Source organism: Kitasatospora sp. NPDC059599 (genome assembly GCF_042735125.1).
Classification (GTDB): domain Bacteria; phylum Actinomycetota; class Actinomycetes; order Streptomycetales; family Streptomycetaceae; genus Kitasatospora.
In genome coordinates, this window is record NZ_JBHWCL010000019.1 from 1 (window position 1) to 57,671 (window position 57,671).

Annotated in this window: 51 protein-coding genes and 1 tRNA gene (1 of these 52 running past the window's edge); 45 read left to right on the top strand and 7 right to left on the bottom strand. The window is 72.5% G+C overall.

Annotated elements, in window-relative coordinates; all coding sequences use genetic code 11:
- Positions 1 to 57: 57 nt before the first annotated feature.
- Positions 58 to 2,337 (bottom strand): FdhF/YdeP family oxidoreductase, encoded by a 2,280-nt coding sequence (locus tag ACFV04_RS09895; RefSeq protein WP_380528133.1) that lies wholly within the window; start codon positions 2,335 to 2,337, stop codon positions 58 to 60.
- 161 nt (positions 2,338 to 2,498) lie between these two features.
- Between ACFV04_RS09895 and ACFV04_RS09900 the strand changes: the two genes are divergently transcribed.
- A complete protein-coding gene (locus ACFV04_RS09900) occupies positions 2,499 to 4,451 on the top strand; it encodes a protein kinase (protein WP_380528136.1) in 1,953 nt (650 codons plus the stop codon).
- Positions 4,452 to 4,532: 81 nt separating this feature from the next.
- Here ACFV04_RS09900 and ACFV04_RS09905 read toward each other — a convergent pair whose 3' ends face one another.
- Positions 4,533 to 6,458, bottom strand: coding sequence for an FAD/NAD(P)-binding protein (locus ACFV04_RS09905; protein ID WP_380528139.1), 1,926 nt, complete (start codon positions 6,456 to 6,458; stop codon positions 4,533 to 4,535).
- Positions 6,455 to 7,402, bottom strand: coding sequence for an amino acid ABC transporter permease (locus ACFV04_RS09910; RefSeq protein ID WP_380528142.1), 948 nt, complete (start codon positions 7,400 to 7,402; stop codon positions 6,455 to 6,457). Before ACFV04_RS09910 ends, ACFV04_RS09905 begins: the two co-directional genes overlap by 4 nt.
- Positions 7,403 to 8,108: 706 nt before the next feature.
- On the opposite strand from ACFV04_RS09910, the gene ACFV04_RS09915 reads away from it, so the two are divergent.
- The 7 genes from ACFV04_RS09915 (at position 8,109) to ACFV04_RS09945 (ending at position 15,195) form a co-directional block, all read left to right on the top strand.
- Positions 8,109 to 9,290 (top strand): LLM class flavin-dependent oxidoreductase, encoded by a 1,182-nt coding sequence (locus ACFV04_RS09915; protein ID WP_380528145.1) that lies wholly within the window; start codon positions 8,109 to 8,111, stop codon positions 9,288 to 9,290.
- The gene (locus ACFV04_RS09920; RefSeq protein WP_380528148.1) at positions 9,287 to 9,823 is read left to right on the top strand and encodes a GNAT family N-acetyltransferase; all 537 of its coding nucleotides are present in this window, start codon (positions 9,287 to 9,289) and stop codon (positions 9,821 to 9,823) included. Before ACFV04_RS09915 ends, ACFV04_RS09920 begins: the two co-directional genes overlap by 4 nt.
- Positions 9,824 to 9,833: 10 nt before the next feature.
- A complete protein-coding gene (locus tag ACFV04_RS09925) occupies positions 9,834 to 10,781 on the top strand; it encodes an ABC transporter substrate-binding protein (protein ID WP_380343074.1) in 948 nt (315 codons plus the stop codon).
- A gap of 175 nt (positions 10,782 to 10,956) precedes the next feature.
- Positions 10,957 to 11,970 carry an amino acid ABC transporter permease gene (locus ACFV04_RS09930; protein WP_380528151.1) on the top strand — a complete coding sequence of 338 codons (1,014 nt, stop codon included), beginning with the start codon at positions 10,957 to 10,959 and terminating at the stop codon, positions 11,968 to 11,970.
- Positions 11,971 to 12,008: 38 nt separating this feature from the next.
- Positions 12,009 to 12,761: an amino acid ABC transporter ATP-binding protein gene (locus ACFV04_RS09935; protein ID WP_360254199.1), complete on the top strand. Its 753-nt coding sequence runs from the start codon at positions 12,009 to 12,011 to the stop codon at positions 12,759 to 12,761.
- Positions 12,762 to 12,875: 114 nt separating this feature from the next.
- Entirely contained in the window at positions 12,876 to 13,865 is a 990-nt protein-coding gene (locus ACFV04_RS09940; RefSeq protein WP_380528154.1) for an ABC transporter substrate-binding protein, read from the top strand.
- Between the two features lie 112 nt (positions 13,866 to 13,977).
- Positions 13,978 to 15,195 (top strand): protein kinase, encoded by a 1,218-nt coding sequence (locus ACFV04_RS09945; RefSeq protein WP_380343066.1) that lies wholly within the window; start codon positions 13,978 to 13,980, stop codon positions 15,193 to 15,195.
- Here the strand turns inward: ACFV04_RS09945 and ACFV04_RS09950 are convergent.
- The gene (locus ACFV04_RS09950) at positions 15,151 to 15,849 is read right to left on the bottom strand and encodes an MBL fold metallo-hydrolase (protein WP_380528157.1); all 699 of its coding nucleotides are present in this window, start codon (positions 15,847 to 15,849) and stop codon (positions 15,151 to 15,153) included. The two genes, ACFV04_RS09945 and ACFV04_RS09950, sit on opposite strands and share 45 nt — an antisense overlap.
- Positions 15,850 to 16,140: 291 nt before the next feature.
- Between ACFV04_RS09950 and ACFV04_RS09955 the strand changes: the two genes are divergently transcribed.
- A complete protein-coding gene (locus tag ACFV04_RS09955) occupies positions 16,141 to 16,992 on the top strand; it encodes a fumarylacetoacetate hydrolase family protein (protein ID WP_360253961.1) in 852 nt (283 codons plus the stop codon).
- A 120-nt stretch (positions 16,993 to 17,112) separates the two neighbouring features.
- Here ACFV04_RS09955 and ACFV04_RS09960 read toward each other — a convergent pair whose 3' ends face one another.
- The gene (locus ACFV04_RS09960) at positions 17,113 to 17,868 is read right to left on the bottom strand and encodes a TetR/AcrR family transcriptional regulator (protein WP_380528160.1); all 756 of its coding nucleotides are present in this window, start codon (positions 17,866 to 17,868) and stop codon (positions 17,113 to 17,115) included.
- 139 nt (positions 17,869 to 18,007) lie between these two features.
- Between ACFV04_RS09960 and ACFV04_RS09965 the strand changes: the two genes are divergently transcribed.
- The 4 genes from ACFV04_RS09965 (at position 18,008) to ACFV04_RS09980 (ending at position 23,825) form a co-directional block, all read left to right on the top strand.
- Positions 18,008 to 19,714, top strand: a complete 1,707-nt coding sequence (locus ACFV04_RS09965; protein WP_380343056.1) for a DUF885 domain-containing protein — start codon at positions 18,008 to 18,010, stop codon at positions 19,712 to 19,714.
- A gap of 207 nt (positions 19,715 to 19,921) precedes the next feature.
- Complete coding sequence (locus tag ACFV04_RS09970) at positions 19,922 to 21,547, top strand: MFS transporter (protein WP_380343053.1); 1,626 nt, start codon at positions 19,922 to 19,924, stop codon at positions 21,545 to 21,547.
- Positions 21,548 to 21,628: 81 nt separating this feature from the next.
- Entirely contained in the window at positions 21,629 to 22,678 is a 1,050-nt protein-coding gene (locus ACFV04_RS09975; RefSeq protein ID WP_380343050.1) for a carbohydrate kinase family protein, read from the top strand.
- A 136-nt stretch (positions 22,679 to 22,814) separates the two neighbouring features.
- The gene (locus tag ACFV04_RS09980; protein ID WP_380343047.1) at positions 22,815 to 23,825 is read left to right on the top strand and encodes a trypsin-like serine peptidase; all 1,011 of its coding nucleotides are present in this window, start codon (positions 22,815 to 22,817) and stop codon (positions 23,823 to 23,825) included.
- A 146-nt stretch (positions 23,826 to 23,971) separates the two neighbouring features.
- On the opposite strand, the gene ACFV04_RS09985 is transcribed toward ACFV04_RS09980, so the two are convergent.
- A tRNA-Arg gene (locus ACFV04_RS09985) sits at positions 23,972 to 24,043 on the bottom strand.
- 171 nt (positions 24,044 to 24,214) lie between these two features.
- Here ACFV04_RS09985 and ACFV04_RS09990 point away from each other — a divergent pair.
- From ACFV04_RS09990 to ACFV04_RS10120, 27 genes are all read left to right on the top strand, one after another.
- Positions 24,215 to 24,703, top strand: coding sequence for a PleD family two-component system response regulator (locus tag ACFV04_RS09990; RefSeq protein WP_380343044.1), 489 nt, complete (start codon positions 24,215 to 24,217; stop codon positions 24,701 to 24,703).
- Between the two features lie 94 nt (positions 24,704 to 24,797).
- Positions 24,798 to 26,459 carry an arginine--tRNA ligase gene (gene argS, locus ACFV04_RS09995; RefSeq protein WP_380343042.1) on the top strand — a complete coding sequence of 554 codons (1,662 nt, stop codon included), beginning with the start codon at positions 24,798 to 24,800 and terminating at the stop codon, positions 26,457 to 26,459.
- Between the two features lie 91 nt (positions 26,460 to 26,550).
- Positions 26,551 to 27,945 carry a diaminopimelate decarboxylase gene (gene lysA / locus ACFV04_RS10000; protein ID WP_360253975.1) on the top strand — a complete coding sequence of 465 codons (1,395 nt, stop codon included), beginning with the start codon at positions 26,551 to 26,553 and terminating at the stop codon, positions 27,943 to 27,945.
- Between the two features lie 136 nt (positions 27,946 to 28,081).
- Positions 28,082 to 29,374 carry a homoserine dehydrogenase gene (locus tag ACFV04_RS10005; protein ID WP_360253977.1) on the top strand — a complete coding sequence of 431 codons (1,293 nt, stop codon included), beginning with the start codon at positions 28,082 to 28,084 and terminating at the stop codon, positions 29,372 to 29,374.
- A 9-nt stretch (positions 29,375 to 29,383) separates the two neighbouring features.
- On the top strand, positions 29,384 to 30,484 hold the full coding sequence (gene thrC / locus ACFV04_RS10010) for a threonine synthase (RefSeq protein WP_380343038.1): 1,101 nt from the start codon (positions 29,384 to 29,386) through the stop codon (positions 30,482 to 30,484).
- Positions 30,485 to 30,851: 367 nt separating this feature from the next.
- Complete coding sequence (thrB, locus tag ACFV04_RS10015; RefSeq protein WP_380343035.1) at positions 30,852 to 31,790, top strand: homoserine kinase; 939 nt, start codon at positions 30,852 to 30,854, stop codon at positions 31,788 to 31,790.
- A gap of 566 nt (positions 31,791 to 32,356) precedes the next feature.
- Positions 32,357 to 34,474 (top strand): transcription termination factor Rho, encoded by a 2,118-nt coding sequence (gene rho, locus ACFV04_RS10020; protein WP_380528165.1) that lies wholly within the window; start codon positions 32,357 to 32,359, stop codon positions 34,472 to 34,474.
- A gap of 140 nt (positions 34,475 to 34,614) precedes the next feature.
- On the top strand, positions 34,615 to 35,739 hold the full coding sequence (locus ACFV04_RS10025) for an LCP family protein (RefSeq protein WP_380343032.1): 1,125 nt from the start codon (positions 34,615 to 34,617) through the stop codon (positions 35,737 to 35,739).
- Positions 35,740 to 35,876: 137 nt separating this feature from the next.
- The gene (rpmE, locus tag ACFV04_RS10030; RefSeq protein ID WP_030057539.1) at positions 35,877 to 36,098 is read left to right on the top strand and encodes a 50S ribosomal protein L31; all 222 of its coding nucleotides are present in this window, start codon (positions 35,877 to 35,879) and stop codon (positions 36,096 to 36,098) included.
- A gap of 150 nt (positions 36,099 to 36,248) precedes the next feature.
- Positions 36,249 to 37,325: a peptide chain release factor 1 gene (gene prfA, locus ACFV04_RS10035; RefSeq protein ID WP_360253987.1), complete on the top strand. Its 1,077-nt coding sequence runs from the start codon at positions 36,249 to 36,251 to the stop codon at positions 37,323 to 37,325.
- A 64-nt stretch (positions 37,326 to 37,389) separates the two neighbouring features.
- Positions 37,390 to 38,256: a peptide chain release factor N(5)-glutamine methyltransferase gene (gene prmC, locus ACFV04_RS10040; RefSeq protein ID WP_380343029.1), complete on the top strand. Its 867-nt coding sequence runs from the start codon at positions 37,390 to 37,392 to the stop codon at positions 38,254 to 38,256.
- A complete protein-coding gene (locus ACFV04_RS10045; RefSeq protein WP_360253991.1) occupies positions 38,253 to 38,381 on the top strand; it encodes a hypothetical protein in 129 nt (42 codons plus the stop codon). The genes prmC and ACFV04_RS10045 overlap by 4 nt, the downstream gene beginning before the upstream one ends.
- Positions 38,382 to 38,427: 46 nt before the next feature.
- Positions 38,428 to 39,075 carry an L-threonylcarbamoyladenylate synthase gene (locus tag ACFV04_RS10050; RefSeq protein WP_360253993.1) on the top strand — a complete coding sequence of 216 codons (648 nt, stop codon included), beginning with the start codon at positions 38,428 to 38,430 and terminating at the stop codon, positions 39,073 to 39,075.
- Between the two features lie 32 nt (positions 39,076 to 39,107).
- Positions 39,108 to 39,749, top strand: coding sequence for a protein-tyrosine-phosphatase (locus ACFV04_RS10055; RefSeq protein WP_360254203.1), 642 nt, complete (start codon positions 39,108 to 39,110; stop codon positions 39,747 to 39,749).
- Positions 39,750 to 39,863: 114 nt separating this feature from the next.
- Entirely contained in the window at positions 39,864 to 41,144 is a 1,281-nt protein-coding gene (glyA, locus tag ACFV04_RS10060) for a serine hydroxymethyltransferase (RefSeq protein WP_380528170.1), read from the top strand.
- 173 nt (positions 41,145 to 41,317) lie between these two features.
- Positions 41,318 to 42,598: an MraY family glycosyltransferase gene (locus tag ACFV04_RS10065; RefSeq protein WP_380343023.1), complete on the top strand. Its 1,281-nt coding sequence runs from the start codon at positions 41,318 to 41,320 to the stop codon at positions 42,596 to 42,598.
- A gap of 297 nt (positions 42,599 to 42,895) precedes the next feature.
- Complete coding sequence (locus tag ACFV04_RS10070) at positions 42,896 to 43,339, top strand: hypothetical protein (protein ID WP_380343020.1); 444 nt, start codon at positions 42,896 to 42,898, stop codon at positions 43,337 to 43,339.
- 285 nt (positions 43,340 to 43,624) lie between these two features.
- Positions 43,625 to 44,437: a F0F1 ATP synthase subunit A gene (gene atpB / locus ACFV04_RS10075; RefSeq protein WP_360254001.1), complete on the top strand. Its 813-nt coding sequence runs from the start codon at positions 43,625 to 43,627 to the stop codon at positions 44,435 to 44,437.
- A gap of 91 nt (positions 44,438 to 44,528) precedes the next feature.
- On the top strand, positions 44,529 to 44,765 hold the full coding sequence (gene atpE, locus ACFV04_RS10080; protein WP_030282059.1) for an ATP synthase F0 subunit C: 237 nt from the start codon (positions 44,529 to 44,531) through the stop codon (positions 44,763 to 44,765).
- A gap of 34 nt (positions 44,766 to 44,799) precedes the next feature.
- Positions 44,800 to 45,357, top strand: coding sequence for a F0F1 ATP synthase subunit B (locus ACFV04_RS10085; protein ID WP_360254003.1), 558 nt, complete (start codon positions 44,800 to 44,802; stop codon positions 45,355 to 45,357).
- Entirely contained in the window at positions 45,354 to 46,169 is an 816-nt protein-coding gene (locus ACFV04_RS10090; protein WP_360254005.1) for a F0F1 ATP synthase subunit delta, read from the top strand. Before ACFV04_RS10085 ends, ACFV04_RS10090 begins: the two co-directional genes overlap by 4 nt.
- 156 nt (positions 46,170 to 46,325) lie before the next feature.
- On the top strand, positions 46,326 to 47,900 hold the full coding sequence (gene atpA, locus ACFV04_RS10095) for a F0F1 ATP synthase subunit alpha (RefSeq protein ID WP_360254007.1): 1,575 nt from the start codon (positions 46,326 to 46,328) through the stop codon (positions 47,898 to 47,900).
- 32 nt (positions 47,901 to 47,932) lie between these two features.
- Positions 47,933 to 48,847 (top strand): F0F1 ATP synthase subunit gamma, encoded by a 915-nt coding sequence (locus ACFV04_RS10100; protein ID WP_380343016.1) that lies wholly within the window; start codon positions 47,933 to 47,935, stop codon positions 48,845 to 48,847.
- Positions 48,848 to 48,849: 2 nt separating this feature from the next.
- Positions 48,850 to 50,295 (top strand): F0F1 ATP synthase subunit beta, encoded by a 1,446-nt coding sequence (gene atpD / locus ACFV04_RS10105; RefSeq protein ID WP_380343012.1) that lies wholly within the window; start codon positions 48,850 to 48,852, stop codon positions 50,293 to 50,295.
- Between the two features lie 184 nt (positions 50,296 to 50,479).
- Positions 50,480 to 50,863, top strand: coding sequence for a F0F1 ATP synthase subunit epsilon (locus ACFV04_RS10110; RefSeq protein WP_360254013.1), 384 nt, complete (start codon positions 50,480 to 50,482; stop codon positions 50,861 to 50,863).
- Positions 50,864 to 51,011: 148 nt separating this feature from the next.
- Positions 51,012 to 51,512: a DUF2550 domain-containing protein gene (locus ACFV04_RS10115; RefSeq protein ID WP_350633459.1), complete on the top strand. Its 501-nt coding sequence runs from the start codon at positions 51,012 to 51,014 to the stop codon at positions 51,510 to 51,512.
- A 156-nt stretch (positions 51,513 to 51,668) separates the two neighbouring features.
- The gene (locus ACFV04_RS10120) at positions 51,669 to 52,241 is read left to right on the top strand and encodes a cob(I)yrinic acid a,c-diamide adenosyltransferase (protein WP_380528174.1); all 573 of its coding nucleotides are present in this window, start codon (positions 51,669 to 51,671) and stop codon (positions 52,239 to 52,241) included.
- On the opposite strand, the gene ACFV04_RS10125 is transcribed toward ACFV04_RS10120, so the two are convergent.
- A complete protein-coding gene (locus ACFV04_RS10125; protein ID WP_380528176.1) occupies positions 52,238 to 52,912 on the bottom strand; it encodes a hypothetical protein in 675 nt (224 codons plus the stop codon). The two genes, ACFV04_RS10120 and ACFV04_RS10125, sit on opposite strands and share 4 nt — an antisense overlap.
- Positions 52,913 to 53,068: 156 nt before the next feature.
- On the opposite strand from ACFV04_RS10125, the gene ACFV04_RS10130 reads away from it, so the two are divergent.
- The 5 genes from ACFV04_RS10130 to ACFV04_RS10150 all read left to right on the top strand — a co-directional run.
- The gene (locus ACFV04_RS10130) at positions 53,069 to 54,271 is read left to right on the top strand and encodes a sensor histidine kinase (protein ID WP_380343003.1); all 1,203 of its coding nucleotides are present in this window, start codon (positions 53,069 to 53,071) and stop codon (positions 54,269 to 54,271) included.
- Positions 54,268 to 54,918 (top strand): response regulator, encoded by a 651-nt coding sequence (locus tag ACFV04_RS10135; RefSeq protein WP_380343000.1) that lies wholly within the window; start codon positions 54,268 to 54,270, stop codon positions 54,916 to 54,918. Before ACFV04_RS10130 ends, ACFV04_RS10135 begins: the two co-directional genes overlap by 4 nt.
- Positions 54,919 to 55,173: 255 nt before the next feature.
- Positions 55,174 to 56,043 carry a 3-hydroxyacyl-CoA dehydrogenase family protein gene (locus ACFV04_RS10140; RefSeq protein WP_360254023.1) on the top strand — a complete coding sequence of 290 codons (870 nt, stop codon included), beginning with the start codon at positions 55,174 to 55,176 and terminating at the stop codon, positions 56,041 to 56,043.
- 349 nt (positions 56,044 to 56,392) lie between these two features.
- Positions 56,393 to 56,716, top strand: coding sequence for an STAS domain-containing protein (locus ACFV04_RS10145; protein WP_360254025.1), 324 nt, complete (start codon positions 56,393 to 56,395; stop codon positions 56,714 to 56,716).
- A 185-nt stretch (positions 56,717 to 56,901) separates the two neighbouring features.
- Positions 56,902 to 57,671 carry the 5' end (the start) of an ATP-binding protein gene (locus tag ACFV04_RS10150; RefSeq protein WP_380528179.1) on the top strand. The gene runs 1,486 nt beyond the window's last position, so the window shows 770 of its 2,256 coding nt (coding positions 1–770); it begins with the start codon at positions 56,902 to 56,904; its stop codon lies off the right edge, out of view.

Below are 57,671 nucleotides of genomic sequence, written 5' to 3' on the forward strand. Positions count from 1 at the left end.
CTGCTGCGCCGCCCGCCGGGGTCTGGTGCTGGGGGGCGGCCAGCCCGTGGTGGGGGGTCAGACGCCGGTGTCGGCGGCGAAGCGGATCACCACGGCCTTGGAGGTCGGGGTGTTGCTGATGTCGGCGGTGGAGTCCAGCGGGACCAGGACGTTGGTCTCGGGGTAGTAGGCCGCCGCTCCGCCGCGGGCGACGGGGTAGTGGACGACCCGGAAGTGGGGCGCGCGGCGCTCGACGCCGTCCTTCCACTCGCCGACCAGGTCGACGTACTCGCCGTCGGTGAGTCCCAGTTCGGCGGCGTCGGCGGGGTTGACCAGGACCACCCGGCGGCCGCCCTTGATGCCGCGGTAGCGGTCGTCGAGGCCGTAGATCGTGGTGTTGTACTGGTCGTGCGAGCGCAGCGTCTGGAGCAGCAGGCGGCCCGGCGGGACCTCGGGGGCGGTGAGCGGGTTGACGGTGAAGTTGGCCCTGCCGGTCGCGGTGGGGAAGGTGCGGGAGTCCCGGGGACCGTGCGGGAGGGTGAAGCCGCCCGGCCGGCGGACCTTCTCGTTGTAGTCCGCGAAGCCGGGGACGACGCGGGCGATCCGGTCGCGCAGGGTGTCGTAGTCGGTGGCGAAGTCCTCCCACGGCAGGGTGTCCCGCGGGCCGAGGACGGCGCGGGCGAGGCGGCAGACGATCGCGGTCTCGGAGAGCAGGCCGGGCGCGGGCGGCCGCAGCCCGCCGCGGGAGGCGTGGACCTGCCCCATCGAGTCCTCGACGCTGACGAACTGGGCGCCGGCGCCGGTGACGTCCCGGTCGGTGCGGCCGAGGGTGGGCAGGATCAGGGCGCGGGCGCCGGTGATCACGTGCGAGCGGTTGAGCTTGGTGGAGACGTGGACGGTCAGCCTGCAGCGGCGCATCGCCGCCTCGGTGACCTCGGTGTCCGGACTGGCCGCGACGAAGTTGCCGCCCATCGCGAAGAAGACCTTGACCTTGCCGTCGCGCATCGCGCGGATGGTGTCCACCGAGTCGAGGCCGTGCTCGCGTGGCGGCTCGAATCCGAACTCGTTCTCCAACGCGTCGAGGAAGGCCTTGGCGGGCCGCTCGAAGATGCCCATCGTCCGGTCGCCCTGGACGTTGCTGTGCCCGCGCACCGGGCAGACACCGGCACCGGGGCGGCCGACGTTGCCGCGCAGCAGCAGGAAGTTGACCACCTCGCGGATGGTGGGGACGGCGTGCTTGTGCTGGGTGAGGCCCATCGCCCAGCAGACGATGATCTTCTTCGAGCCCAGCACCAGGCGGCCGAGCTCCTCGATCTGCTCCCAGGGCAGGCCGGTCGCGGCCAGCACCTCGTCCCGCTCGGTCTTCCGGGCCTGGGCCTCGAACTCCTCGAAGCCGTGGCAGTGCTCGGCGACGAAGTCGCGGTCGACGCCGTCCTGCTCCAGCACGATCCGGTTGAGCGCGCGGAACAGCGCGAGGTCGCCGCCGAGGCGGATCTGCAGGAAGAGATCGGTCAGCTTGGTGCCGTGGCCGACCAGGCCGCGGGCGTTCTGCGGGTTCTTGAACCGCTCCAGGCCGGCCTCCGGCAGCGGGTTGACGCTGACGATCGTGGCGCCGGCCCGCTTCGCGCGCTCCAGCGCGGAGAGCATCCGGGGATGGTTGGTGCCCGGGTTCTGGCCTGCCACGATGATCAGGTCGGCCTGGTAGAGGTCCTTGAGGCTGACGCTGCCCTTGCCGACGCCGAGCGTCTCGGTGAGCGCCGAGCCGGAGGACTCGTGGCACATGTTGGAGCAGTCCGGCAGGTTGTTGGTGCCGAGCCGGCGGGCGAACAGCTGGTAGGCGAAGGCGGCCTCGTTGCTGGTGCGGCCGGAGGTGTAGAAGGCGGCGCCGTCCGGGGTGTCCAGGCTGCGCAGCTCCTCGGCGATCAGCGCGAACGCGTCGTCCCAGGAGACCGGCCGGTAGTGGGTGGCGCCCTCGTCGAGCAGCATCGGCTCGGTGAGCCGGCCCTGCTGGCCCAGCCAGTAGCCGGAGCGCCCGGCCAGGTCGGCGACCGGGTGGGCGGCGAAGAAGTCGGCGCGGATCCGGCGCTCGGTGGCCTCCTCGGCGACGGCCTTGGCGCCGTTCTCGCAGAACTCGGCGGTGTGCGTCCTGTCCGGCTCGGGCCAGGCACAACCGGGGCAGTCGAAGCCGTCCGGCTGGTTGACCTTGCGCAGGGTGGCCAGGGTGCGGCGGGCGCCCATCTGCTCGGCGGCCATCCGCAGGCTGTGGCCCACGGCGGGCAGTCCGGCGGCCGCGTGCTGGGGCGCGGAAACCTCGGGGGCGTCCTGCGCCGGGTCGCTCTGCGGGGCCTGCTTGGCCATGACCGCTCTCCTCGGCTCTGCTCGATCCGGCCGTACCGCCGGGGCCGCCGCTCCGTCGCGGGGGCACGGTGCCCATCCTTCCACCTGGCCGTGGGCGGGGGGAGGGGCGGTCGGCGGCGTCGGTAGAGTCTCGTCCGTCATGGCGGATGGGGGAGGGGCGCGTGCGAGTCGGTGACGTCCTGGACGGCCGGTACGAGCTGGAGGAGAAGCTCGGACAGGGCGGGTTCGGGGTGGTGTGGCGGGCCCGGGACACCCGGATGCGGCGTCCGGTGGCGGTCAAGGTCATCGGGCACCACGGCGGCGACCAGGCGAAGGCGGCCCTGCGGTTCGTGCGGGAGGCGTGCGCGGCCGGCAACCTGTCGCACCCGCACATCGTCACCGTGCACGACCTCGGCCAGTGCGAGGTCGGCGACCGCGAGGTCACCTTCCTGGTGATGGAACTGCTCACCGGCCGCACCCTGACCGAGGTGCTGCGCGAGGGACTGCCCGAGCCCGCGCTCGGCCTGCGCTGGGGACGGCAGATCAGCGAGGCGCTGGCGGCCGCGCACGACGCCGGCATGGTGCACCGGGACATCAAGCCCGACAACGTGATGCTCACCGGCGGCGGGCACCTGAAGGTGCTGGACTTCGGCATCGCCCAGCTGGACACCGGCGCGGGCGGGCTCACCACCACCGGGACGATCGTCGGCAGCCCCGCCTACATGGCGCCCGAGCGGTGGACCGGCGGCCGGGTGGACGGCCGGGCGGACCTCTACGCCCTCGGCTGCGTCCTGGTCGAACTCTTCACCGGGGCAAGGCCGTTCGGCGGTGACTCGACGCCGGTGCTGATGTACCAGCACCTCAACGAGGCGCCCCCGGCACTGGACCCGGCGCAGTTCGGACTGCCGCCGCAGGTGGCCGGACTGGTCGCGGAACTGCTGGCGAAGGACCCGGCGGACCGGCCGGCCGACGCCAGGACGGTCGCGCGGCGGCTGGCGGAGCTGGCCGCGGTGCCGGTACCGCCGGCCGACACGCCGGTGGCGGTGCCGACGGTGGTCGACCGGGCCGCGCCCGTCGCGCAGGCCGCGCCGGTGGCGCAGGCCGCGCCGGTGGCGCAGGCTGCGCCGGTCGCGGTGGGGCCGCTCGCGGTGGGGCCGGTGGTGCCGCCGGCGCCGACCGCTCCGCCCGTGGCGCCGCCCGCAGCCGCTCCGGCCGTCGCACCTCCGACCGCTGCGCCGACGGCGCCGCCGGCCGCCCCGCCCGTCGTGCCGAGCGCCGCGCCGTCGGTGCTGTCGCCGCTGACCACCCCGCCGGTGCTCGCCGTACCGCCCGCCGACGGCGTACGGACCGCGCTGCGCGAGCGGCGGTCGGCCGCGTACGGGGCGGCGACGGCCGGGGAGTCGGCGATCCAGCTGCAGGCGGTCGCCCAGGAGTGCGTGACCGCGCTCGGCGCGGGCGACCGCGACACCCTGTGCACCTGGCGGGACTTCACCTGGTACCTCAGCCGGACGGGGGACCTGGACGGCGCGATCCGGCTGCTGACGAGCGTCGTCGACGACATGCGCTCGGCGCTCGGCCCGCTCGACCCGGACACCCTCGGCGCCCGCTACCACCTGGTGTGGTGCGTCGGCGAGAGCGGTGCGACGGTCACCGCGATCCGGCTGCTGCACGAGCTGCTGCCCGATCTCCACGCCGTCTGGGGCCCGCACGACACCCGCGTCCTGAAGGCCCGGCACGACCTCGCGGTGCACCGGGCCAACCGGGACGACCTGCAGGGCGCCGTGCTCGAACTGCACGGGCTGCTGCCCGACCTCGCCCGGGTCCTCGGTGAGCACCACCCGAGCACCGCGCAGGCCTGGCAGGACCTGGCCGGCTACCAGCAGCGGCTCGCCGGTGCGGGCCGCCGCGGCGCGGGCGGACCGCACCGGCGCCGGACGCCGAGGATGAGCCCGGTGGAGGCGCTGGTGCTGGTGCGCCGGTTGCGGGTCTGGGACTTCGCCACCGACGGGGAGGCCCGGGCCTGCATGGACGCGCTGGACCGCGGGATCGGCCTGAAGGGCGTCGCGGACGTGGTGTTCGGCGCCCCGGACCACGTCTCCGACGAGGACCTGGTGGAGGAGATCTTCGGCCCCTGACGTTTCTGCGGGCGGTCGTCGACGGCGGCTCCCGGCTCCCGGCTCCCCGCTTGCGACGGCCGGGCACGGTCACGGTCACGTTCACGCGGCCAGGGCCGCCGTCGGGAGCGCGGCCAGGGCCCGCAGCAGGACCCGGGCGGCCGCGTCGTTCTGCCGGAAGCCCGGGGCGTCGGTGCGCGGCCGGGCGAAGGCGGCGGCCGAGCGCAGGCTGGTGTGCGGGCCGAGCGCGGTGCGGCGCGGGTGCGGGGCACCGCCCAGGGTGGGGTCGAGCAACCGGCTGTCGGCCGGGGCGATGGTGACCAGGCCGGACCGGTGGGTGTAGTCGGGGTCGCGCACCACCTCCTCCACGATCCGCCCGGTGCGGTGCAGTTCGCGCAGGACGGGGTCGAGGGTGCGGGCCAGCGCGTGCTTGGGCAGGTACGCCTCGACGAGTGCCGTCGCGTGGACGGTGTGGCCGGGCACGGTGGTGCCGGAGGCGCGCCAGGTGCCGGTGGCCTCGTCCCGTTCGACCCGTACGCCCGCGCCGAGGAAGCGCACCACCCCGGCCTCCGACAGTGCGAGCAGCTGGCGCAGCCGGAAGCCGGGCGGACCGGAGGCGAGGAAGCTGAAATAGCCGAAGAACCAGTCGTCCACGTCCTCGGCGACCGAGCGGGCGGTGAGCCGGCCGCTCGTGAGGACCCGCTGGAGCTGGCCGAACAGGGAGAGCAGGGCGAGGAAGGCGCCGAGGTCGGCGCTGTGCGCGGGGGCGGCGCGACGGTCGGCGTCGGCGGCGACGTATTCGCGCAGGTGTGCCTGGAGTTCCTCGGCGGAGGCGAGTTCGAGGCCGGCCAGCGGGTGGTCGAGCCGCTCGAAGTCGATCCGGTCGGCCGGGTCGGGGACGGCCTCGGCGACCAGGGCGGCGAGTTCGGGGGTGTACCAGCCGTGCCGGTCGTACCGGGCCAGGAACGCGGGCCAGGGCAGGGCGGTGCGTTCGGGGTGGGCGTGGAACAGCTCGTGGAAGTGTCCGAAGGCGACCTCCTTGGCCATCGCCGGCCAGAAGTCGCGCCGTAGCCCCAGCGGCCCTTCGCCGGCGAGCACGGCGTCGACGGCGGCCGCGTCGAAGTACCGGGGGAGCGGGGCGGGCGGTCCCTGCAGCCGGTAGCCGGTCTTGGAGTGGTACGGGACGCCGCGCCGGGAGCCGAGGTGGAGCACCGGTTCGCGGCCGGACGGGTGGTAGCGCAGCGCGTCGCCGCGGCCGGTGGGTTCGAAGCGGCCGCCGCGGCCCTCGGTGAGCAGCGAGACCAGGTCGACGGCGGCCAGGCCGAGGCCGCGCAGCACCACCTGTTCGCCGGGGGTGATGCGCGCCAACTCGGCGGCGGTGTCGGCGGAGTAGGCGGGCGGGAGGTGGAAGCGGCCGTGTCGGGCGGCGAAGTCGGCGTCGGCGGTGTGGCGCGGGTGCGGGGCCGAGTCGAGGTGGCCGAGGGTGAGGGCGACGTGGTCGGCGGTGAGCGTCCGGTCGCCGAGGTGGACGGTCTGCGGGCCGTCGGCGGGGCCGTCGATCCGCCGCACGGTGTCCCGGTGGACGGTGACGCCGACGTGGGGCGGCAGGTCGGCGACGGTGCGGCGGAACACCCAGTCCAGGTAGGCGCTCTGGGCCCGGCGGGTGGGGAAGTCGGTGGGCGCGAGGCTGTCCAGCTCGGCCCGGACGGTCGGGTCGGCGACCTCCCGGTACGGCGCGAACTCCGCCTGGCGTACCGCCCATTCGGCGAGCGAGGGGCCGGGGCGGACCGGTCCTTCGAGGGTGGAGCGCTCGTCGGTGAACATGGTGACGTCCTCGGCCATCGAGTTCATCCGCAGCAGCGGGGACTGGTCGTGGCGCCAGATCCGGCCCGCGCCGGGCGGGTACGGGTCGACCAGGTGGATCTCCAACGGACGTTCGGCGGGCAGGAGTTCGGCGGCGTTGGCGGCGATCCGCTCCAGCAGACCGGTGCCGCGCGGGCCGGCGCCGACGATGACGAGCGTCGTCACGCCCCCACCACCCGTCGGTAGGCCGCGCGGGCCCGCTGCAGCGGCGTGGGCGGCAGGCCGTCGCGGGTGGCGCCCCTGGCGAAGTGCCGTTCCAGGTAGTACTGGCCGATGGACAGCAGGGTGGTGATCACCAGGTACCAGATGGTGGCGACCATCAGCATCGGGATGACCCGGTACGACTGCAGGTAGACCAGTTGCACCGAGTAGAGCAGGTCGGAGACGGCCAGCACGCTGACGATGCTGGTGCCCTTGAGCGCGCCGATCAGCATGTTCCCGGCGGTCGGCACGATCGCGCGCATCGCCTGCGGCACGACGATGCGGCGCAGGACCCGCCGGCGGGCGATCCCGAGCGCGGCGGCCGCCTCCAGCTGGCCGCGGTCCACGGAGAGGATGCCGCCGCGGATCACCTCGGCGGCGTAGGCGGTCTCCAGCAGGGTGAGGCCGATGACGGCGGTCAGGGTGGGGCCGATCAGGTCGACCGTCCTGACGGTGACGAATTCGGGGCCGAACGGGATGCCGAGGCCGAGCGTGGGGTAGAGCGCGCCGATGTTGAAGAAGAACAGCAGCTGCACCAGCGGCGGGGTGGAGCGGAAGATCCAGATGTACACCCAACCGAGCGTGCGCAGAACCGGGTTGGCGGACAGCCGCATGACGGCGAGGACGGTGCCGAACACGAAGCCGAGCGCGAGGGTGACGGCGGTCAGCCACAGGGTCAGGGTGAGGCCGTCGAGCACGGACCGGGCGGTGAACCAGTCCGCGACCACGCTCCACTGGAAGGCCTCGTTGCGGATCACCGAGGTGACCGCCATCGTCGCCAGCAGCAGTGCGACGCCGGCGGCGGCCCACTGGCCGGGCTTGCGGCGGGCGACGATCCGGGCCGCGGGCGGCGGGGCGGAGCGGTCGAGTGCGGAGGGGGCGGGCAGGACGTCCTGCGGGGTGGCCATGGCGGAGGCTCCTGGCGGGAGTGCGGGCGGGCGGGTACGGCGGCGGTCACGTACGTACGGCCTGGGGTGCCGGCCCGCGTCCCTCAACGCGTCCGGCACGGTTGCACTGCACTCCGCCGTGATCGTACGCATGCGCGAACGAGGGCTGTCAAGGGTGGCCCGAGGGGTGGGGGCGGTCCTGCGGCAGCGGTCGGGGAAGTGACAGGAGATCGCAACAGTGCGGCAATGATGGGTGGTTGACGCGGGACCGGGCGGCTGCTCAACTTGAGGCCATGTACGCCGAGCAGCCCCTGGTCACCCGCGACCACATCGACTTCGGTCGGGTGTGGTCCGCGGCGTGTCGCGGCTGACCCGACAGCGGCCGCCCGTCCGGCCCTGACCGTCCTCGGCCCTGACCGTCCTCGGTCCTGATTCCCTCGGCCCTGATTCCCTCGGGGAGTCCTCCCTCGGTTTGCCCCGCCGCGGGCCGGGAGTCGCCGTCCTCATATGACGGTACGTCAGGCATTCGCTGTCATCGCCGACTTCGCACTGCGCTCCGGCAGTTCCCCGTTCCCTGCTTCCCCTGTTCCCCCGTTCGGTCCGGCCTTCGCCGCGCTCCAGCCTGCCCGCTGTCACCGTCACGTGCCCGACGGCCGCCCCGTCACGGCCGCCTCCGGTCCGCCCACCCGCGGCCCACCGGATCCCCGCTCACCCGAAAGGTTCCGCCATGCCCGTCGAATTCCTCGGCATCGCCGCCACCGGCGACGGTTCGGAGACCACCCCGCGCACCACCGCCGCCTTCGACCGCGACTACACCCTGCGGCTGGCCCGGGCGCACGAGGACCACGGCTGGGACCGGGTGCTCTTCGCGTACGGGGCCGGCGCCCCGGAGCCGGCGGCCTCGGCGGCCTACCTCGCCTCGCACCTCGACCGGCTGCAGATCCTGCTGGCCCACCGGCCCAACGTCTCCTACCCGACGTTCGCCGCCAAGACCTTCGCGACGCTGGATCGGATCAGCGACGGCCGGCTCACCGTGCACTTCATCACCGGCGGCAACGACCACGAGCAGCGCCGCGAGGGCGACTTCCTCACCAAGGACGAGCGCTACGAGCGCACCCGCGAGTACATCGGCATCGTGAAGAAGGCGTGGACCAGCCGGGAGCCCTTCGACCACGAGGGCCCGCACTACCGCTTCGAGGACTTCGTCTCGGACGTCTTCCCGGTGCAGCAACCGCGTCCGGCGGTCTCCTTCGGCGGCTCCTCGGACGCGGCCTACGCGGCCGGCGGCGCCGAGGCCGACATCTACTGCCTCTGGGGCGAGCCGTTGGCCCGGACCGCCGAGCAGATCGAGCGGGTGCGGGAGGCGGCGCGGGCCGCCGGGCGGACCGACCTGCCGCGGATCCAGGTGGCGTTCCGGCCGATCATCGCGCCGACCGAGGAACTGGCCTGGGAGAAGGCGCACCGGACGGTCGCCGCGATCCGGGCCCGCCGGGCCGCCGCCCGGCCGGCGGCGGGGCGGACGGCGGGGCCCGCGACGCCGGAGCCCGTGACACCCGAGAACGTCGGCTCGCAGCGGCTGATCGAGATCGCCGAGGCCGGCGAGCGCTACGACCGCGCGCTGTGGACCCCGACCGCCGCGGCCACCGGCGGGGCGGGCAACTCCAACGCGCTGGTCGGCACCCCGGAGACGGTCGCCCAGGCCCTGCTGGACTACCACGACCTCGGCGTGGACATCCTGTCCGCCCGCGGCTACCACCTGCTGGACGACGCCATCGACTTCGGCCGGTACGTCATCCCGATCGTCCGCGAGGAGGTCGCCAAGCGGGACGCCGCGAAGGCCGCCGAGCAGGTGGCCCGGGACGAGCGGGCCGAGCGCGACCGCCGGCAACTGATCGCGGTGCAGGCGTGAGCACGGCACCGCCGGCCGAGTTCCGCCGGGTCACCGTCGACGACCGGCTGGTCGAGCCGCTGTTGCGCGAACTCACCCACGAGTACGTCACCCGGTACGGCCCCGAGGCGCACCGGGAGATGAGCCGTTACCCGGGCGAGGCCTTCGCCGAGCCGCACGGCGTGCTGCTGCTCCTGCTGGAGGGCGGCGAACCGGTGGCCGGCGGCGCGTACAAGCGGTACGACGAGCACACCGCCGAGGTGAAGCGGATGTGGACGCACTCCGCGCACCGCCGCCGCGGCCTGGCCCGCCGGGTGCTGGCCGAACTGGAGCGGACCGCCGCCGAGGCCGGCTACACCCGCATCCACCTCACCACCGGGCCGCGCCAGCCGGAGGCCAGGGGCCTCTACCTGGCGGCCGGGTACACCCCGCTGTTCGACGTCAGCGCAGATCCGCTGACGATCGGCCCGCTGCCGTTCGAGAAGGACCTTCCCGACCCGTCCGGGCAGCTGCTCCCCGCCGCGCCCGCGCGGCGGCCCGTCCACACCCCCTGAAAGGCCCCCCGTGAGAACCACCACCGTCCGCCGCCGCCTGCTCGCGGCCACCGCCCTGCTGCCGGTCCTGGCCCTGGCCGCCTGCGGCTCGGACCCGAAGATCGCGGGTGCGGCGGGGACGGGCGGCCCGGCCGCCTCCGCCACCGAGGACGTCGTCTCCGGCCTGGCCAGGTCGGAGGCCGCGGCCGCGCTGCTGCCCGAGGAGGTCCGCAGGGCCGGCACGCTGAAGTTCGGCTCGTCCTTCGGCGCGGCGCCCACCGCGTTCTACGTCGACCAGGTCGGCAAGAAGCCCGCCGGGATCGACGTGGACTTCACCGACGCGGTGGCCAAGGTGCTCGGCCTGGCCGTGGAACGGCAGGAGGCCGCGTTCGAGACCATCCTGCCCGCCCTGGACAGCGGGAAGTTCGACGTCGGCACCGGCAACTTCGGGGTCACCACGGCCCGGCTGAAGACCATCGACTTCGTCACCTACATCGACGACGGCCAGGGCTTCGCGGTGAAGAAGGACAACACCGCGATCCAGCCGATCACCGACCTGGTCCAGCTGTGCGGGCTGACCGTCGGCACCGGCGCCGGCACCACCTTCGAGACCACCCTCAACAGCCGCAGGAACGTCTGCACCGACGCCGGGAAGAAGCCGTACGAGGTCAAGGCGTTCAGCGAGAGCGGTGCGCTGCTGACCAGCCTCCAGCAGGGCCGGGTCGACGTCGAGATGTCCACCATCAACGGCCTGCGCCACCAGGCCTCGCAGGAGGCTTCCGGCCTCCGCTTCCTCGGCGAGTTCCACCGCCTCGACGTCGGCTTCGCCTTCAAGAAGGGCTCGAAGCTCACCCCGGCCTTCCAGGCGGCGGTCAACCAGCTGATCAAGGACGGGACGTACGAGCGGATCCTGCGCAAGTGGGGGGTCACCGACTCGGCCATCAAGGAATCGCAGATCAGCCCGCCCGAGCACGCGTGAGCACCGGCCCGCTCCGCCGCCGGCCCGCTCCGGCGGTGGGCTCTCCGCCGCCGGGCCTTCCGTCGGGGGGCCTTCCGACGCCGGGCCTTCCACCGGTGGGTCCTCCGCCGCCGGGCCCCTCGACGCCGGGCCCCTCGACGCCGGGTCCTCCGCCCACAGGCCCAAGGAGCCTCCGATGACCGTCACCACCGAGACCCCCGCGCCCCCGGCCCGCCGCAGAACCGCGGCCGCCGTCGACCTCGACGCCCTGGAGGGCCTGCCGACCGTCCCCGCCCGGCACCCCTGGCGCTGGGCGGCCGGGGCCGTCGCCCTGGTCGTCCTCGCCCAGTTCACCCACGGCCTGGCCACCAACCCCGGCTGGGACTGGGCCACCTTCCGGGTCTACTTCACCGCCGACACCATCCTCCAGGCGATCGGCCGGACCCTCGAACTCACCGCCTACGGAACGGTGCTGGGCTTCCTGCTGGGCGCCGGGGTGGCCGCGATGCGACTGTCCCGCAGCGCGATCCTGCGGGCCATCGCCTGGGCTTACGTCTGGGTGTTCCGCTCGATCCCGCTGATCGTCCAGCTGGTGTTCTGGTTCAACCTCTCCTACCTCTACAAGCGGTTCGGGTTCGGCATCCCCTTCGGCCCGACCTTCGGCGACTTCGAGACCGTCGGCGTGCTCGGCGCGCTCGGGGCCGCGGTGCTCGGCCTCGGACTGCACCAGGCCGCGTTCGCCGCCGAGATCATCCGCGGCGGCGTCATCGCGGTGGACGCCGGCCAGCGGGAGGCCGCCGCCGCCCTCGGCATCCCGCGCCGGCGGCAGGCCTGGCGGATCGTGCTGCCGCAGGCCATGCGGGGCATCCTGCCGGCCGCCGCCAACGAGGTCATCTCGCTGCTCAAGGGCACGTCGGTGGTCTACGTGATGGCCATCGGCGAGCTCTTCTACCAGACCCAGGTCATCTACGGCCGGACCGGCCGGGTGGTGCCGCTGCTGATGGTCGCCACCGTCTGGTACGTGGTGCTCACCACCCTGCTGTCGATCGGCCAGTACTACGTCGAACGCCACTTCGCCCGCGGCGCGCGGCGCACCCCGCCGCCCACCCCGCTGCAGCGCGTCCGGGCCCTCGTCCGGAGCCTGCCGGCCCGCACCCCGCCCGCCGCCCGCACCTCGCCCGTCGCCCGCACCTCCGGAGGACAGCCGTGACCACCCTGACGAAGACCGGGCCGACCGACGCCGCCCCGATGGTGCAGGTCCGCGGCCTGCACAAGAGCTTCGGCCGGCTGGAGGTGCTGCGCGGGGTCGACCTGGACGTCCCGGCCGGCTCGGTGACCGTGGTGCTCGGTCCGTCCGGCTCCGGCAAGTCCACCCTGCTGCGGGCGATCAACCACCTGGAGAAGCTGGACCGCGGCCACGTCGCGATCGACGGCGAGCTGATCGGCTACCGGCGCTCCGGGGACAAGCTGTACGAGCTCAAGGAACGCGAGGTGCTGCGCCAGCGCACCGGCATCGGCTTCGTGTTCCAGAACTTCAACCTGTTCCCGCACCTCACCGTGCTGGAGAACCTGGTCGAGGCGCCGGTCTCCGCGCTGCGCCGGCCCCGGGCCGAGGCCAGGGCGACGGCGTCGGCGCTGCTGGAGCGGGTCGGGCTGGCCGACAAGGCCGCCGCCTACCCCCGGCAGCTGTCCGGCGGGCAGCAGCAGCGGGTGGCGATCGCCCGGGCGCTGGCACTGGAGCCGAAGGTGCTGCTGTTCGACGAGCCGACCTCGGCGCTCGACCCGGAGCTGGTCGGCGAGGTGCTGGACGTCATCAAGGACCTGGCCCGCAGCGGCACCACGATGATCGTGGTCACCCACGAGATCGGGTTCGCCCGCGAGGTCGCCGACACCGTGGTCTTCATGGACGGCGGCGTGGTCGTCGAGCAGGGCCCGCCCGCCGAGGTGCTGGACCGGCCCCGGCACGACCGGACCCGGGCCTTCCTCGCCAAGGTGCTCTGAACGCGCCGCCCTGCCGCACGTCCCTCCTTCTCCGCATCCCCCTTTCCGCGCCCCCTTTCCGCGCCCCTTTCCCGCGCCCCCTCCGGGTCCCCTTCACCGAGCAGGAGTTCCGCCATGTCCCTACCCCGCCGTGCCCTGGTGGCCTCGGCCGCCGCACTCGCCGCCGCCCTCGTCCTGGCCGGCTGCGGCAGCGGCGCCACGGGTGCCGCGGCGGAACTCGCCCCGGCCAGGGGCAGCACCGCGCCCGACGGCACGGTGGTGAACCTGTCGCCGAACCAGGACCGGGTGACGACACCGAAGGTCGACGCGATCGCCGCGCTCGTCCCGGAGGAGATCAGGAAGAAGGGGACGCTGACCGTCGTCGATTCGATCGGCACCACCCCGCCGCTGGACTTCTACGCCAACGACGACAGGACCGTCATCGGCGTCGAGCCGGACATCGCCACCCTGATCGGCGGAGTGCTCGGCCTCAGGGTCGAGTTCAACCCGGTGTCCTGGGAGAACATCTTCGTCGGCCTGGACAGCGGCAAGTACGACGTGGGCCTGTCCAACATCACGGTCACCGAGGCGCGCAAGGAGAAGTACGACTTCGCCACGTACCGGCTGGACGTCCTGGGCTTCGAGGCGAGGAAGGGCAGCGGCCTCAAGGTCGCCGGCGCCGCGGACCTCGCGGGCAGGTCGGTCGGCGTCGCCACCGGCACCAACCAGGAGAAGCTGCTGGTCGCCTGGAGCGAGGAGAACGTCCGGGCCGGCCGCAAGCCGATCGACATCAAGTACTTCCAGGGCACCGACTACTACCTGGCGCTGTCCTCCGGCCGGATCGAGGTCTACACCGGCCCCAACCCCAGCCTGGCCTTCCACGCGGTGCAGACCGGCGAGACCGAGGTCGTCGGCACCTACTCCGGCGGCGGCGCCGATGTCATCGGCAAGATCGCGGCGACCACGAAGAAGGACAACGGCCTGGTCAAGGCACTCGGCGCGGCGATCGACGAGACGATCAGGAACGGCACCTACGGGCAGGTGCTCAAGCGCTGGGGCCTGGACGGCGAGGCCGTGCGGTCCTCCGAGACCAACCCGCCCGGCCTGCCCAAGCCGAAGCCGTAGCGGCCTCCCGGCACACCCACCCGGTTCCGTTCACCCGTTCGTCCCCGCCCGCCGCTATGGTGACCCCTCCGACGGCGAACGCCGGGCGGGCGCGGTCGAGTTGGGGGAGGGCATGGAGAAGGGCGAGGTGCTCGGCGGCCGGTACCGGCTGGAGGAGCGGCTGGGCAGGGGCGGCTTCGGCGTGGTCTGGCGGGCGACCGACACGACCATCCCCCGGGAGGTCGCGGTGAAGGTGCTGCTCGCCGAGCACGCCACCGACCGGGAGGCGGTCAGCAGGTTCGCCGGCGAGGCCAGGACGGCCGGCAGCCTCAGCAACCCGCACATCGTGACCGTGTACGACTACGGGTGGACCGCGGCCGGCTCCGGGAAGATCCCCTACCTGGTGATGGAGCTGGTCCGCGGCCGGGCGCTGTCCGAGGTGCTCAAGGAGGGCCTGCCGGACCACGCGAAGGCGCTGCGCTGGATCCGGCACGTCTGCAAGGCGCTGGACGCCGCGCACCGCTCGGACGTCGTCCACCGGGACATCAAGCCCGAGAACGTGATGGTCACCGACGAGGGGGAGGGGGAGCGGGCCAAGGTCCTGGACTTCGGCATCGCCCGACTGGTCACCCAGACCGTCCGGCTCACCTCCACCGGCAACGTGATCGGCACCGTCCCGTACCTCGCGCCCGAGTGCTGGTCCGGCGGCGCGGTGGACGGCCGCGCCGACCTCTACGCGCTCGGCGTCATGCTGTACGAGGTCTGCACCGGTGGACGGCCGTTCCGCGCCGCCTCGGCCGCCGAGTACATGTACAAGCACCTGGAGGAGGTCCCGCCGCGGGTGCGCAGCAAGGACCCGGCGCTGGCCGAGCTGGTCGCCCGGCTGCTCGCCAAACGGCCCGAGGACCGGCCGTCCGGGGCCGCCGAGGTGCTGGAGCGGCTGCGCGCCGTCCGGCCGGGGATGCTGCGGCCGGACGACCCCAGCCCGGAGCAGCTGCGCCGGCGGGCCGACCGGGCCTGGCAGCACGGCGCGGCGGACGAGCCGGCCGAGGCGGTGGAGATCCTCACCGCCCTCGTCCCCGACTTCGCCCGGATCTGCGGCCCGGACGACCCGCGCACCCTGCGCACCTGCCACGACCTGGCCCTCTGGCTGGCCCGGGACGGCAGCCCGGGCGCCGCGGTCGCCCTGCTGGACGAGCTGACGCAGGTGCCGGGCGCCGCCCCGGAGGCCAGGGCCGACGCGCGGCGCGACCTCGCGCACTGGCAGCGGGAGGTCGCCCGGCTCGGGCCCGGCCGGCCGCGCGCGCTAAGCCTGCGGGTGCTGCTCGGCGGCGGCGCGCAGGGCGGCTGAGGCGCCCTCGGCGATCGGGTCGCCGTGCCCGAACACGGCCGTTCCCACCGGCAGTGCGGCCAGCCGGTGGAAGGAGGCCAGGGCCCGGGCCGGGTCGGTGTGGAACACCCCCGGCCGGGTCTGCCCCCCGACGTTGGACACCACGTCCCCGGTGAACAGCACGCCGGGCCCGGGCAGGTGCAGCGCGATGCTGCCGTCGGTGTGGCCGGGCACGTGCAGGACCATCGCGCCGCCGCCGGTGTCCAGCAGGTCCCCGTCCTCGACCTCGCGGTGCACCGGGCAGGGCTCGGCGGGCGGGATCGGCGGCAGGCCGTCCCACAGCTGCTGCTCGAAGGGGCTGAGCACCGGTGGCACCGGCGGCTGCTCGCGCCGCACCACCGGCGCCTCCAGCCGGTGCGCCACCACCTCGGCGCCCCGGCGGCGGGCGAGCTCGGCGGCGGAGCCGGTGTGGTCCTCGTGGTGGTGGGTGAGCACGATCCGGCGCAGCGTGGCCGGATCCAGGCCGACGGCGCGGATGCCCTTCTCGATGTCGTCGGCGGAGCCGGCGATGCCGGTGTCGACCAGGGTCAGTCCGTGGTCGTCCCGCCAGAGGTAGGCGGCACCGAAGTCCAGTGTGATCATGTGCAACTCGTCGCGTACCCGGGTGATCTCCATGTCCCGGATCCTGCGCCCCGCACCGGCGCGGCACGCCCGCGTTCGCCCTGGGCGTGCGGGCGTTCGCCGACGGCGGAGCGGTTCGCGCCCGCCGGCGCGGGCCGGTCCCGGCCGGTGTCAACCGTGCGTGCCGCCGATCCGGGGCCCGGGCCGGGACGGAAACCGGGAGGATTTCGCCCATCGGGACGGTCTGGCCCGCCGCCCCGGGCCGTTGGTATACCTCGTTGCCGGACTCGGGAGCGGTCTCCGTGCCGCCCCGGTGAGCTGCGACGAAAGGCTGGTGACGGATCGATGAAGCTCCTGCGCGTCGGACCCCCGGGCGCCGAGCGCCCGGTCGTCCTGGGTGAGGACGGCACCGCGTACGACCTCTCCGGACGGGCCCGCGACCTCGACGGGGCCTTCCTGGCCGGGCTCGACCCGGCCGCACTGGCCCGGGAGGTGGCCGCCGGCGTCCTGCCGACGGTGGACCTGGACGGGCAGCGGGTGGGTGCGCCGGTGGCCCGGCCGGGCAAGGTGGTCGGCATCGGGCTCAACTACCGCGACCACGCGGCCGAGGCCGGGGCCGCGATCCCGGACGAGCCGGTGATCTTCCTGAAGCCGAGCTCCACGGTGGTCGGCCCGTACGACGAGGTGCTGGTGCCGCGCGGCGGCGAGAAGACCGACTACGAGGCCGAGCTGGCCGTGGTGATCGGGCGCACCGCCCGCTACCTGGACTCGCACGCCGAGGCCGCCGGGGTGATCGCCGGCTACACGATCGCCAACGACGTCACCGAGCGGGCCTTCCAGTTCGAGCGCGGCGGCCAGTGGGACAAGGGCAAGTCGGCGGAGACCTTCACCCCGCTCGGGCCCTGGCTGGTCACCGCCGACGAGGTGGCGGACCCGCAGGACCTGACGCTGCGGCTCTGGGTCAACGGCGAGCAGCGGCAGCACGGCAGCACCGCCGAGATGATCTTCCCGGTGCTCGAACTGGTCCGCTACGCCAGTCGGTTCATGGTGCTGGAGCCGGGCGACGTGATCGTCACCGGCACTCCGGCCGGGGTCACCCTGGGCCGCCCCGGGACGCCGTTCCTCGCCCCGGGCGACGTCGTCGAGATCGAGGTCGACGGCCTCGGCCGCCAGCGCCAGGTGCTCGGCAAGGCGTGACCCGCGACGTCCCGACCCTTGGCACGGGGGTCGGGTCCGCGGACCGCCCGCACCGCCCCCGCCGGCCGCCTCACGGCCGTCGCAGCACCGCCCGCACCGCCCCCGCCCCCGCCGGCCGCCTCACGGCCGGTGCAGGACCTCGCGCAGCCGCTCCGCCCGTTCCGCCCGCGGCCCCTCCAGGGCGAGCACCCCGGCCAGCACCTCCGCCGTCTGCGGATCGTGCAGGGCCGTCGCCGCCGCCATCGCGGTGAACTGGTCCACCAGCCAGTCGCGCAGCTCGGCGACCGGCAGCGTGCGTCCCTCGTCCAGCCAGCTCAGCGACGCGCCCTCGACCACCGCGATCCACGAGCGCACCAGCAGCGTCAGCCGCGGCCCGGCCTCGCGCACGCCCAGGTGGCGCAGCGTCCGCCGCAGTGCCGCCCGCCGGACGTCGTCGACGATCGCCGAGGTGCGGGCCGTCTCCACCACCGAACCGCCGCGCAGCAGCGCCGAGTAGCCCGCGTCGTGTTCGGCCACGAAGGCGAAGTAGCCGTCCAGCACGGCCGAGAGCTGCTCGGACGGCGTCCCGGCGAGCGGGACGGCGAAGCGGCTGGTCAGCTCGTCGGCCGCGGTGCGCAGCGCGGCCTCGTACAACTGCTGCTTGCCGCCCGCGAAGTAGCGGTAGACCAGCGGGCGGGAGGCCTCGGCGGCCTCGGCGACGTCGTCCAGGCTCACCTCCTCGGGCGGCCGGGAGGCGAACAGCTCCAGGGCGACCGCGATCAGTTGCTCGCGCCGCTGTTGGACCGGCAGTCGCCGGTAGCCGGTGCGGCGTGGGCGCAGGTCGGGTACGGCCGGGGCGGGCACCTGGTCGGATGCCGGAGTGGGGCGGGCTTCCATGGCGGTCAGCGTAATGGGCGTCGGACGGATCGGATCCTGTCGCGCCGAACGGATTTTCGCGCGTCGACCCCGGGGAAGGGCCGACGGACGCCGGTGGTCAGGGGGTTGCAAACGGGCTGCGCCACGAAATGATGTCCGAATGGTTGAAGAACTGATCACCGCCGACGGCACCACCCCCCGCCGCATCGCGGACGGGTACGTCCGTGCCCTGGCCGAGCTCGACCCGCTGACCGCGGTCTACCTCGGTCTCAACCCCGAGGACGAGCGGCTGCCCGACCTCTCCCCGGCCGGCCGCGAGGCGATCGCCGACCTCGGCCGCCGCACCCTGGCGCAGCTCGACGAGGCCGAACGGGCCGGCGCCGCCGAGGACGAGGCGGAGCGCCGCTGCGCCCGGCTGCTGCGCGAGCGGCTGACCGCCGAGCTCGCCGTCCACGACGCGGGGGAGGACCTCCGCGCGGTGCGCAACCTGGCCTCCCCGGTGCACGAGCTGCGGGAGTCCTTCACGCTGATGGCCACCGGCACCGAGGCCGAGTGGCAGGTGCTCGGCCGCCGGCTGGCGAAGGTCCCGGTCGCGCTGGAGCAGTACCGGCAGACGCTGGCCGCCGGCATCGAGCGGGGCCTGCTGTCCGGCCCGCGCCAGGTGGGCACGGTGGTCGGGCAGATCGGCGAGTGGCTGGAGGGGGAGGTCCCCGGCGGCTGGTTCGGGCAGTTCGTCCAGGACGCGCCGGAGGGTCTGCGCGCCGAGCTGTCCGGGTACGCGGTGGCCGCCTCCGAGGCGCTGGCGGCGCTGCGCGAGTGGCTGCGCGACGTCTACGGCCCGGCGGCCGCGGACACCCCGGACGCGGTGGGCCGCGAGCGCTACCGCCGGTGGGTCCGCTACTGGGCCGGCGCCGACCTGGACCTGGACGAGGCGTACGCCTGGGCCTGGACCGAGTTCCACGACCTGCTCGCCCAGATGCGGTCCGAGGCCGAGAAGGTCCTGCCCGGCTCCGACCCGATGGCGGCGATGGCCTGGCTGGGTACCGACGGCCCGGCCGTCGAGGGCGTCGAGGCCATCCGGGAGCACCTGCAGGGCCTGATGGACCAGGCGATCCGGGACCTCCAGGGCACCCACTTCGACCTGGCCGAGCCGGTCACCCGGGTCGAGTCCATGATCGCCCCGTCCGGCAGCGCCGCCGCGCCGTACTACACCCCGCCGTCGCTGGACTTCAACCGCCCGGGGCGGACCTGGCTGCCGGTGCTCGGCCGGGAGCGCTTCCCGCTCTGGGACCTGGTGTCGATCTGGTACCACGAGGGCGTCCCGGGCCACCACCTGCAGCTCGCGCAGTGGAACTACGTCGCCGACCGGCTCTCCACCTACCAGGTGAGCCTCGGCGGGGTCAGCGCCAACCTGGAGGGCTGGGCGCTGTACGCCGAGCGTCTGATGGACGAGCTCGGCTACCTCACCGACCCGGGCCAGCGCCTCGGTTACCTCAACGCGCAGATGATGCGCGCGCTGCGGGTCATCGTCGACATCGGCATGCACGCGGGTCTGGACTTCCCGGCCGACTCGCCGTACAAGCCGGGCGAGCCGGTCAGCCCGGAGCACGCCCGCGAGTTCTTCGGGCAGTACTGCGGCCTGTCCGACGACTTCCTGGACAGCGAGCTGGTCCGCTACCTGGGCATGCCCGGCCAGGCGATCGGCTACAAGCTCGGCGAGCGGGCCTGGCTGCGCGGCCGGGCGGCGGCGCGGGCGGCGCACGAGGCGCGCGGCGAGGAGTTCGACCTCAAGGCGTGGCACATGGCGGCGCTCTCGCAGGGCTCGCTGGGCCTGGACGACCTGGTCGACGAGCTCTCGGCGCTGTAGGCCCCGGCCGGTCGAGGCGCCGGTCGAGGCGCCGGTCGAGGGGACGGAACCAGGGTCCCGGGGACTCGTCCCGTAGTCCCAGGACCCTGGTTCTTTTGTCCCAAAAGTCCGATTTGGCAAGGTTTTTCCTTGCCCTTTCGTCGGGCCCGGGTATTGGCTGGAAGGCGACTACGTGACCTCTCCGACCCACTCCGGAAGGCTCGACCAGTGAGTGTGCAAACCGCCACCGGTCATGAGGACGCGGACAGCCGGCGCTGGTGGGCGCTGGCCGTCATCGCCGTCGCCCAGCTCATGATCGTCCTCGACATCACCATCGTGAACATCGCACTGCCGTCCGCCCAGCGGGACCTGGGCATATCCGACGCCGACCGGCAGTGGGTGATCACCGCCTACACGCTGGCCTTCGGCGGCCTGCTGCTGCTCGGCGGACGGCTGGGCGACCTCTTCGGCCGCAAGCGCGTCTTCATCATCGGACTGCTCGGCTTCGCGCTGGCCTCCGCCCTCGGCGGCGCGGCGGCCGACCCGACGATGCTCTTCGGCGCCCGTGCCCTCCAGGGCGCGTTCGGCGCCCTGCTCGCCCCGTCCGCGCTGGGGCTGCTCTCCACCACGTTCTCCGACCCGAAGGAGCGCAGCACGGCCTTCGGCATCTTCGGCGCGATCGCCGGCGGCGGCGCCGCGATCGGATTCATCGCCGGCGGGCTGCTGACCGAGTACCTGAACTGGCGCTGGTGCCTGTTCGTCAACACCCCGATCGCCATCGCCACCGCCTTCGCCGCGTTCTCCGTGCTCCAGCGCGACCACGTCGGCAAGGGGCGCCGGGTCCGGCTGGACCTGCCCGGGGCCCTGCTGGGCTGCGGCGGCCTGCTCGCGATCGTCTTCGGCACCTCCGAGGCCGTGACCCGGGGCTGGGTCGACGCCCTGGTGCTCGGCTCGCTGTTCCTGGGCGTGGCGCTGCTCGCGGTGTTCGTCCTGGTCGAGCGCCGCACCGCGCACCCGTTGCTGCCGGTGCACATCGTCGCGGACCGCAACCGCGGCGGCGGGGCGCTCTCGGTCGGTCTGGCCATGGTCGGCATGTTCGGCCTGTTCCTGTTCCTGACGTACTACCTGCAGGCCATCAAGCACTTCTCGCCGATCGTCTCCGGCCTCTCCTTCCTGCCCATGACGGCCGCCATCGTGATCAGTTCGACGGGCATCGCGGCCCGCCTGATGACCAGGGTGCCGTCGCGGAACCTGATCGCACCGGGACTGCTGCTCGCCGGGGCCGGCATGGCCTGGCTGACCCAGATGAAGGTGGACAGCCCGTGGGCCGGCATGGTGCTGCCCGCCGAACTGCTGCTCGGCTTCGGCATGGGCCTGGTGTTCATGCCGTCGATGAGCCTGGCCACCCTCGGGGTCGCCCGGAACGAGGCCGGGGCGGCTTCGGCCACCATCAACTCGGCCCAGCAGGTCGGCGGTTCCTTCGGTACGGCGCTGCTGAACACCATCGCGGCCAGTGCCACCGCGAGCTTCCTGGCCACCCGGATCGCCTCCGACCCGGCGGTCCAGGCCCAGGGCGCGGTGCACGGCTACGTGGTCGCGACCTGGGTGGCGATGGGCATCCTGCTGCTGGCCGCACTGGTCGCCTTCCTGATGATCGACCACCGGCCGGCGCCCGGTGAGGCGGCCACCTCCGTCGAGGGTGGCGTCGAAGCGGCCGCGGCGGCCCCCGCCGTACGGACCGCGGACGGGCGACCGAGCCCCCGGGAGGCGGCCATGGCCGACGTCAAGGCCAACGTCCGGGCGGGCGGCGAGGTCCGCTCGGAGGCCGGGGCGGAGCGCCCACCGGCCGATTGAAAATTGCAGCAAGGTCTTGCAGTCAACCTCCGGCGCCTGCTTGACTCCTGGCCACCGTCCAGGGATCAAGGAGGCGCCGTCGTGCTGCCCGAGTCCGTGCCGTCCGACGCCGAAGCCGAGACCGAGACCGAGACCGAGACCGACGCCGAGGCCGTGACCGGGGGCCCCGAGACCGGGGGCCCCGCGCCCGGGTCCGCGCCCGCCGGGTCCGTGCCGTCCGACACCGCCGCACCGACGATCGACCTGCTCGTCGTCGGCGGAGCCGGTGTGGACACCGTCGTCCGGGTCGAGCGGCTGGAGATCCCGCCCGGCGACTCGCAGTCCGTCGGACCGGTGCACGACTACGTCGGCCACACCGGCAACGGCGTCGCCCTCGGCGCCCACCACCTCGGCCTGCGCACCGTCCTGCTCGACTTCCTCGGCGACGACCCGCAGGGCGACCTGGTCCGGGCCGCCTACCGGCGCCACGGCCTGCGCCTCGCCCACCTGGTGAGCCCGCACGGGACCCCGCGCGGGGTCAACCTGGTCGACGCCGCCGGCCGCCGGTTCTCCTTCTACGACGGCCGGCACCCCGCCGACCTGCGGCTGCCGCGGGACTTCTACCTCCCGTACGCCGAGCGCAGCCGACACGTCCACCTCTCCATCACCGGCGTCAACCGGGACATGTACGGCGACCTGCACCGGCTCGGCCGCACCACCTCCACCGACCTGCACGACTGGGACGGCGCCGACCCGCACCACCGCGACTACGCGTTCGGCTCCGACCTGGTCTTCCTCTCGGTGGCCGGCTGCCGCGGCCGGCACGAGGAGGTGATGCGCGCCGTCCTTGCCGGGGGCCGGGCGCGGGTGGTCGTCGCCACCGCCGGCGCCGAGGGCTGCCACCTGCTCACCCGCGAGGACGGCGTGCTCCGCCGGCTGCCGGCGGTCGACCCGGGTCGCCCGGTGGTGGACACCAACGGCGCCGGGGACGCCTTCGTCTCCGGCTTCCTGTACGCCTGGTTCCGGGGGCGTTCGCCGCTGGACTGCGCCCGGGCCGGCTCGGCCGCCGGGGCGTTCGCCTGCACCGCCGCGGGGACGCACACCGCCTTCATCGGGTCGGCCGGGCTCGACGCGGTGCTGAACGGGGGATGACGGCGGGGCGGTGGCGGGTGAGCACCGGGCGACGGATTTCTCATCGAGCTCCAAGGCGCGGATCACGACCTTTCCAGCCGGAGGCGTCATAGTCGTTGACCGAACACCGCCACCGAGCCCGGCAGGAGAGTCAGGCATGGGTCAGCACAGCCGCCAGAGGTCCCGCCGCCGACGGCTGCTGACCCCGGCCCTGTTCGCCGCGCTGTCCGCCGTCGTGGTGGCCGCCGTGGTGACCGGGACGCACACGCTGGACCTGTCCGACGCGGCGGCCGCGGGGAAGGCCGCGCGGAGCACCCGCGCCGCGGTCGCGCCCGCCCCCACCGCCGCCGCCACGGCGCCGGCGCCGGTCGCCGATCCCGAGCCGGCCGACAGTCCGACCCCGGCCGACCCGACCCCGGCCGACCCGCCCGCGTCCGCGCCCGCTGCCCCGTCGCCCGCCGCCACCGACACCCCGACGGCCACCGCGGCCGCCACCCCCGACACCCGCGGCGTCGTCCGCGGCATCACCGCCGCCGCCCCCGCCGACGTCCGTGAAACCGACACCGTCGGCGCGCTGTTCAGCGGCAAGGTGGCGGCCGGCAACCACTTCTGCACCGCCAGCGTGCTGCACAGCGCCACCGGCAACCTGCTGCTGACCGCCGCGCACTGCCTCGACAGCACGGACGGCGTCACCTTCGCTCCCGGCTACCGCGACGGCTCGGCCCCGTACGGCACCTGGCGGGTGACCGCGATCCACACCACCACCGGCTGGTCGCAGAAGGGCGACACGGACGAGGACTTCGCGATCCTGGAGACCGCCCCCAACAACGGCCGCAAGGTCGAGGACGTGGTCGGCGGCAACCGCCTGGGCACCGACGAGCCGTTCGACGCGGCCGTCCGCCTCTACGGCTACCCCGCCGACTCCGAGAGGCCCAACCTCTGCACCAACGGCACCGACCGGAAGAGCAGCTACCAGCGGGTCATCGATTGCCCGGCCTACCCGTCCGGCACCAGCGGCGGCCCCTGGATCGATGTCGCCACCGGCGACGTGGTCGGTGCCATAGGCGGTTACCAGCAGGGCGGCGACAGCGACGACGTCTCGTACAGCGCCTACTTCGACCACACCATCGCGGCCCTCTACAACCAGGCCGTGGCCGCCGCGTCCTGACCCGGTCCGATCGCCCGGCCGCCCGCCCGCGGGTCCCCCGGGCGGGCCCGGCCGGTGCCCCGCCGCACCGGGCCCGTGACATGACGAAGGCCCAGATCCGTGGATCAACTCCACTGATCTGGGCCTCTGTTGCACTTACTGCGAAGTGCCCCCGGTAGGATTCGAACCTACGCACCCGCCTCCGGAGGGCGGTGCTCTATCCCCTGAGCTACGGGGGCCTGTCGGCCTGTCGGTGGCTCGCGCTTCCGACGTGGAGAACACTACCAGGCCCGGGCCGCGGTCCGTGCACGGGTTTTCCCGGACGGCCGCCGGGGCGGTGACGGGGGCGGGGGGAGCGGAAGTGCCCAAAGGCCGGACGGGGCGGCGGGGCCGCGGATACCCTCGGTGAGGTGTCGGGAGTGTCCGGGCGGGTCCTCGTGGTGGACGACAGCGAGGTGATCCGCCAGCTGATCAGGGTCAACCTGGAGCTCGAAGGCTTCGAGGTGGTGACCGCCGCCGACGGCGCCGAGTGCCTGGAGGTCATCCGCCGGGTGAAGCCCGACGTGGTGACGCTGGACGTGATGATGCCGCGGCTGGACGGCCTGCGGACGGCGGCCCGGTTGCGCGCGACGCCGGAGACCCGTCGGCTGCCGATCGCGATCGTGAGCGCCTGCACCCCGGCGGACCTGGACCTGGGGGAGACGGTCGGGGTGGACGGCTACCTCGGCAAGCCCTTCGACCCGGCCGATCTGGTGGCCCTGGTCCGGCGCCTGATGCTGCTCGGCGGCGGGTTCGACGGAGGGTTCGACGGGGAGCCGGACGGACGGCCCGGCGGGCGGCTCGGCGGCCGGCCCCGAGCGTTTCGCCCTGAGCGAACAGATCGGACCGATCGCGGCTGAGACCCCGGAGCCGACGGCGCGTCGGGGCCTCCGGGCGTCTCAACCGGTAAACCGGGTGGCGGGCGGGTACCCCGTCTCGCCTACGCTTGGCGTCGTGACCCCCGCAGACCTTTCCCAGGCAATCCAGGCCGCAGTGAGCACCGCCGTCGAGGCGGGCGAGCTGGCCGTCGCCGTGCCCGAGCACGTGACGGTCGAGCGGCCCAAGAACAGGGACCACGGCGACTACGCGACCAACGTGGCCCTCCAGCTCGCCAAGGCGGCCGGCAAGCCGCCGCGAGCCGTTGCCGAGGTCCTGGCCGACCGCCTGCGAGGGATCACCGGCGTCGCCAAGGTCGACATCGCCGGTCCGGGCTTCCTCAACATCACCCTGGACACCGCCACCGCGGGCGCGCTGGCGCGCACCGTCGTCGAGGCGGGCGAGGCCTACGGCCGCAACGACGCCCTCAAGGGCCTCAAGATCAACCTGGAGTTCGTCTCCGCCAACCCGACCGGCCCGATCCACATCGGCGGCGTCCGCTGGGCCGCCGTCGGCGACTCGCTGGCGCGCGTGCTGCGGGCCTCCGGCGCCGACGTCACCACCGAGTACTACCTCAACGACGCCGGTGTGCAGATCACCAAGTTCGCCGCCTCGCTGCAGGCCGCCGCGAACGGCCGCGAGGTGCCCGAGGGCGGGTACGTCGGCGAGTACATCGTCGACATCGCCAAGGCGCTCACCGACGCGGTCCCCGGCGTGCTCGACCTGCCCGAGGACGAGCAGCTGGAGGTCTTCCGCACCGAGGGCCTCAAGCTCATGGTGTCCGAGATCAAGCGCTCGATGGACGAGTTCGGCACCCACTTCGACGTGTGGTTCTCGGAGAAGACGCTGCACGACTCCGGCGCCGTCGAGAAGGCCATCGACCGGCTGCGCGAGCAGGGCCACGTCTTCGAGCAGGACGGCGCGGTCTTCCTGCGCACCACCGACTTCGGCGACGACAAGGACCGCGTCCTGGTCAAGGCCGACGGCGACAAGACCTACTTCGCCGCCGACGCCGCGTACTACCTGTCCAAGCGGGACCGCGGCGCCGAGGTCGCGCTCTACATGCTGGGCGCCGACCACCACGGCTACGTCAACCGCCTCAAGGCCATCTCGGCCTGCGCCGGCGACGACATGAACCACAACATCGAGGTGAAGATCGGCCAGTTCGTGAAGATGCTTCGCGACGGCGAAGAGGTCCGCATGTCCAAGCGTGCGGGCAACATCATCACGATCGACGACGTGGTCGAGTGGATCGGCGTGGACGCCGCCCGCTACACCCTGGCGCGCTCCTCCACGGACTCGACGATCACGCTGGACATCAACGTCCTGACCAGCCAGACCAACGAGAACCCGGTCTTCTACGTGCAGTACGCGCACACCCGGATGTGCGGGGTGGCGCGCAAGGCCGCCGAGCTGGGCGTGGACAAGGGCACGGCCGAGCAGTTCAAACCCGAGCTGCTCGCCACCGAGTGGGAGTCCGACGTGCTCGGCCACCTCGCCGACTTCCCGCGCGTGCTGGCCGCGGCCGGCGAGCTGCGCGAGCCGCACCGGGTCGCCGTCTACCTGGAGAAGCTCGCGGGCAAGTACCACCGCCTGTACGAGAACTGCATGTTCCTGCCCAAGGGCGACGAGGAGCTCACGGACACGCACCGGGCCCGCCTCTGGCTGGTCGAGGCGACGCGCACCGTGCTCGCCAACGGTCTCACGCTCCTGGGCGTGACGGCGCCCGAGCGGATGTAGGCACCACCCCCAAGCGCACAGCGGGGGCGGCTGACGGTCAACGGGGACCGTCGCCGCCCCTCGCCATAGGTCTCCCGAAGGACGCACCAGCATGAGTCGTTCCGCACACCCCGCAGGCCCCCGCCACGGCGACGTCCTGCCCGAGGGCCACTACCAGGCCCCGCCCGCCGACCTGAACGCGCTGGACCCCAAGGTCTGGTCCTGCACCGTCGCCCGTGACGCCGCGGGCGTGGCCACCGTCGGCGGGATCGACGTCAAGCGGCTGGCGGCCGAGTTCGGCACCCCGGCGTACGTGCTGGACGAGGAGGACTTCCGGTCCCGGGCGCGCGCCTGGCGGGACGCCTTCGGCACCGGGGCGGACGTCTACTACGCCGGGAAGGCGTTCCTCTCCAAGGCGGTCGTGCGCTGGCTGCACGAGGAGGGCCTCAACCTGGACGTGTGCAGCGCGGGCGAGTTGGCCGTCGCGCTGGCCGCCGGGATGCCGCCGGCGCGGATCGCGCTGCACGGCAACAACAAGTCGGTGGACGAGCTCGAACACGCGGTGAAGACCGGGGTCGGGCACATCGTGGTCGACTCCTACGAGGAGATCGAGCGGCTGGCCGCGATCGCCGCCCGCCACGGCGTGCGCCAGCAGGTGCTGATCCGGATCACGGTCGGCGTCGAGGCGCACACCCACGAGTTCATCGCCACCGCGCACGAGGACCAGAAGTTCGGCCTCTCGCTCACCGGCGGTTCGGCCGCCGAGGCGGTGCGCCGGGTGCTGGCCCACGGCGACAGCCTGGAACTGCGCGGCATCCACTCGCACATCGGCTCGCAGATCTTCGACATGGCCGGCTTCGAGGTGGCGGCCCGCCGGGTGGTCGGCCTGCTGGCGCGGATCCGCGACGAGCACGGGGTCCAGCTGCCGGAGATCGACCTCGGCGGCGGCCTCGGCATCGCGTACACCAGCGACGACGACCCGCGCGAGCCGGCCGAGATCGCGGCCGCGCTGGCCGACATCGTCCGCCGCGAGTGCGCCGCCGAGAACCTGGACGCCCCCCGGCTGAGCGTGGAGCCGGGCCGGGCGATCGTCGGCCCGACGGCGTTCACGCTGTACGAGGTCGGCACCGTCAAGCCGTTGGAGGGCCTGCGCACCTACGTCAGCGTGGACGGCGGGATGTCGGACAACATCCGCACCGCGCTGTACGACGCCGAGTACTCGGTGGCGCTGGTGTCGCGCACGAGCGACGCCGAGCCGATGCTGGTCAGGGTGGTCGGCAAGCACTGCGAGTCCGGTGACATCGTCGTCCGGGACGCCTTCCTGCCCGCCGACCTGGCTCCCGGCGACCTGGTCGCGGTGCCCGCCACCGGCGCCTACTGCCGCTCGATGGCGAGCAACTACAACCACGCCCTCAGGCCTCCCGTGCTCGCCGTCAAGGACGGTGCGGCGCGGGTGATCGTCCGGCGCGAGACGGAGGAGGATCTCCTGCGTCTCGATATCGGATGACGAAATCCTTGTCTCAGATCATGGAACGACCGTAGATCCGTACGGAAAGTCCCGGAGACTGGTACGGACCGAAGTTCCCGGCGGCCCCGGAAAACCGCCGGAAATACCGAAGCAGATGAATGCAGAGCGGAGTCGGATGATGCGTACGCGCCCGCTGAAGGTGGCGTTGCTGGGTTGTGGTGTGGTGGGCTCCGAGGTGGCGCGCATCATGACGACGACGGCCGACGACCTCGCCGCTCGCATCGGCGCCCCGGTGGAGCTGGCCGGGATCGCGGTCCGCCGGGCCGGTCGGGTGCGCCCGGGCGTTCCCGAGCACCTGATCACCACCGACGCCGAGGCCCTGGTCGGCCGGGGCGACATCGACGTGGTGGTCGAGGTCGTGGGCGGCATCGAGCCGTCCAAAGCCCTGATCCTGTCCGCCTTCGAGCAGGGTGCCTCGGTGGTCAGCGCCAACAAGGCGCTGCTCGCCAAGGACGGCACCGAGCTGCACGCGGCGGCCGCCCGGGCCGGCGTGGACCTGTACTACGAGGCTGCGGTGGCGGGCGCGATCCCGCTGCTGCGTCCGCTGCGCGAGTCCCTCGCGGGCGACAAGGTGAACCGGGTGCTGGGCATCGTCAACGGCACCACCAACTTCATCCTCGACAAGATGGACACCACCGGCGCCGGTTACTCGGAGGCGCTGGAGGAGGCCACCGCGCTGGGCTACGCCGAGGCCGACCCGACGGCCGACGTCGAGGGCTTCGACGCCGCCGCCAAGGCCGCGATCCTGGCCGGCATCGCCTTCCACACCGAGGTCACCGCGGCCGACGTCTACCGCGAGGGCATCACCGAGGTGACGGCGGCGGACATCGCCTCCGCGAAGGAGATGGGCTGCGTCGTCAAGCTGCTCGCGATCTGCGAGCGGGCGGCCGACGGCGAGTCCGTCACCGCCCGGGTGCACCCGGCGATGATCCCGCTCTCGCACCCGCTGGCCTCGGTCCGGGAGGCGTACAACGCGGTGTTCGTCGAGGCCGAGGCGGCCGGTCGGCTGATGTTCTACGGCCCGGGCGCGGGCGGCTCGCCGACCGCCTCCGCGGTGCTCGGCGACCTGGTCGCGGTCTGCCGCAACAAGCTGGCCGGGGCCACCGGTCCCGGTGACTCGGTGTACACCCAGCTGCCCGCCAAGCCGATGGACGAGGTGGTCACCCGCTACCACGTCAGCCTGGACGTGGACGACCGCGCGGGTGTGCTCGCCCAGGTGGCCTCCGTCTTCGCCGAGCACGGCGTCTCCATCGACACCGTGCGCCAGCAGGGCCGCGACGGCGACGCCTCGCTCGTCGTGGTCACCCACCGTGCCACCGACGCCGCGCTGTCGGCGACGGTCGACAAGCTCCGCGCGCTGGACAGCGTGCGGGACGTGGCCAGCATCATGCGGGTCGAAGGGGAATAAGGAACAGCCATGAACGCCGTTGCCGAGAACGTCGTCCGAGGCGCGCACACCCACCAGTGGCGCGGCCTGATCGAGGAGTACCGGGACCGCCTGCCGGTCACCGCGGCCACCCCGGTGGTCACCCTGCTGGAGGGCGGCACGCCCCTGGTCCCCGCGCAGGTGCTCTCCGAGCGCACCGGCTGCGAGGTCTACCTCAAGGTCGAGGGCGCCAACCCGACCGGTTCCTTCAAGGACCGCGGGATGACGATGGCCATCTCCAAGGCCAAGGAGGAGGGCGCGCAGGCGGTCATCTGCGCGTCCACCGGCAACACCTCGGCCTCCGCCGCCGCGTACGCGGTGCGGGCCGGGATGGTGTCCGCGGTGCTCGTCCCGCAGGGCAAGATCGCCCTCGGCAAGATGGGCCAGGCGCTGGTGCACGGCGCCCGGATCCTGCAGGTCGACGGGAACTTCGACGACTGCCTCACCCTGGCGCGCGAACTGTCCGAGAAGTATCCGGTGGCCCTGGTCAACTCGGTGAACCCGGTGCGCATCGAGGGCCAGAAGACCGCGGCCTTCGAGATCGTCGACATGCTCGGCGACGCCCCCGACGTCCACGTCCTGCCGGTCGGCAACGCGGGCAACATCACCGCGTACTGGAAGGGCTACCGCGAGTACGCCGCGGACGGGCTCTCCTCGCGCACCCCGCGGATGTGGGGCTTCCAGGCCGCGGGCTCGGCCCCGATCGTGGACGGTGCGCCGGTGCTCAAGCCGCAGACCATCGCCACCGCGATCCGGATCGGCAACCCGGCCTCCTGGGACTTCGCGCTCGCCGCGCGGGACGAGTCCGGCGGCCTCATCGACAAGGTGACGGACCGTCAGATCCTGTCCGCCTACCGGCTGTTGGCCTCGCAGGAGGGCGTCTTCGTGGAGCCCGCCTCGGCCGCCTCGGTGGCCGGCCTGCTGGCCAAGGCGGAGGCCGGTCTGGTCGACCCGGGCCAGCGGATCGTCTGCACCGTGACCGGCAACGGCCTCAAGGACCCGGACTGGGCGGTGGCCGGCGCGCCGCAGCCGCAGGTCGTCCCGGTCGACCCGGAGGCCGCGGCCCGGCAACTCGGCCTGCTCGACCGGTAACGGGGCCCGGCACTTCGACGGGCCGACCCTTTCGGGGGTAGGCCCGTCGACGTTCTCCACTGACACTTCTGTGTCAATTCCGCCGGGCATTCCGATCCGATTTCGGCCCGCTCTTTGACGGGGAGGGGTGCGCATTCCGGCCAGAACCGGCAACACACCAGATCGAAGGCCCACGGGGTGTACCGCTCGGGAACCTCTCTTCGATACTCTGGGTTCGGCCGTGTGGCACATGCCCCGGGCCCGGCGCCGTCCGGGCCGCGCCGACGACTGTGGCCGCCCGCCCCGAAAGGGCCCGCGTCCCTTTCCCCCCACCCTCGCAACGACGACGCGCTCCGCGCCGCCCGATTTCCCCAGGAGAGTCCACCGCATGGCCGGTCCTGCGTTCCGTGCCGCCGCCGTCCGGGTCCGGGTTCCCGCGACCAGCGCCAACCTCGGTCCGGGCTTCGACGCCTTCGGACTCGCGCTGGGTCTCTACGACGACGTGGTCGTCCGGGTCGCCGACTCCGGTCTCTCCGTCGACATCGCGGGCGAGGGCGCCGAGACGCTGCCGCGCGACGAGCGCCACCTGCTGGTCCGCTCGATGCGGGCCGCCTTCGACCGGCTCGGCGGCCAGCCGCGCGGCCTCGAACTCGTCTGCGCCAACCGGATACCGCACGGCCGGGGCCTCGGTTCCTCCTCCGCCGCCATCTGCGCCGGCATCGTGGCCGCCCGCGCGGTCACCATCGGCGGTCCGTCCGCGCTGGACGACGACGCGCTGCTGGCCCTCGCCTCCGAGCTGGAGGGCCACCCGGACAACGTCGCGGCCTGCCTGCGCGGCAACTTCACCATCGCCTGGACCGACGAGGAGTCCGCCAAGGCGGTCGCCCTGGAGCCCTCCGACCAGGTCGTCCCGGTGGTGTTCGTCCCGGCCGGCGAGGTGCTCACCGAGACCGCCCGCGGCCTGCTGCCGAGGACCGTGCCGCTGGCCGACGCCGCGGTCAACGCGGGCCGCTCCGCGCTGCTGGTCGAGGCGCTGACCCGGCGCCCCGAACTGCTCTTCGCCGCCACCGAGGACCGCCTGCACCAGGACTACCGCGCCTCCGCCATGCCGGACAGCGCCGCGCTGGTCGGCGCGCTGCGCGCGGAGGGCGTCCCCGCGGTCATCTCCGGGGCCGGCCCGACCGTCCTGGCGCTCACCGACGAGGCGGGTGCCGACAAGGTGCTCTCCTTCGCCGGGCACCACGGCCACGGCGGCGACCCGGCGTTCGCCGCGCACCGGCTGGACGTCGACCGCGCCGGGGCCGTCGTGCTCCCGCTGGACGTCTGAGCAGCCATGACGGGCCCGGCGTGCCGGACACGATTGGCAAGCGCAAGGCTGGGGAATGTCTGAGGGGGTCGGTAGTGTTAACCTCATTGCTGCACCAGGTGCCCTCCGGGGCTCGGTGCGCCGCGTCCCGATCCCAGCACTCCACTGCCGTGGAGTCCCGGCGATGCACGGGGCGACGATTCTCCGGGAGCCCACCGCAGCGCGTACGCAGCCTGCCTGCGCGACACGCGGCCGCATCCCGAAGCCGTGACGGCACCTGACTCCCACCCGCGGCCTCCCACCTTGAGGCCAGGACGGGCGGAGCACGGGCCACCGTCACGCGACGGGGGCCCGGGATTCGCAGGGAGCGTGGGGGTTACGCCCTCAGGGGAGGTCGACACACGACCGGCCCACGCGCCACTCAGCACCACCGTGCTTCAAGCACCGCACCTCGCAGCTCTCCCTCGACGGGCTCCCGCCATTCGAGGGACCACCGCCTCGGACCGACGCAGTCGAGCGTCGGTCAGGACAGCACAACCGGTCGCCGAGCCAGACAGGCCGACGTCCGCTCCAGGGAAGGACCCTTAGTGAGCGACTCCACCGATCTGATGGGCGCGCGCCCGGACGCCGACGCGCCGGACGCAGCCCCCGCTGCCCCGGCCCGCCGCCGCCGCAGCGCCGCCGCGGGCCTGGACGGCATGGTCCTGGCCGAGCTGCAGAAGCTCGCCGCGGACCTTGGCATCACCGGTACCGGCCGCATGCGCAAGAGCCAGCTGATCGAGACCATCAAGGAGAAGAGCGGCGGGGACCCGCTGCTCGCCGCCGGTGGCGCCCCGGCCGCCAAGCGTGCCGCCGCCAAGGCGGACGCCGAGGCCCCGGCCGAGAAGCCGGCCCGCCGCACCAAGGCCGCCGCCGCCAAGGCGGAGGCCGAGGCCCAGGCCGCCGCCGAGCCGCAGGCCCAGATCGAGATCCCGGTCCAGGCCGCCTCCGAGACCGCCGCGCCGGCCCGCACCGAGCGCACCCGCCGCCGCGCGACCTCGGCCGCCGGCGCCCCCACGGCCCCGGCTGCCGCTCCGGCCGCCGAGGCCGCCGCCGACGCCACCGTCGCGGTCGCCGAGCCGAAGCAGGCCGAGGCCCGCCCGGCCGAGACCCGTGGCTTCGAGGGTCGCGAGGACGGCCGCGAGAGCCGTCGCGACCGCCGTGAGCGCCGCGAGCGCCGTGACACCGGCGAGCGCACCGAGCGCACCGAGCGCACCGAGCGCACCGACCGCCAGGAGGGCGGCGAGGCGCAGGACGGCGACTCCCGCGAGTCGCGCCGCGACCGCCGCAACCGCCGCGAGCGCGCCGACCGCCCGGGCCAGCAGGGCCAGCAGCAGGGCACCGGCCAGGGCGACCAGCAGGGCCGCCAGGGCCAGCAGACCCAGCAGCCGCCGGTCCAGCAGGGCGGTTACGACGACGACGAGTTCGGCGAGGGCCGCCGCGGCCGTCGCGGCCGCTACCGTGACCGCCGGGGCCGTCGTGGCCGCGACGGTTTCGAGGCCGGCCCCGTCGAGACGCCGATCGGCGAGGACGACGTCCTGATCCCGGTCGCGGGCATCCTGGACATCCTCGACAACTACGCGTTCGTGCGGACCTCCGGCTACCTGCCGGGCCAGAACGACGTCTACGTCTCGCTCGCCCAGGTCCGCAAGAACGGCCTGCGCAAGGGTGACGCCATCACCGGTGCGGTGCGCCAGCCGCGCGACGGCGAGCGCCGCGAGAAGTTCAACGCCATGGTGCGCCTGGACTCCGTCAACGGCATGGACCCGGAGAGCGGCCGCGGCCGTCCCGAGTTCAACAAGCTCACCCCGCTCTACCCGCAGGAGCGGCTGCGCCTGGAGACCGACCCGGGCGTGCTGACCACCCGGATCATCGACCTCGTGTCGCCGATCGGCAAGGGCCAGCGCGGTCTGATCGTCGCGCCGCCGAAGACCGGCAAGACGATGGTGCTGCAGGCGGTCGCCAACGCGATCACCCACAACAACCCCGAGTGCCACCTGATGGTCGTCCTGGTCGACGAGCGTCCGGAAGAGGTCACCGACATGCAGCGGTCGGTGAAGGGCGAGGTCATCTCCTCGACCTTCGACCGTCCGGCCGAGGACCACACCACCGTCGCCGAGCTGGCCATCGAGCGCGCCAAGCGCTTGGTGGAGCTGGGCCACGACGTGGTCATCCTGCTGGACTCGATCACCCGCCTGGGCCGCGCCTACAACCTGGCGGCGCCGGCCTCCGGCCGCATCCTGTCCGGTGGTGTCGACTCGACCGCGCTCTACCCGCCGAAGAAGTTCTTCGGCGCCGCGCGCAACATCGAGAACGGCGGCTCGCTGACCATCCTGGCCACCGCGCTGGTCGAGACCGGCTCGCGCATGGACGAGGTGATCTTCGAGGAGTTCAAGGGCACCGGCAACATGGAGCTCAAGCTCGACCGCAAGCTCTCCGACAAGCGCATCTTCCCGGCCGTCGACGTGGACGCCTCCAGCACCCGCAAGGAGGAGATCCTGCTCGGCAGCGAGGAGTTGGCCATCGTCTGGAAGCTGCGCCGGGTGCTGCACGCGCTCGACTCGCAGCAGGCGATCGAGCTGCTCCTGGACAAGATGAAGCAGACCAAGAGCAACGCCGAGTTCCTGATGCAGATCGCCAAGACCACCCCCGGCTCCGGCGACTGACCGTAGCCGCACGGCTGTCGAAGCACGGAACCCCGGATCGCGCGAGCGGTCCGGGGTTCCGTGTGTTCGTGCCCGGGTTGTTCCAGGGTCGGGACAATTCGAGGCCTTTGGATCATGTTGTCCGATTTATTCTGGAGCACATGGCCGAGCACAAGAGTGTCCCGAGTCGCCGCCGCACCGTGCTGCGGACGGCCGCCTGCGCGTTCGTCGCACTCGTCGTCCTCGGCGCCGGCGCGGCCGTCTACGCGTACGTGAAGCTCAACGACAACATCAAGAGCGTCGACATCGACGGCCGCCTCGGCGACGCCCGGCCGCCGGCCGCCACCGACGGCTCGTTCAACGTCCTCGTCCTGGGCTCCGACTCGCGCAACGGCGAGAACGGCGACCTGGCCGGCGGGGACACCGGCGACACCGCCCGCTCGGACACCGCGATGGTGCTGCACGTCAACCAGGACCACTCGCGCGCGCAGATCGTCTCGATACCCCGCGACACCCTGGTCGCCCGGCCCGACTGCGTCGACGCGAACGGCAGGACCGTCGCGGGCGCCAAGCGCGCGATGTACAACAGCGCGTTCGAGAGCGGCGGCGCGGCCTGCGCGGTCAAGACCACCGAGCAGCTCACCGGGCTGCGGATGGACCACTACCTCCAGATCGACTTCGCCGGCTTCGCCCGGGTCGTGGACGCGATAGGCGGGGCCACCGTGACCACCACGGTGGCCATCCACGACAAGGACAGCGGGCTCGACCTGCCGCCCGGGCAGCACCACCTGGACGGCCGGCAGGCGCTGGCCTTCGTCCGCACCCGGCACGGCGTCGGTGACGGCAGCGACCTCGGCCGGATCGAGCTGCAGAAGCAGATGGTGAAGTCGCTGCTCCAGCAGGCCGGCGGCGCCGGACTGTTCACCGACCCGGTCAAGCTGTGGTCGCTCGGCGACACCGTGACCAAGAGCATCACCACCGACTCCGCGCTCGGCTCGGTGAACTCCCTGGTGGGACTCGTCCAGGAACTCAAGGGGATCGGGCCGGACCGGCTGGCCATGGTCACCCTGCCGGTGGTGACCGCCCCGGCCGACCCGAACCGGGTGGTCGAGCAGCAGCCGCAGGCCGACCAGGTCTGGGCGGCCCTCAAGGCCGACCAGGAGTTCCCGCAGGCGGTCGTCACCGCGCAGCCGGAGAACCCCGCCCAGGCGGCCCCCGCAGCCGCTCCGTCGGCCCCCGCACGGCCCGCGGGGAGGGCGACTGCCAAGGCCACCGCGGCGCACTGAGCGGGCCCGGAATATCCCGGAACGCGACCCGGTTTGGGAAGATGCGGCCGGTCCTGGCAGACTGGTCCGTCGGTCCCGGTTCACGTGCGGCGCCCCAGCCGCCGACCCGGTGCCCTCCCGAAACCTAGGAGAACCCCTTGAAGCCCAACGTTCACCCCGAGTACGTGGTCACCCGTGTGACCTGCACCTGCGGTGCCGAGTTCACCACCCGCTCGACCGAGACCAGTGGCGAGATCCGCGCCGAGGTCTGCTCGCAGTGCCACCCGTTCTACACCGGCAAGCAGAAGATCCTCGACACCGGTGGCCGCGTGGCCCGCTTCGAGGCCCGCTTCGGCAAGCAGCACAGCGCGAAGGCCTAGCGCTCCCTCGGCGCCGGTTCCCGGTGCCCCCGTACTCGTTGTCGGGGGCGCTGGGGGCCGGCGCCGTTCGCGTCCCCCCGCACGTCACCAGTCCCACCCCGTTCCGCAACCCCCCAACACGTTCCGAGCCCCCGGGAAGAAGGCCCCCCCATGTTCGAGGCAGTCGAAGAGCTCCTCGTCGAGCACGCCGACCTCGAAACGAGGCTGGCCGACCCGTCCGTCCACGCCGACCAGGCGAACGCCCGCAAGCTCGCCAAGCGGTACGCCGAGCTGACCCCGATCACCCGGGTCTACCGGCAGTGGCGGCAGGCCGGCGAGGACATCGAGGCCGCGCGCGAACTCGCCGCCGAGGAGCCGGAGTTCATCGCCGAGGTGAAGGACTCCGAGGCGCGCCGCGACGAGCTCACCGAGGAGCTGCGGCTGCTGCTGGTGCCGCGCGACCCGAGCGACGACAAGGACGTCATCCTGGAGATCAAGGCGGGCGAGGGCGGCGAGGAGTCCGCGCTGTTCGCCGGTGACCTGCTCCGGATGTACCTGCGCTACGCGGAGCGGGTCGGCTGGAAGACCGAGATCATCGACTCCAACGAGTCCGACCTCGGCGGCTACAAGGACGTCTCGGTGGCCGTGAAGACCAAGGGCAACACCGAGCCCGGCCAGGGCGTCTGGGCGCGGTTGAAGTACGAGGGCGGCGTGCACCGCGTGCAGCGCGTCCCGGCCACCGAGTCCCAGGGCCGCATCCACACCTCCGCGGCGGGCGTGCTGGTCACCCCCGAGGCGGAGGAGGTCGAGGTCGAGATCGTCGCCAACGACCTGCGGATCGACGTCTACCGCTCCTCCGGCCCCGGCGGCCAGTCGGTCAACACCACCGACTCCGCGGTCCGGATCACCCACCTGCCGACCGGTATCGTGGCGTCCTGCCAGAACGAGAAGAGCCAGCTGCAGAACAAGGAGCAGGCGATGCGCATCCTGCGTTCGCGGCTGCTGGCCGCCGCGCAGGAGGAGGCCGAGCGCGAGGCCTCGGACGCGCGTCGCAGCCAGGTCCGCACGGTGGACCGCTCCGAGCGGATCCGGACGTACAACTACCCCGAGAACCGCATCTCGGACCACCGCACGGGGTTCAAGTCGTACAACCTGGACCAGGTCCTGGACGGCGAGCTGACCGCGGTGATCCAGTCCTGCGTCGACAAGGACGCGGCGGCCAAGCTCGCCGCGGCCCAAGAGAACTGAGACCGGCGCGCCCCGGCCCACGCGCAGTCCGAGAGCCGGAGCGCAGAAACAAGAGGTCGTACGGATGAACCTGCTGCTCGCCGAGGTGGCCCAGGCCACCCAGCGGCTGGCCGCGGCCGGCGTTCCGTCGCCGCGCTTCGACGCGGAGGAGCTCGCCGCCCACGTCCACAACGTCAAGCGCAGCCAGCTGCACACGGTGAAGGACGCCGACTTCGACGCCCGCTACTGGGAGGCCGTCTCCCGTCGCGAGGCGCGCGAACCGCTGCAGCACATCACCGGTCGGGCGTTCTTCCGCTACCTCGAACTGGCGGTCGGCCCCGGGGTGTTCGTGCCCCGGCCGGAGACCGAGACGGTCGTCGAGTGGGCCATAGACGCGGTGCGCGACATGGACGTGGCCGAGCCGCTGGTGGTGGACCTGTGCTCCGGCTCCGGCGCGATCGCGCTCGCCCTGGCCCAGGAGCTGCCGCGCTCGACCGTGCACGCCTTCGAACTGGACGAGGGAGCGCTGGAGTACACCCGGCGCAACATCGAGGCCAGCCCGGACCGCGCCCGCGTCACCCTGCACGCCGGCGACGCCACCAAGGCCTTCGAGACCGACCGCTCCTGGGACGGCCGCTTCGACCTGGTGATCTCCAACCCGCCGTACATCCCGCTCACCGAGTGGGAGTACGTCGCACCGGAGGCCCGCGACCACGACCCGCAGATGTCGCTGTTCTCCGGCGAGGACGGCCTGGACACCATCCGCGGCATCGAGCGAGTGGCCGCACGGCTGCTGCGCCCGGGCGGCGCGGTGGTGATCGAGCACGCCGACCAGCAGGGCGGCCAGGTGCCGTGGATCTTCAACGAGGAACGCGGCTGGACGGACACCGCCGACCACCGCGACCTGAACAACCGGCCGCGCTTCACGACCGCCCGAAGGGTGGGGTCGTGAACAGTCCAGCGCAGTACGACCGCCCGAAGGGTGGGGTCGTGAACAGTCCAGCGCAGTACGACCGCCCGAAGGGTGGGGTCGTGACCACCGAGCGCGGCTCCGCCGCCCGCACGGCCGCGCTGTGACGGCCGTGGTGACCGCCATGAGCCACTCCGGAAGGGGACCGCACCGATGAGCCGCCGCTACGACTGTGCCGATGCCGGGGACCGTGCCACCGGCCTGCGTGAGGCCGCCTCGGCCGTCCGCCGCGGCGAACTCGTCGTGCTGCCCACCGACACCCTGTACGGGGTCGGCGCGGACGCCTTCTCCCCGGAGGCCGTCGGCGAGCTGATGACCGCCCGGGGCCGCGGCCGCGGCACGCCGTCGCCGGTGCTGGTCGGCTCGCCGACCACGCTGCACGGTCTGGTCACGGACTTCTCCGAGCAGGCCTGGGAGCTGGTCGACGCCTTCTGGCCCGGCGGGCTGACCCTGGTCGCCCGGCACCAGCCCTCGCTGCGCTGGGACCTCGGCGAGACCCGCGGCACCGTCGCGGTCCGGATGCCGCTGCACCCGGTCGCCATCGAGCTGCTGAACGCCACCGGCCCGATGGCCGTCTCCAGCGCCAACCGGATCGGCGGCTCGTCGCCGCTGACCTGCGACGAGGCGCAGTCGCAGCTGGGCGACGCGATCTCGGTCTACCTGGACGGCGGGTCGGCCGACCACTCCGCCGCCTCGTCCATCGTCGACGTCACCGGCAAGGTCCCGGTCCTGCTGCGGGCCGGCGCGATCAGCGTCGAGCAGCTGAGGGAGGTCGTCCCCGACCTGGAGGCCGGCAGTTGACGCCCACCGCCTCGCTCCACTCCGGGCCCGGCATAGCGCCGTACCTGAGCGTGGGCCCCAGGCCGCTGGACCACTTCCGGATCCTGTTCGTCTGCACGGGGAACATCTGCCGCTCGCCGATCGCCGAGCGGCTCACCCGGCGTGAGCTGGACACCCGGCTGAGCCCCCGGGTGGCCGGGCGGATCCTGGTGGAGAGCGCCGGCACCTGGGGCCACGAGGGCGCGCCGATGGAGGACCACGCCGCGACCGTGCTCGACGAGTACGGGGCCGACAGCGGTGGTTTCACCGGCCGCGAGCTGCTGGACGAGCACGTGGTCGAGGCCGACCTGGTGCTGACCGCGACCCTGGACCACCGCGCCCAGGTGATCTCGATGGGCCACGAGGCGGGGCTGCGCACCTTCACGCTGAAGGAGTTCACCCGCCTGGTGCGGACGATAGACCCGGGCACGCTGCCCGATCCCCGGCGCGGTGCCGACGTCACCGAGCGGGCCCGGGCGCTGGTCCGGGCGGCCGCCGCGCTGCGCGGCTGGCTGCTGGCCGCCACCCCGGAGTCGGACGAGGTGGACGACCCGTACGGCGCACCGATCGGCATGTTCCGCAACTGCGGCGAGGAGATATTCCACGCGGTCGACCCGGTGGTCACCGCGCTCACGGGCGTGTCGGCGCGCCGCTGACGGCCGAACGGCCCCGTCCCGGCGGGCCGGGCGGCGGTGGCGGTCCTACGCTGGATCCACCTCCTCGGTGTCCGGCCGGAGGTGCCCCCACCCGCAGCGCCCGGGAGTCCCACGATGACCGTCACCGATGCCGCGACCGGCCCGACCGAGACGAAGGGGCGTCCACGGGCGTCCGAGGCCCTGTACCGGGCGGATCCGCAGCTGGCGGACCTGCTGGCCGCGGAGGCCGAGCGGCGGGCCGAGACGATCCAGCTGCTGGCGGGGGAGAACCTCACCACCGCGGCCGTCCTGGCGGCGCTCACCGGCCCGCTGATCGACAAGTACGCCGAGGGCTACCCGGGCCGCCGGCACCACACGGGCTGCGCGCTGGCGGACGCCGCCGAGCTGCTGGCGATCGACCGGGCCCGCGAGCTGTTCGCCGCCCCGCACGCCAACGTCCAGCCCCGGTCGGCGACTTCGGCGATGCTGGCGGCGTACGCGGCGCTGCTGCGGCCCGGTGACGGGGTGCTGGCGATGTCGCTGGAGCACGGCGGCCACCTCAGCTGCGGCTCGCGCGCCAACTTCTCCGGCCGCTGGTTCGCCTTCACCGGCTACGGCGTGCGCGAGGACGACGGCCTGATCGACCTCGACCAGGTGCGCGACCTGGCCCGGCAGCACCGCCCCAAGGCGATCGTGGCGGGCTCGATCTCCCACCCCCGGCACCCGGACTGGGCGGCGTTCCGGGAGATCGCCGACGAGGTGGACGCCTACCTGATCGCCTCCGCCGCGCAGACCACGGGTCTGGTCGCGGCCGGGGTGGCGCCGTCCCCGGTGCCGTACGCGGACGTCACCGTCGCGGCGACCCACAAGCTGCTGCGCGGCCCGCGCGGCGGGCTGCTGCTGTGCACGGCGGAGCTGGCCGAGCGGATCGACCGCGCGGTGTTCCCGTTCAGCCAGGGCGGCGCGGCGATGAACGAGGTGGCCGGCAAGGCGGTGGCCCTCGCGGAGGCCTCGACGCCCGCTTACCGGGCGTACGCGGAGCGGACGGTGTCCGGGGCGCGGATGCTCGCCGTGGGGCTCGCAGAGGCCGGTGTGCGCCCTCTGACGGGCGGTACCGACACCCACCTGGTGACGGCCGACGTGAGTCCGCTCGGCGTGACCGGAGCGGAGGCCGAGCGGCGCTGCGCGGCCGCCGGACTGCTGCTCGGCAAGTGCGCACTGCCGTTCGACCCTGCGCCGCCGACCGAGGCCTCCGGGATCCGGCTCGGGACGGGCACCGTGACCAGCCAGGGGATGGGCGAGGGGGAGCTGTCGGAGATCGCCGCGTTGATCGCACGGGTGCTCGCCGGGGGCGCAGTGGCGCCCGTCGCGGAGCGCGTGCGGGAACTCGCGCTGGCCTTCGCCGATCGGGGCTGACCGCGATCGGTCCCCGGGCATCGGGATCTCCTACCCGGGAGAGCGAACCGCGATGCACGTACCCGGCGTCCGACTCAATAAGGTGTGTGCCGTGGCGACGCACCTCGAACCCCGGGAAGACAGGGGAGTACCTTCGGTATCTCCCCGTTCGACAGTGATGCAGGAGGCCAGTGGTGCGTGAGTATCTGCTGGTGCTGTTCTGCACCGCCGCCGTCACCTACCTGCTCACCGGCCCGGTCCGGAAGTTCGCCATTGCGGCCGGCGCCATGCCGCCGGTGCGCGCCCGCGACGTGCACCGCGAGCCCACGCCGCGGCTCGGCGGCATCGCGATGTTCGGCGGGCTCTGCGCGGGCATCCTGGTCGCCTCGCAACTCGACAACCTGAGCAAGGTGTTCAACCAGAGCACCGACATCCGCGCGCTGCTGTCCGGCGCCGGGATCATGTGGCTGCTCGGCGTCCTCGACGACAAGTGGGGCGTGGACGCCCTGGTGAAGCTCGGCGGCCAGATGATCGCCGCCGGTGTGATGGTCTGGCAGGGCGTCACGGTGATCACCCTCCCGGTGCCCGGCGTCGGCGCGGTCGCGGTGAGCCCGACCCAGGGCATGGTCATCTCGGTCACCCTGGTCGTCGTCATGGTCAACGCGGTGAACTTCATCGACGGCCTGGACGGTCTGGCCGGCGGCATGGTCTGCATCGCCGCGATCGCGTTCTTCCTGTACAGCTACCGGCTCTGGTACGGCTACGCGATCACCGACGCGGCCCCCGCCGTGCTGTTCAGCGTGCTGCTGATCGGCATGTGCCTGGGCTTCCTGGCGCACAACATGCACCCCGCGCGGATCTTCATGGGCGACTCCGGCTCGATGATGCTGGGCCTGATGCTGGCCGTCGCCGCGATCTCCATCACCGGCCGGGTCGACCCGGACCTGATCAACAACGAGACCGGTTCGCAGACCGCCACGGTGCACGCCCTGGTGCCGATCTACATCCCGCTGCTGCTGCCGCTGACGGTCATCGCGCTGCCGCTGGCCGACCTGCTGCTCGCCGTGGTGCGCCGCACCTGGGCCGGCCAGTCGCCGTTCGCCGCGGACAAGCGCCACCTGCACCACCGCTTGCTGCAGGTCGGCCACTCGCACAGCCGGGCCGTGCTGATCATGTACTTCTGGGCCGCGCTGATCGCCTTCGGCTCGGTGGCCTTCTCGGTCACCAACACCGGCCGCGCCGTGGTCCTGACGCTCGCCGGGCTCTGCCTGCTCGGCCTGGTGGTGCTGCTCACCCCGCGGTTCCGGCCGCGCGCCCCGCGGGCGGTGCAGTCCTTCGTCCCGCCGCGGTACCGCCGCCGTCCCACCGGTCCGATGGCCGAACTGTCGGCGAAGGACAAGCAACTTCTGGGTGAAGCGAGTCGGGACTCCTCCGAGCGCGCCGACCACGGCCCCACCGCCGGCGGCCGTCGCTGACAGGGGAGTTGACGATCCGTCAACTGGCCTCATCCATACGGTGGATTCGCTGCGCCGTTGGTGTGACAGGTGCCACACATTCATGGTAAAGCTCTCATCAAATAGTTTGTGATACCGTTCACGAGTACCGAGAACACGCCGAAAGACCTGACAGGTGGATGACTTCCGTCCCTGTCGGTCTCCCTCGACGGGCCCGCCGTTCCAGCGGGCGGCCCGACGGCGATGCCTCGGTCGGTGTCACTCACCACCGTCTGTGCCCGTCCCCCCGCCACTCGACATGCCGCCGGAGCTGCCGACATGCCGTCCACCGACGCCCGGATCCTCCGAGGCGCCGCGATTCCCACTGCGGTCGCCGGGATCATCGCCATGGCGATCTCGTTCGCCGTCGCCGGTGGGAAGGGGCTGCTCGGCGCCCTCTTCGGCGCTCTGCTCGTGATGGCGTTCTTCAGCTCGGGCCAGGTCGCGCTCGACCGGCTGACCAGGTCGAACCCGCACATCATGATGGCCGCGGCGCTCCTGGTGTACACCACGCAGATCCTGCTGGTCGGCATCGTCCTGGCGGTCTTCAAGGACACCGACCTGTTCAACCGGCAGGCGTTCGCCTTCACGCTGCTGGGTTGCGCGCTGATCTGGACGGGCTTCCAGGTGCGCGGTGCGCTCAAGGCCAAGACCTTCTACGTCGACCCCGACGCCTCGGAAAAGAAGGGCGACAAGCCCTCCGACTCCGGACGTCAACAGTGACGAGGCCCGACTGTCCCCCCAACGAGGGGGGCGGTGTTTATGCCGCACTGACGGCCTGCTATCGTCCGTCGCAACAACGGAGTACGGGAAGAGGCCTGGTCTGTCCGGACAGCGGACCGATCGCCCCCCGGACCCGCGCAGTCTTCGATGATCCCGCAGCAGCGCAGCGCGCAGCCGTGCGGGGTCGGCGAGAAACCCATCAAGTTCCAGTGCCGCTCCGTGGCCGCAGGCCACGCCGACACACCGAGGTTGCCGTATCCATGCGTCACGACGAAGGAGTCCGTGGTGAGTGCTGAACTCACGTCCCTCGCCTCAGGCAGTTGCCACTTCGGGGACGCTGGCTGCGGCTTCCCGGCCCCGGGTCTGAACGAATTCGACTTCAAGCCGATCTTCACCATCGGCAGCTTCTACTTCAACAAGCCGATGCTGCTGTCGATGGTCGTCGCGGTGCTGGTGATCGTCTTCTTCTGGGCCGCCTTCGCCAAGCCGCGCCTGGTCCCCGGCAAGCTGCAGCTGGTCGGTGAGATCGGCTACGACTTCGTCAAGCGCTCCATCGTGCTCGAGACGATCGGCAAGAAGGGCGAGAAGTACGTCCCGATGCTGGTCTCGATGTTCTTCTTCATCTGGTTGATGAACATCATGTCGGTCATTCCGTTCGCGCAGTTCCCGGTGACGGCGGCGATCGCGTTCCCGGCCGGCCTCGCGGCGGTCGTGTGGGTCACCTACATGACGCTGACCTTCAAGAAGCACGGCTTCGTCGGCGGTTTCAAGAACCTCTGCTGGCCCTCGGGCATCCCCGGCTGGGTCATGTTCATCCTGGTGCCGATCGAGTTCTTCTCGAACATCTTCGTGCGCCCCTTCACGCTCGCGGTCCGAGCCTTCGCGAACATGTTCGCCGGCCACCTGCTGATCGTGATGTTCTCCATCGCCTCCTGGTACCTGCTCAGCCCGACCCTGGGCGCGCTGTACGGCTCGGCCTCGTTCGTCGTCGCCGTCGCGCTGACCGCCTTCGAGCTGCTGGTCCAGTTCCTGCAGGCCTACATCTTCGTGATGCTGGCCAGCAGCTACATCGCCGGTGCCCTCGAAGAGTCGCACTGAGCCAGGGGGCCCCGGCCCCTCCTGAACCAACCTCCCGGATCGCCCGGTGGCCAATCACCACCGGTTCACCACCCTGCAAAGGACAACGTCAATGAGCATCCTCGCTGAGGGCACTGTCTACGGTTCCGTCGCCTCCATCGGCTACGGCCTCGCCGCCATCGGCCCCGGCATCGGCGTCGGTCTGATCTTCGGCAACGGTGTCCAGGCGATGGCCCGTCAGCCCGAGGCTGCCGGCCTCATCCGTTCCAACATGTTCATCGGCTTCGCGCTGACCGAGGCGCTCGCCCTCATCGGCATCGTCATGCCGTTCGTCTTCGGCAACAAGTAATCCTGCCGCAGACCCTTTCGAGGAAGGTCCAGATATGAGCATCGTGGCTCAGCTCGCGGCCGAGGAGAAGATGAACCCTCTCCTCCCCAACTGGCCCGAGATCATCATCGGCCTGCTCTGCTTCTTCATCGTCTTCGGTCTGCTCGGCAAGAAGCTCCTTCCCAGCATCGAGAAGGTGCTGTCGGAGCGCCGGGACGCCATCGAGGGCGGCATGGAGCGTGCCGAGGCCACTCAGGCCGAGGCCCAGGCCGTGCTTGAGCAGTACCGTGCCGAGCTTTCCGAGGCGCGCCACGAGGCCGCCCGCATCGTCGAGCAGGCTCGCGAGCAGGGCGCTGCCCAGCTGGCGGAGATGCGCGAGGAGGGCCAGCGTCAGCGCGAGGCCATCGTCGCCGCCGGTCACGCCCAGATCGAGGCTGACAAGAAGCAGGCGACTGCCGCCCTGCGCCAGGACGTGGGCTCGCTGGCCACCCAGCTGGCGTCCCGCATCGTGGGTGAGTCCCTGGAGGACCACGCCCGGCAGAGCGGTGTGATCGACCGCTTCCTGGATGAGCTGGAGGCCAAGGCCGCCGTTGCTCAGGGTGCGGCCAAGTGATCGGCGCCAGCCGTGAGGCCCTCGCCGCCGGCCGGCAGAACCTGGAGAGCCTGACCGACTCCACCTCGGTGGACGCGGCCAAGCTCGCCGAGGAGCTCACCGCCGTCACGGCCGTGCTGGACCGTGAGGTGTCGCTGCGCCGCGTCCTGACCGACCCGTCCCGGTCGGGCCAGGACAAGGCCCAGCTGGTCAGCTCGCTGCTGACCGGCCAGGTCTCCGGCGAGGCCGTGGACCTGGTCTCCGGACTGGTCCGCTCCCGCTGGTCGGGCTCGCGCGACCTGGTGGACGCGACCGAGCAGCTCGCCGCGTACGCCGAGATCATCGCCGCGGACCGGACCGGCGCCCTGGACGACGTCGAGGACGAGCTCTTCCGCTTCGGTCGGGTGGTGAGCGGCTCGCACGAGCTGCGCGCCGCGCTGACCGAGCCGAAGGCCGGTGCCGTCGCGAAGGCCGAGCTGATCAAGAAGCTGCTCGGCGGCCGCGCCAACGCCGGCACCGTCCGGCTGGTCACCGCCCTCGTCAACGCGCCGCGTGGCCGTAGCCTGGAGCAGGGCCTCGAGTCCTACTCGAAGCTCGCCGCCGCTCGCCGTGGCCGCGTGGTGGCCCTGGTCACCACCGCGGTGCCGCTGTCGGACACCCAGAAGGAGCGCCTGTCCGGTGCTCTGGGCCGGATGTACGGCCGCCAGGTCCACCTGAACATCGACGTCGACCCCGAGGTCGTCGGCGGCGTCCGGGTGCAGATCGGCGACGAGATCATCAACGGCACCGTGTCGAGCCGCCTTGAGGGCGCTCGCCAGTCGCTCGAAGGCTGAGCACCGACGCAGCACATCCGACCCTCGGTCGGGAAACCGGCTCCCCAAGGAGCCGGCACATCGTACGGCCGGTTCGGAAGACCCGGCCGAGAGTCGAATACTTGCGGCCCTCAATGGCGGGCCGAGGATCGCAAACTAGGAGAGCAGGGAAGCCTGATGGCGGAGCTTACGATCCGTCCGGAGGAAATCCGGGACGCGCTGGCCGACTTTGTCCAGTCGTACCAGCCGGACGCCGCTTCTGTGGAAGAGGTCGGCACGGTCACTGACGCGGCGGACGGCATCGCGCATGTCGAGGGCCTGCCCTCGGTCATGGCGAACGAGCTGCTGAAGTTCGAGGACGGCACGCTCGGCCTCGCGCTGAACCTCGACACCCGCGAGATCGGTGTCGTCGTCCTCGGTGAGTTCGGCGGCATCGAAGAGGGCCAGACCGTGCGCCGCACCGGCGAGGTCCTCTCGGTTCCGGTCGGCGACGGCTACCTCGGCCGCGTCGTGGACCCGCTGGGCAACCCGATCGACGGCCTCGGCGACATCGCCGCCAGCGGTCGCCGCGCCCTGGAGCTGCAGGCCCCCGGCGTCATGGCCCGCAAGTCGGTCAAGCAGCCGCTGCAGACCGGCATCAAGGCCATCGACGCGATGACCCCGATCGGCCGCGGCCAGCGCCAGCTGATCATCGGCGACCGCCAGACCGGCAAGACCGCGGTGGCCGTCGACACGATCATCAACCAGCGCGACAACTGGCGCTCGGGCGACCCGGAGAAGCAGGTCCGCTGCATCTACGTCGCCGTGGGCCAGAAGGGCTCCACCATCGCGTCCGTCCGCGGCGCCCTGGAGGAGGCCGGCGCGCTGGAGTACACCACCATCGTGGCTGCTCCCGCCTCCGACCCGGCCGGCTTCAAGTACCTCGCCCCGTACACCGGTTCGGCCATCGGCCAGGAGTGGATGTACGACGGCAAGCACGTCCTGATCATCTTCGACGACCTGTCGAAGCAGGCCGAGGCCTACCGCTCCGTCTCCCTGCTGCTGCGCCGCCCGCCGGGCCGCGAGGCCTACCCGGGTGACGTCTTCTACCTGCACTCCCGCCTGCTGGAGCGCTGCGCCAAGCTGAACGACGCCCTCGGCGGCGGCTCGATGACCGGTCTGCCGATCATCGAGACCAAGGCCAACGACGTCTCGGCGTACATCCCGACCAACGTCATCTCGATCACCGACGGCCAGTGCTTCCTGGAGTCCGACCTGTTCAACGCCGGCATCCGCCCGGCCGTGAACGTCGGCATCTCGGTCTCCCGCGTCGGTGGCTCCGCCCAGATCAAGGCCATGCGCTCGGTCGCCGGCCGTCTGCGTCTGGACCTCGCCCAGTACCGCGAGCTGGAGGCCTTCGCCGGCTTCGGCTCCGACCTGGACGCGGCCTCCAAGGCCCAGCTGGAGCGCGGTGCGCGCATGGTCGAGCTGCTGAAGCAGGGCCAGTACCAGCCGTTCCCGGTCGAGGAGCAGGTCGTCTCCATCTGGGCCGGCACCACCGGCAAGCTGGACGACGTCCCGGTCGCCGAGATCCGCCGCTTCGAGCGCGAGTTCCTGGACCACGTCCGCCTGCAGCACAAGGACCTGCTCGCCGGCATCGTCGAGACCGGTCTGCTGGCCGACGGCACCGTCGACGCCCTCACCGGCGCGATCGAGGCCTTCAAGCAGGGTTACCAGACCGCCGACGGCAAGCTGCTCTCCGAGCAGGCCTGAGTCCGGTAGCGAGGGAAAGGACGTAACGACCCATGGGAGCACAGCTTCGGGTCTACAAGCGCCGGATCCGCTCTGTCACCGCGACGAAGAAGATCACCAAGGCGATGGAGATGATCTCCGCGGCGCGCATCGGCAAGGCGCAGCGCGCGGTGGCGGCCTCCGCTCCGTACGCCGATGAGCTCACCCGGGCGGTGACGGCGGTGGCCACCCGGTCCAACGCCAAGCACCCGCTCACCACCGAGAACCCGAACGCCAAGCGCGCGGCCGTCCTGCTGATCACGGCGGACCGCGGCCTGGCCGGCGGTTACTCGTCCAACGCCATCAAGGCCTCGCTGACGCTCTCCGAGCGCCTGCGCGGCGAGGGCAAGGACGTCGTGACCTACATCGTCGGTCGGAAGGGTCTGTCGTACTACACCTTCCGCAACCTGGCGGTGGGGAACTCGTGGACGGGCTTCTCGGACAAGCCGACCTACGGCGACGCGAAGACGGTGGCGGCCGAGCTGATCGAGGCCTTCACGGCCGAGACCGGCGGCGTGGACGAACTCCACGTGGTCTCGACCGAGTTCGTGTCCATGCTGACGCAGGACGCGGTCGCGGCGCGGCTGCTGCCGCTGAAGCTGGACGAGGTCCAGCTCAGCGACCAGACGCCGGCCAAGTCGGAGATCTTCCCGCTGTACGACTTCGAACCGTCGGCGGAGGGCGTGCTCGACGCGCTGCTGCCGCGGTACGTCGAGAGCCGGATCTACAACGCGCTGCTGCAGTCGGCTGCTTCCGAGCACGCCGCCCGCCGCCGCGCGATGAAGAGCGCGACGGACAACGCCGGCGAGCTCATCAAGTCGCTCACGCGGCTTGCCAACTCGGCCCGTCAGGCCGAGATCACCCAGGAAATCAGCGAGATCGTCGGCGGCGCCAACGCCCTCGCCGACGCTAGCCGCGGGAGCGAATGAGTATGACCACCACTGTTGAGCCGACCACGGCGACGGGCCGCGTCGCGCGGGTCATCGGCCCGGTCGTCGACGTGGAGTTCCCCGTCGACGCGATTCCGGACATGTTCAACGCCCTGCACGTCGAGGTGGACAACCCCGACGGCACGGGCAAGAAGACCCTCACCCTCGAGGTCGCCCAGCACCTCGGCGACGGCCTGGTCCGCGGCATCTCGATGCAGCCGACCGACGGCCTGGTCCGCGGTTCGCAGGTCACCGACACCGGTTCCGCGATCTCGGTGCCGGTCGGCCAGATCACCAAGGGCAAGGTGTTCAACGCCCTCGGTGACGTGCTGAACGTCGACAAGGCGGAGTTCGACAAGCAGGTCGAGGTCCGCTGGCCGATCCACCGCAAGGCCCCCGAGTTCAAGGACCTCGAGTCCAAGACCGAGATGTTCGAGACCGGCATCAAGGTCATCGACCTGCTCACCCCGTACGTCACGGGTGGCAAGATCGGTCTGTTCGGTGGTGCCGGTGTCGGCAAGACCGTTCTGATCCAGGAGATGATCTACCGCGTCGCCGAGAACTTCGGTGGTGTGTCGGTGTTCGCCGGTGTCGGCGAGCGCACCCGTGAGGGCAACGACCTCATCGACGAGATGGTCGACTCGGGCGTCCTGGACAAGACCGCGCTGGTCTTCGGCCAGATGGACGAGCCGCCGGGCACCCGTCTGCGCGTCGCGCTCTCCGCGCTGACCATGGCGGAGTACTTCCGTGACGTCGAGAAGCAGGACGTGCTCCTCTTCATCGACAACATCTTCCGGTTCACCCAGGCCGGTTCCGAGGTGTCGACCCTGCTCGGCCGCATGCCCTCCGCGGTGGGCTACCAGCCGAACCTGGCCGACGAGATGGGCCTCCTGCAGGAGCGCATCACCTCGACCCGCGGTCACTCGATCACCTCGATGCAGGCGATCTACGTCCCCGCGGACGACCTGACCGACCCGGCGCCGGCCACCACCTTCGCCCACCTGGACGCGACGACCGTTCTGTCGCGCCCGATCTCGGAGAAGGGCATCTACCCGGCCGTCGACCCGCTGGACTCCACGTCCCGCATCCTCGACCCGCGGTACATCACGGCGACCCACTACGAGACGGCCGTCCGTATCAAGGGGATCCTGCAGAAGTACAAGGACCTCCAGGACATCATCGCCATCCTCGGTATGGACGAGCTGTCCGAAGAGGACAAGATCACGGTGCACCGTGCCCGTCGCATCGAGCGCTTCCTCTCGCAGAACACCTACGTGGCGAAGCAGTTCACCGGTGTCGAGGGCTCGACCGTGCCGCTGTCCGAGACCATCGAGGCCTTCAACTCGATCGCGGACGGCAAGTACGACTCCGTCCCGGAGCAGGCCTTCTTCATGTGCGGTGGCATCGAGGACCTCGAGAAGAACGCCGCCGAGCTGGCGAAGAAGTAATCGCGGCCGGTAGCAGCTGAGTGACCGTGAGGGGTGGGCCCCAACCCTGGGACCCACCCCTCGCGTCGCATCGGCTGTGATTCCGGTCAAATCCGCGCCGCCGGTTTCATGCCGGAGGCACGGGGCCGTTATTCTTACCGAAACTCCCGAGTAATCGGGGGTTGCATGAGCCTAGGAGCCCACGTTGGCTGAGCTGCACGTCGAGCTGGTCGCAGCCGACCGCAAGGTGTGGTCCGGTGCGGCCACCATCGTCGTCGCCCGTACGGCCTCCGGTGACACCGGCATCATGCCGGGCCACACCCCGGTGCTGAGCGTGCTGGAGACCGGCCCGGTCACCATCCGCACGGTGGACGGCGGAACCGTCATCGCCGCGGTGCACGGCGGCTTCATCTCCTTCGCCGACAACAAGCTGTCTCTGCTCGCGGAGATCGCCGAGCTGGCGGACGAGATCGACGTCGCGCGCGCCGAGCGCGCACTGGAGCAGGCCAAGTCGGACCTGGACGCGCACGCCGAGCGGCGCGCCGAGATCCGTCTGTTCGCGGCGCGCGGCCTCAAGGCCCACGCCTGAGTGTGCCGGACCCCGGCTTAGCGGGGTCGACCGACGGTCCCGGGGACGCGCGAGCGTGACCCCGGGACTGTCGTCGTAGTTGGTAGGTCAGCGCGGTCGCTTGATACGACCGCTACGGGGAACGCGGGTAGCGAGGAGGTAGGTGAGCATGGTCCTCGCGCTTGTGGTGTGTGCGGCGGTCGTGGCATTGGGTGTGATCGGCCTGGTGGCCTTCGCCGTCCGCCGCCGCCTGATCCAGCGGGTCGGCGGCACGTTCGACTGCAGTTACCGGCTCAAAATGCCGGCGGACGCCTCGACGCAGCCCGACCTCGACGAGAACGGCAAACCCACCTCAGCCCCGGTCCCCCCGACCGACGGCAAGGGGTGGGTTTTTGGTATCGGCCGGTACAGCGGCGACTCGATCGAGTGGTTCCGGGTCTTCTCGTACGCCCCCCGTCCGCGCAAGGTGCTGCCGCGCCGGGAGATCGAGGTGCTCGGCCGGCGCTACCCCGAGGGGCAGGAGGAGCTGGCCCTGCTCTCCGGCTCGGTGGTGCTGCGCTGCCTGCACAACGGGGCGCCGCTGGAGCTGGCGATGAGCGAGGACGCGCTGACCGGCTTCCTGGCCTGGCTGGAAGCCGCCCCGCCCGGGCAGAGGGTCAACGTCGCGTAGCGGCGAGGCCCTCGGGGTGGGGGTACCTCCCGGCCGGAGGCTGGGGTGGGGGTACCTCCCGGCCGGAGGCTGGGGGAGGTCGACGTCGCGTAGCGGTGGGAAGGTGACCTCCGCGTGGGGTTAACGCCGCCTAACCGGCCCGGCTAGGGTGGCCGCATGGTCAATCTGACGCGCATCTACACCCGTACCGGCGACGACGGCACCACCGCGCTCGGCGACATGAGCCGGACCACCAAGACCGATCCGCGGCTGATCGCCTACGCCGACACCAACGAGGCGAACGCGGCGATCGGGGTGGCCCTCGCGGTCGGGCAGCTGGCCGATGACGTGGCGGCGGTGCTGGTGCGGGTCCAGAACGACCTGTTCGACGTCGGTGCCGATCTGTCCACCCCGGTGGTCGAGGACCCGAAGTACCCGCCGCTGCGGGTGCTGCAGTCCTACGTCGACCGGCTGGAGGGGGACTGCGACCACTACCTGGAGCAGGTCGAGAAGCTGCGCAGCTTCATCCTGCCCGGCGGTACGGCCGGCGCGGCTTACCTGCATCTGGCCTGCACGGTGGTGCGGCGGGCCGAGCGCTCGACCTGGGCGGCTATCGCGGAGCACGGGGACACCGTCAACCCGCTGACCGCGAAGTACCTCAACCGGCTCTCCGACCTGCTGTTCATCCTCGCCCGGGTGGCCAACAAGGAGCGCGGCGACGTGCTCTGGGTGCCCGGCGAGAACCGCTAGGACCCGGCGGGTCCGGCCTTCCCCGTGACCGTCCCGGTGGCCTTCCGGCCGCCCTGGTCGCTGCCCTGGTCGCCGCCCTGGTCGTCGGTCTGCTCGCCGCCGTGCTCGACGACCCGGCCGTTCTCGACCGGGACACCGGCCGGCGGCTCCTTGGGCCACAGCGAGTAGCAGCCGGCCACGATCAGGTTGACCACGGCGGCGATGCCCAGCTTGAGGTACCACTGCAGGAACGTGCCGTAGTGCGCGGAGCCCGCGGAGAGCGGCACGAGCAGGGTGATCAGGGTGAGCGTGATCGCGGCGGAGACCACGGTGCGGCCGGCGATCCGCCACTCGTGCGCGGTCCGCTCCGGGCCGTACTTCGGCGAGGGCAGCGGCTTGGGGCCGCCGGCGAAGCGGTGCAGGAAGTGCGCGTCGGCCCAGCGGACCAGCGAGGGGCCGTAGCCGACCGAGAACCCGGTGTAGCTCGCGGCGAGCGCGTGGGTCCAGCTCGCCTCGGCGCCGCCGCGCAGGTCGAGCACGGCCAGCGCGTACAGGGCGAGGTCGACCGCCGGAAGGCCGAACAGCAGCACGGTGCCGGTGCGGCGCCACCGCAGCAGGTAGCGGGCGGAGAGGGCCAGGCCGAGCACGATCCACCAGGAGATCTCGGCCGCGGCGATGAGTGTGACGATCACGTTCTGCTCCAGGACGTTCGGCGGTGCGTCCAGCCTCGTGCGCGGGTGCGCCGGTGTCGTCGTCGCGCGGTGCCGTCCGGGTCTGCACCTTTCGATGTAGCGGTCTCCTCCGCGGACCGGAGCCGGGCGGGCCGCCGGGGATGGTGAGATGGGGGTGTGCTCGTTCCGTCCCTCTCCCCGCGCCGGCTCGACCAGCTGATCGCCCTCTGCGGGCTGCTCGGCGGCACCGTGCTCATCGTCTTCCGCGCGTACGAGAACGCCGACCGCGTGCCGCTGTGGGCGGTGGTGCTGCCGATGCTGGTGATGGCCGGGCTGGAGCTGTGCCGACGCACCAGGCCGGTGCTCGCGGTGTCGCTCGGCGGGGTGGCCTTCGCGGCCAGCCTGTTCACCGGCAGCCTGCTGGCGACCCTGATCATGTACACCGACCTGCTGTACGCGGCGGTGATCTACGGCAGTGCCCGGATGTCGCGGGTGCTGCACCTGACCGGCGGTTCGACCGTCCTGGCGCTCTCCAGCCTGGCCTGGTACGCCGGCGGGACCGCTGCCGGGCTGCTGATCGCGGTGGTCAGTTCGCTGGTCTTCCTGGGGCCGGTGTGGACCGGCGACGTGGTGCGCAAGCACCGGCAGGAGGCGGAGACCGAGCGGCTGCGGGCGGAACAGACCGCGCTGCTCTCGGAGATGGACCGGCGCGAGGCGGTCGGCGCGGAACGGGCGCGGATGGCACGGGAGTTGCACGACGTGGTGGCCAACCACCTGTCGGCGATCGCGATCCACGCCACCGGCGCGCAGTCCGTCGCCAAGCGCCGGAGCCTGCCCGCGGACGATCCGCTGGTGGAGGTGCTGGCGGTGATCCGGGAGAACAGCGTCCAGGGATTGGCCGAAATGCGTCGCATGATCGGACTGCTCCGGGACAGCGGCGGCGGAGAGGTCGACGAGTCGTACGCGGCGCCCGACCTGGCGGCGGTGGACGCCCTGCTGGCGAAGGCCCGGGCGGCCGGCCAGGACGTCGGGCTGGACTTCGAACTCGCCGAGCACGGCGAGCGCGGGGACGTCCCGGTGCCGGTCGGGCTGGCCGCGTACCGGATCGTCCAGGAGTCGCTGACCAACGCGCTCAAGCACGCCGGGCCCGGACTGGTCCGGCTGCGACTGGAGTTCGGGCCGCAGGAGCTGCGGATCACCGTCGACAGCCCGTACCGCGGCGGGCCGGGCCGCGGCCTGCCCGGCGCCCGGGCCGGCCTGGTGGGCATGGGGGAGCGGGCCGGGCTGCTCGGCGGCAGCTTCGAGGCCGGGCCGAAGGACGGGTACTGGAGCGTGCGCGCGGTGTTGCCGCGGGCGCAGGGAAGCGAGGGGCGGGCATGACGATCCGGGTGCTGGTGGCGGAGGACCAGGCGGCGGTACGGGCGGCGCTGGTGATGATCCTGCGGGCCGAGCCCGAGTTCGAGGTGGTCGGGCAGGCCGCCGACGGCGAGGAGGCGGTCCGGCTGGCGCTGGAGCTGCGGCCGGACGTGGTGCTGATGGACGTGCAGATGCCCCGGCTGGACGGCGTCTCGGCGACCCGCGAGGTGGTCGCGGCCGGGGCCGCCCAGGTGCTGGTGCTGACCACCTTCGACCTGGACGAGTACGTCTACGGCGCGATGCGGGCCGGCGCGGCCGGGTTCCTGCTCAAGGACCTGGAGGCGGACACCCTGGTCGAGGGCATCCGGACGGTGGCGCGCGGGGACGGCATGCTGGCGCCCTCGGTGACCAGGCGCCTGATCGGGACCTTCGCCCGCCCGGGGCGGCAGGTCGGGCCGGAGGCCCGGGAGGCGGTGGCCGGGTTGACCGTCCGTGAGCGGGAGGTGCTGGCCTGCATCGGGGCGGGGCTGTCCAACGGGGAGATCGCGGCCCGGCTGACGATGGCGGAGGCGACCACGAAGACGCACGTCAGCCGGATCCTGGCGAAGCTGCGGCTGCGCAGCCGGGTGCAGGCGGCGATCCTGGCCCAGGACCTCGGCCTGACCGTCTGACCGGCTACTTGGGCGGCTGACCAGGTCGGTTGCAGATCACACTCTCGATTGCTATTGCGTGAGGCACTTGGGCACTAGAGTCCGGCAGAGCGTGCGGAGCGAGTGGACCCATGGAACCGCGCGCTCCGCGAAAGCGGCTGCCGGGCGCGAGCGCGGCAGGAGAATCGAGCGGTGCGGCTCAACGGCGGTCACCCCTGCCCTGAGTCGCCTTCAGGGCCCGCCCGCGGGGCGGCGACGGCATCGGGAGACCCAGCCATGAGCAATGCGTCCAGCAAGCAGATCGCCGTGATCGGTGCCGGCCTGATGGGCGCCGGCATCGCCCAGGTGTCCGCGCAGGCCGGCCACCCGGTGGTGCTGCGGGACGTCACCGAGGAAGCGCTGCAGCGCGGCCTCGCGGGCATCCGCGCCTCGTACGACAAGTTCGTCGCCAAGGGCAAGCTGAGCGCCGAGGACGCCGAGGCCGCGCTGGGCCGGATCACCACCACCACCGACCTGGGCGCCGTCGCCGAGGCCGACATCGTGGTCGAGGCCGTGTTCGAGAACCTGGACGTCAAGGAGGGCGTGTTCCGCGAGCTGGACAAGCTCGCCAAGGACGGCGCCGTCCTGGCCTCCAACACCTCCGCCATCCCGATCACCCGGATCGCCGCCGTCACCCAGCGGCCGGAGTCGGTCGTCGGCGTCCACTTCTTCTCGCCCGTCCCGATGATGAAGCTGGTCGAGCTGGTCCGCGGCTACAAGACCAGCGACGAGGCGATGGCCGCCGCCCGTGCCTACGCCGAGGGCGTCGGCAAGGAGGTCGTGGTGGTCAACCGCGACGTGGCCGGCTTCATCACCACCCGCCTGATCACCGCGCTGGTCATCGAGGCCGCCAAGCTGTACGAGTCGGGCGTCGCCACCGCCGAGGACATCGACACCGCCTGCCGCCTGGGCTTCGGCCACGCCATGGGTCCGCTGCAGACCGCCGACCTGACCGGCGTGGACATCCTGCTGCACGCCGCCCGCAACATCTACACCGAGACCCAGGACGAGAAGTTCGCCGCCCCGGAGATCATGGCCCGCATGGTCACCGCCGGTGACCTCGGCCGCAAGAGCGGCCGCGGCTTCTACCCGTACGAAGGCAAGTGACCCGACCGGGTCGAACGGCCCGGCAGGCCGTGCGATCGACGCATCGCACGGCCCGCCGGGCCGGGTGAGTTTCCTCACGCCGGGTGCCGCAGACGGGTGATTTGGGCGGTAATCGAGCGTAGGTGTGGAGACTTCCTGCGTATATTCCCTCGGACGAGTGAAGTTGCTTCAGATCCGGCCGGAACCAGCAACCTGCGGAGCAGGTTCGCCGTCAGATGAGGGAACCCGGCATTCCGACCGGGTCCGGGCGTGGGGCCGCGGCCCGCCCGGACACGCACCCCGCTCCCGCACCCGGTACGGCCGGGGCGGACCCACCCCGCACCCGGCCGTCCAGGCGAAGGAGGAGAGCATGCGCATCACCGGCGACCACACGGCGCTGGCCATCGAAGGCCGCCTCGACGTGCGCACCGCCGCCGACGCGCGCGCCCAGCTGCACCAGGCCGTGGACGGCGGCCTCGGCGACCTCGTGCTCGACCTCGCCCGACTGGAGTTCTGGGACGCCACCGGCCTCGGTGTGATCATGGGAACCCACCGGCGGGCGGGCCGGATCGGCCGCCGGCTTGTGCTGCGCTCCGTCCCGGCCCAGCTGCAGCGACTGCTGGTGGCCACCAAGCTGCACCGCATCCTCGCCGTCGACGGCGGCATCGCCGAGCCGTACGGCATCGCCCTGTAACGCCTGGTCAGCGCCCCGGAACGCTCCCGGCCCCGGACCGCCCTGCACGGGCGGCCCCGGATGTGCAAGAGTCTGCCCGTCAGAAGACGGCCGCCGGGGCAGCCCCAGGACCGCCCGCGGCCGCGACCGGGACGTCAGCCGGTCGGCGCGGGACGCCGGCGGCCGAGCACGATGCGGAGCAGAACGTGGCACAGCCATCCGGGGAGTTCCGGCAGGAGGCCGCCCGCACCCGCGGCGGCGAACTGGTCTCCGGCGGCCTGCTGGTGGGCGTCGGCGCCCCGGACGGCTCCGAAGCCCGGCCCTGCCCCGACGAGTGGCGGCCCCGCCCGCGTCGGATCGAGCGCAGCGAACCCGCCCGCGGCCCGGTCGGCGGCGTCGGCCGCGCGGTCGGCCCGCTCGCGCTCGGCGCCGGACCGGCCGACATGCCGCTGCTGGACCGCGAGGCGGACATCGCCGAACTGCTCGGCCTGCTCGCCGAGGGCCGCTCGATACGCCTGGTCGGCCAGGCCGGCTCCGGTCGCAGCGCACTGCTGTCGGCCGTCGCCGAGGCCGCCGCCGACCTCGCCCCCGGCGGTGTCGTCCAGCTCTGCGGCCACCGCCGCACCGCCGCCGACCTGCTCCAGGACCTCTTCGCGGCCACCCACCACGCCCCCGGCTACCGCCCCGACCCCGGCCAACTGGCCGCCCACCTCGGCGAGGTCGGCGCGGTCGTGGTGATCGATGCCGCCGAGCACTCCGGCGCCGAACTGGAGCAACTGCTCGCCGCCGCCCCCGGCTGCGCCTTCCTGGTCTCCGTCGCCCCGGACAGCCCGCCGCTGTCGCCCGGCTCCCGGATGCAGGACCACCTCGTCGCCGGGCTCTCCCGCGCCGCCTGCCTCGCCCTCACCGCCCGGCTGGCCGGGCGGCCGCTGGACGTCGCCGAGAAGGCCTGGGCGGTGGACCTCTGGTTCGAGTC

Coding starts and splice junctions, on each gene's coding strand:
- ACFV04_RS09895 (WP_380528133.1), bottom strand. CDS start 2,337: ATGGCCAAGCAGGCCCCGCAGAGCGACCCGGCGCAGGACGCCCCCGAG.
- ACFV04_RS09910 (WP_380528142.1), bottom strand. CDS start 7,402: ATGGCCACCCCGCAGGACGTCCTGCCCGCCCCCTCCGCACTCGACCGC.
- ACFV04_RS09915 (WP_380528145.1), top strand. CDS start 8,109: ATGCCCGTCGAATTCCTCGGCATCGCCGCCACCGGCGACGGTTCGGAG.
- ACFV04_RS09930 (WP_380528151.1), top strand. CDS start 10,957: ATGACCGTCACCACCGAGACCCCCGCGCCCCCGGCCCGCCGCAGAACC.
- ACFV04_RS09935 (WP_360254199.1), top strand. CDS start 12,009: ATGGTGCAGGTCCGCGGCCTGCACAAGAGCTTCGGCCGGCTGGAGGTG.
- ACFV04_RS09940 (WP_380528154.1), top strand. CDS start 12,876: ATGTCCCTACCCCGCCGTGCCCTGGTGGCCTCGGCCGCCGCACTCGCC.
- ACFV04_RS09945 (WP_380343066.1), top strand. CDS start 13,978: ATGGAGAAGGGCGAGGTGCTCGGCGGCCGGTACCGGCTGGAGGAGCGG.
- ACFV04_RS09950 (WP_380528157.1), bottom strand. CDS start 15,849: ATGGAGATCACCCGGGTACGCGACGAGTTGCACATGATCACACTGGAC.
- ACFV04_RS09955 (WP_360253961.1), top strand. CDS start 16,141: ATGAAGCTCCTGCGCGTCGGACCCCCGGGCGCCGAGCGCCCGGTCGTC.
- ACFV04_RS09960 (WP_380528160.1), bottom strand. CDS start 17,868: ATGGAAGCCCGCCCCACTCCGGCATCCGACCAGGTGCCCGCCCCGGCC.
- ACFV04_RS09965 (WP_380343056.1), top strand. CDS start 18,008: ATGGTTGAAGAACTGATCACCGCCGACGGCACCACCCCCCGCCGCATC.
- ACFV04_RS09980 (WP_380343047.1), top strand. CDS start 22,815: ATGGGTCAGCACAGCCGCCAGAGGTCCCGCCGCCGACGGCTGCTGACC.
- lysA (WP_360253975.1), top strand. CDS start 26,551: ATGAGTCGTTCCGCACACCCCGCAGGCCCCCGCCACGGCGACGTCCTG.
- ACFV04_RS10005 (WP_360253977.1), top strand. CDS start 28,082: ATGATGCGTACGCGCCCGCTGAAGGTGGCGTTGCTGGGTTGTGGTGTG.
- thrC (WP_380343038.1), top strand. CDS start 29,384: ATGAACGCCGTTGCCGAGAACGTCGTCCGAGGCGCGCACACCCACCAG.
- thrB (WP_380343035.1), top strand. CDS start 30,852: ATGGCCGGTCCTGCGTTCCGTGCCGCCGCCGTCCGGGTCCGGGTTCCC.
- ACFV04_RS10025 (WP_380343032.1), top strand. CDS start 34,615: ATGGCCGAGCACAAGAGTGTCCCGAGTCGCCGCCGCACCGTGCTGCGG.
- prfA (WP_360253987.1), top strand. CDS start 36,249: ATGTTCGAGGCAGTCGAAGAGCTCCTCGTCGAGCACGCCGACCTCGAA.
- prmC (WP_380343029.1), top strand. CDS start 37,390: ATGAACCTGCTGCTCGCCGAGGTGGCCCAGGCCACCCAGCGGCTGGCC.
- ACFV04_RS10050 (WP_360253993.1), top strand. CDS start 38,428: ATGAGCCGCCGCTACGACTGTGCCGATGCCGGGGACCGTGCCACCGGC.
- glyA (WP_380528170.1), top strand. CDS start 39,864: ATGACCGTCACCGATGCCGCGACCGGCCCGACCGAGACGAAGGGGCGT.
- ACFV04_RS10070 (WP_380343020.1), top strand. CDS start 42,896: ATGCCGTCCACCGACGCCCGGATCCTCCGAGGCGCCGCGATTCCCACT.
- atpE (WP_030282059.1), top strand. CDS start 44,529: ATGAGCATCCTCGCTGAGGGCACTGTCTACGGTTCCGTCGCCTCCATC.
- ACFV04_RS10085 (WP_360254003.1), top strand. CDS start 44,800: ATGAGCATCGTGGCTCAGCTCGCGGCCGAGGAGAAGATGAACCCTCTC.
- atpA (WP_360254007.1), top strand. CDS start 46,326: ATGGCGGAGCTTACGATCCGTCCGGAGGAAATCCGGGACGCGCTGGCC.
- ACFV04_RS10100 (WP_380343016.1), top strand. CDS start 47,933: ATGGGAGCACAGCTTCGGGTCTACAAGCGCCGGATCCGCTCTGTCACC.
- atpD (WP_380343012.1), top strand. CDS start 48,850: ATGACCACCACTGTTGAGCCGACCACGGCGACGGGCCGCGTCGCGCGG.
- ACFV04_RS10115 (WP_350633459.1), top strand. CDS start 51,012: ATGGTCCTCGCGCTTGTGGTGTGTGCGGCGGTCGTGGCATTGGGTGTG.
- ACFV04_RS10120 (WP_380528174.1), top strand. CDS start 51,669: ATGGTCAATCTGACGCGCATCTACACCCGTACCGGCGACGACGGCACC.
- ACFV04_RS10135 (WP_380343000.1), top strand. CDS start 54,268: ATGACGATCCGGGTGCTGGTGGCGGAGGACCAGGCGGCGGTACGGGCG.
- ACFV04_RS10140 (WP_360254023.1), top strand. CDS start 55,174: ATGAGCAATGCGTCCAGCAAGCAGATCGCCGTGATCGGTGCCGGCCTG.
- ACFV04_RS10145 (WP_360254025.1), top strand. CDS start 56,393: ATGCGCATCACCGGCGACCACACGGCGCTGGCCATCGAAGGCCGCCTC.